The sequence below is a fragment of the Salinivibrio sp. IB872 genome, assembly GCF_001995345.1.
In the GTDB taxonomy this organism is placed as follows: domain Bacteria; phylum Pseudomonadota; class Gammaproteobacteria; order Enterobacterales; family Vibrionaceae; genus Salinivibrio; species Salinivibrio proteolyticus.
In genome coordinates this window covers 57,672-115,342 of sequence record NZ_MUFO01000003.1, presented here as the reverse complement: position 1 = coordinate 115,342, position 57,671 = coordinate 57,672, and the positions used below count along the sequence as shown (strand labels likewise).

The window sequence follows — 57,671 nt, the reverse complement described above, 5'->3', positions numbered from 1 at the left end:
GATCGTAGTTTTTATACACCCGGTGTCCAAAGCCCATCAAACGGAAAGGATCATCCTTGTCTTTTGCTCGGCCAATAAACTCAGGAATGTTATCGACATGACCGATTTCTTCTAGCATGCGCAAGCAGGCCTCATTGGCGCCACCGTGAGCTGGCCCCCAAAGTGACGCGATCCCTGCGGCAATACACGCGAATGGGTTAGCGCCTGAAGAGCCGGCTAGACGGACCGTCGAAGTGGACGCATTCTGCTCATGATCGGCATGCAGCGTAAAGATTTTGTCCATTGCACGCGCAACTACTGGGTTAACTTCATATTCTTCACAAGGCGTTGCAAACATCATGTGGAGGAAGTTCTCTGCGTAATCTAGGTCGTTGCGCGGATAGATGAATGGCTGGCCAATCGAGTACTTGTAACACATTGCCGCGAGTGTCGGCATTTTAGAGAGCAATCGGAAGGCGGTGATTTCGCGGTGCTGATCGTTATTGATATCCAGTGAGTCGTGGTAGAAAGCAGCCAGTGCACCGACGACACCGACCATGACGGCCATTGGGTGAGCGTCACGACGGAACCCGTGGAAGAAACTCGCGATTTGCTCATGTACCATGGTGTGGCGCACGATTAACGAGCGGAATTCTTCATATTGCTTTTTCGTAGGGACTTCACCGTAAAGAAGGATATAACAGACTTCTAAGTAATCAGCGTTATTGGCGAGTTGATCAATAGGGTAACCGCGATGCAGCAAAACGCCTGCAGCGCCATCAATGTAGGTGATTTGCGATTCACATGATGCCGTGGCGACAAAGCCCGGATCAAAGGTGAAATATCCATTTGCACCTAATGCACGTACGTCCAAGACCTCTGGCCCGACAGTGCCCCCCATGATCGGCAGTTCGATTGGTGCTTGCCCTTCAATATGTAGGGTAGCTTTCTTCTCTGCCATAACAATCTCCTTTGTTATTTTATAATCCCATCCAGGATACGGACCCGACCGTTTTACCGATCGGCCTAGGTGATGTCAATTTTTAACCTAACGATGTGTGCGCGAGTTAATAACTTATTTGCAATGCGGGTTAAATATCTGTTGTGAGATTCCTGTCAATTTTGAGCGTTTGTAATTGCTTGTTACGCCGCGTATACTTTTGCGAGGTCTCTGGGCATATCAGTATCCTAGAGCGTTTAGGGGCTCAAACACCTTTCTAAATTGACGTGATCCATTTGCTCAAAGTTGCAGTTAATAGCAATAAGGTACGCAAAGCACGTTACACAGATGTTGCAGGTCTTACGCTTTGAGTACTGAGGTTCAGAGAGTGTAAATAACTATAAATGCTCAATGGAGCTGAGTGGGCAATATCGTGAAAGAAAGAAAGTCAAGACCCGTAAACCTCGACATTAAGACCATTCGTTTCCCCATCACAGCGATTGCGTCTATCATGCATCGAGTAGCAGGTGTCATCACCTTCGTCTCGATCGCCATCCTATTGTGGCTGCTTAGCCTGTCTCTCTCTTCACCTAGCGGTTTTGAAACTGCGTCTGCCATCGTCGATAGCTTCTTCGTTAAGTTTGTCCTTTGGGGCATCCTCACGGCGCTTGCCTATCACATCGTAGGTGGTATCCGCCACCTCATGCAGGATATCGGTTATTTTGAAGAGTTGGAAACGGGTGCGAAAAGCGCTCAGGTGGCATTTGCATTGACCGGCGTGTTGTCTGTACTGGCGGGGATTTTGGTATGGTAACGAAAAACATTTCATCGGTGGGGCGTAATGGTGTACATGATTTTGTACTCATTCGGGCCACTGCGATTATCATCACACTTTACACACTTTATATGGTCGGATTTGCTGCATTTGGGCCGGACATTACGTACGCCTCATGGACAGCTTTTTTCGGCCAAACCAGCACTAAGGTGTTTACCATGCTGGCACTGGTGTCGATTCTCATTCACGGATGGATCGGTATGTGGCAAGTGTTAACTGACTACATCAAGCCTGCCTTGCTGCGTGGCCTCCTTCAATTGGGTGTGGTTGCCTTGCTGCTGATCTATGTGTTTGCCGGTTTCTTTGTACTGTGGGGTGTGTAAGTGAGTATTCCAGTTCGCGAATTTGACGCAATCGTTATTGGCGCAGGTGGTGCAGGTATGCGCGCCGCCCTGCAAATTTCTGAACAAGGCTTGTCTTGTGCGTTGTTATCAAAAGTCTTTCCGACTCGTTCTCACACTGTATCTGCGCAGGGTGGTATTACGGTAGCACTGGGTAACTCACACAAGGATAACTGGCAATGGCACATGTATGACACGGTGAAAGGGTCGGATTATATCGGAGACCAAAACGCCATCGAGTACATGTGTAAAACCGGCCCGCAATCGGTCATTGAACTCGAAAAAATGGGCCTACCGTTTTCGCGTTTTGAAAACGGCTCTATCTATCAGCGTCCGTTTGGTGGCCAATCGAAAGAGTTTGGCGGTGAACAGGCGGCACGTACAGCCGCAGCCGCAGACCGAACTGGTCATGCATTGCTTCACACGCTGTACCAGCAAAATATCAAAAATAAAACCACCATCTTCTCGGAATGGTATGCCCTCGACTTGGTGAAAAACCAAGACGGTGCGGTGGTTGGTGCCACCGCGATGTGCATGGAAACTGGTGAGATTTGCTACTTCAAATCTAAAGCGACCGTGCTTGCAACGGGCGGTGCAGGGCGTATTTATCAATCCACCACCAATGCGCACATCAACACGGGTGACGGTGTCGGTATGGCATTGCGAGCAGGCGTCCCGATGCAAGACATGGAAATGTGGCAGTTCCACCCAACAGGCATTGCTGGTGCCGGTGTCTTGGTGACCGAAGGGTGCCGTGGTGAAGGTGGCTATTTGCTTAATAAAGACGGCGAACGCTTTATGGAGCGTTACGCGCCGAACGCAAAAGACCTTGCTGGTCGTGATGTGGTTGCACGTTCAATGATGATCGAAATCCGAGAAGGTCGAGGTTGTGACGGCCCTTGGGGTCCACACATCAAGCTTAAGCTAGACCACTTGGGTAAAGATGTCCTTGAGTCACGCTTGCCAGGCATTTTGGATCTGTCTCGTACCTTTGCGCACGTGGATCCGGTCAAAGAGCCAATTCCGGTCATCCCAACCTGCCACTACATGATGGGCGGTATTCCAACGCAAGTGTCTGGTCAAGCGATCAAACAAGATCCAATGGGACACGACGTTGAAGTACAAGGCCTGTTTGCCTGTGGTGAGATCGCGAGTGTGTCTGTCCATGGCGCAAACCGTTTGGGCGGTAACTCATTGCTTGATCTGGTGGTCTTTGGCCGTGCAACGGGTCTACACCTTGGTGAAACCCTGGCCGCGCAAGTTGAAGCGCGTGATGCAAGCGAATCTGATATTGAAGCCTCTTTAGCGCGCTTGAACCGCTGGAACAGCACGCAAAAAGGCGAAGACCCTGTAGAAATCCGTAAAGATCTCCAAGCGTGTATGCAAGAAAACTTCTCGGTATTCCGTGAAGGTGAGGCGATGGAAAAAGGCCTCAAAGAACTGCAAGAAATCCGTGAACGTTTGAAAGTCGCACGATTGGACGATACGTCGACTGAGTTCAACACTCAGCGTATCGAGTGTTTGGAGCTGGAGAACCTGATGGAAACCGCTTATTCAACAGCGGTAGCGGCAAACTATCGTACCGAAAGCCGTGGTGCTCATGCACGCTTTGATTATCAAGAGCGTGATGATGAGAACTGGCTATGCCACTCCATCTACAATCCAGAAACGGAATCTATGTCGAAGCGCGACGTCAACATGGCGCCAGTGCATCGTGACGCTTTCCCACCGAAAGCGCGTACTTACTAAGGGGGTCGAAAACGATGAACGTTAAGTTTTCAGTCTATCGCTACAATCCAGATGTGGACGATGCGCCATATATGAAGGATTACACGCTCGACGTGCCTGAAGGGTCGGACATGATGCTATTGGACGCGCTCATTCAACTAAAAGAGCAAGATCCGACGTTAGCATTCCGTCGCTCATGTCGCGAAGGTGTGTGCGGTTCGGACGGCGTGAACATGAATGGTAAGAATGGATTGGCGTGTATCACGCCACTCTCATCACTGATGGACAAATCAGAAATTGTGATCCGTCCATTGCCAGGTTTGCCGGTTGTGCGTGACCTTATTATCGATATGAGTCAGTTCTATGAGAACTACGAGCGGGTTAAACCTTACTTAATCAACGATGACACACCGCCATCACGGGAGAATTTACAAGCCCCTGAAGACCGCGCGGAGTTGGACGGCTTGTATGAGTGCATCATGTGTGCGTGTTGCAGCACCTCTTGCCCTTCTTTCTGGTGGAACCCAGACAAATTTGTGGGGCCGGCAGGGCTGCTCGCTGCGTATCGTTGGTTAGCGGATAGCCGTGATACCGCGACCGAAGAGCGCTTATCTGATCTGGACGACGCTTTTAGTGTCTTCCGTTGCCACGGTATCATGAACTGTGTCAGTGTGTGTCCTAAGGGCTTGAACCCAACGAAAGCAATTGGACACATTAAGTCGATGCTGATTCAGCGTGGCGTTTAAAACGCTTTCGTACATTAACGTGAACTATAAAGCCCCGTCCACGGACGGGGCTAAATAACAGGTAACCCGGCTTAGAACCGGTGTTTGGATAAATAACTAGTGGTTAAGGGATAACAATGCAAAATGGCGTGATGAAGGCTTGGATGGAGTCTTCTCATTTGGCTGGCGCCAATGCAACTTACGTAGAAGACCTCTACGAACTGTACCTCAGTGACCCGGAGTTAGTTGATCAAGAATGGAGAGCGGTCTTTGACCAACTACCAGCGGTGAATGAAACCGCGGTAGAACAACCCCACTCTCGCGTTCGTGATTACTTTCGACGCTTAGCTACCGAGACAGCGCGTGCAAATGCCTCAGTCAATGACCCCGACGTAGACGCGAAACAAGTCAAAGTCCTTCAACTTATTAACGCATTTCGTTTCCGCGGCCATCAGCAGGCCAATCTTGACCCGCTGGGTTTATGGAAGCGTAATCAAGTACCCGATCTATCACCTGCTTTCCACTCGCTTAACGAGCAGGATTTCAACGAAAACTTCAATGTCGGCTCATTTGCAATTGGTAAAGACAATATGCAGCTGGGCGAGCTTTATGAAGCACTGCAGAAGACCTATTGTGGGTCTATCGGTGCTGAATATATGCATATTACTGACACGGAAGAGAAACGTTGGATCCAAAGCCGATTAGAGTCTGTGGTTGGGCAGCCGCAATTCAACGAACAAGAAAAGCTGACCTTCCTAGAAGAACTGACCGCGGCTGAAGGACTAGAGCGCTATTTGGGCGCGAAGTTCCCAGGCGCAAAGCGCTTCTCTCTCGAAGGGGGGGATGCACTGATCCCGATGCTTAAAGAGCTCATCCGCCACGCTGGTGGTAAAGGGGCTCGTGAAGTGGTGGTCGGTATGGCTCACCGCGGCCGCTTGAACGTGTTGGTGAATGTGCTGGGTAAAAAGCCGTCAGAACTGTTTGACGAGTTTGCGGGTAAACAGGACGAAACCTGGGGCACCGGTGATGTGAAATATCACCAAGGCTTCTCGTCTGATTTTGCCACGCCAGGCGGTGATGTGCATTTAGCGCTTGCCTTCAACCCATCTCACCTTGAGATCGTCAACCCTGTGGTTATGGGCTCAGTTAGAGCACGTCAAGATCGTCTTGAAGACGCCACCGGTTCGAGTGTCTTACCGATCACGATTCATGGTGATGCGGCGATTGCCGGCCAAGGGGTGGTGCAAGAGACCTTTAACATGTCTCAAGCGCGTGGTTTCCAAGTTGGTGGCACGGTACGTATCGTCATCAATAACCAGATCGGTTTTACCACCTCGAACCCAGCCGATTCTCGTTCTACGCAATACTGTACCGATATTGCCAAAATGGTGCAGGCGCCCATCTTCCACGTAAACGCGGATGATCCTGAAGCTGTTGCCTTTGTTTCTCGCTTAGCGCTTGATTTCCGTAACGAATTCCAGCGTGATGTGGTCATTGACTTGGTGTGTTATCGCCGTCACGGTCACAACGAAGCGGATGAGCCCAACGCGACTCAGCCTATGATGTACCAAAAGATCAAGAAGCATCCGACACCGCGCAAGCTGTATGCGGACGTTCTTGATCAGCAGGGTGTTGCGAATCTTGAGAAAGCGACCGAGCTTATCAACGAGTATCGCGATGCGCTTGACCGTGGTGAATGTGTGGTCAAAGAATGGCGCCCGATGGCGTTGCACTCGGTCGATTGGACCCCTTATCTTGGGCACGATTGGACCGTAGAGTGGGCGAATAAGTTTGATGCTAAGCGTCTGAAAGAGCTCGGCCATCGGATTTGCCAATTGCCAGAAAGTCACAAGCTTCATAGCCGTGTCGCCAAGCTTTATAACGATCGTAAAGCCATGGTGGAAGGTGAGAAAAAGCTAGATTGGGGTATGGCGGAAACCTTGGCGTATGCGACGCTGGTGGATGATGGTAAACGTATCCGTATTACCGGCCAAGACTCCGGGCGAGGAACCTTCTTCCACCGTCATGCGGTCTTGCACAATCAAACCGACGGCAGTACCTATTTGCCACTGGCGAATATTCACGACAAACAAGGGCCATTCCAAGTGTTTGACTCTGTGTTGTCTGAAGAGGCGGTTCTCGCGTTCGAATATGGCTACGCAACGGCAGAGCCTGGTGGTCTCACCGTTTGGGAAGCACAGTTCGGTGATTTTGCCAACGGTGCGCAAGTGGTGATTGATCAGTTCATCAGCTCTGGAGAACAAAAATGGCGCCGTATGTGCGGATTAACCATGCTGTTGCCTCACGGCTATGAAGGACAAGGCCCAGAGCACTCATCGGCGCGTCTTGAACGCTATCTACAGCTCTGTGCCGAACAAAACATGCAGGTGGTCGTGCCCTCAACGCCTGCACAGGTCTATCACATGCTGCGTCGCCAAGTGGTTCGTCCTATGCGTCGTCCGTTGATTGTGATGTCGCCTAAGTCGCTGTTGCGCCACCCGCTGTGTGTGTCGAGCCTTGAAGACTTATCTGATGGTGATTTCCTCCCCGCAATTGGCGAGATGGATGAGCTGGATGCGAACAAGGTTGAACGCGTCGTCATGTGCGCAGGTAAGGTGTATTACGACCTACTGGAAACGCGTCGCAAGTCGGAAATCGACAATGTGGCGATTATTCGTATTGAGCAGCTTTATCCGTTCCCATTGGATGCGGTGAAAGACGCTATCGCTCCTTACACCAATGCGAAAGACTTTGTGTGGTGCCAAGAAGAGCCTCAAAACCAAGGGGCTTGGTATAGCAGCCAGCACAATTTCCGTGCGGCGATTCCAGAAGATGCTACCTTAACCTACGCAGGACGAGAGGCATCAGCATCGCCAGCGGTAGGCTATATGTCCGTACACCAGAAACAACAAAAAGCGTTAGTCGAAGACGCTCTGACCCTCAAGTAAGAACTAGAACATTAAGGATAACTACGATATGACAATCGAAATTCTGGTTCCCGATTTACCCGAATCTGTGGCTGACGCAACGATTGCCACATGGCACAAACAGCCAGGTGACTCGGTAACCCGTGACGAAGTACTGGTTGATATTGAAACGGATAAAGTGGTACTGGAAGTGCCCGCGCCTGCTGATGGCGTGTTGGAGTCAATCATTGAAGATGAAGGGTCAACCGTGTTGGCGAAACAAGCCATCGCGAAGTTGAAAGAAGGCGCTGTGGCAGGAGAGCCGACCAAAGACGTGCCTGCTGAATCAGAAGCGTCACCGGATAAGCGCCATACAGCATCACTGGAAGAAGAATCTAATGATGCACTGAGCCCAGCCGTGCGTCGCTTACTGGCCGAGCATGATATCTCTCCAGATGCGGTGAAAGGCACAGGTGTGGGTGGGCGTATTACCCGAGAAGATGTTGATGCTTACCTGAAGAACAAGCCAAAAGGTGGCGAGCAAGACAAACCTGCACAAGACGTCCCTGCAGTGGCTGAGCGCGGTGAAAAACGTGTGCCAATGACACGTTTGCGTAAGCGTGTTGCTGAGCGCTTGTTAGAAGCGAAAAACAGTACCGCGATGTTGACCACGTTCAACGAAGTCAACATGAAGCCGATTATGGAACTGCGTAAGCAGTATCGTGATAGCTTCGAAAGACGCCATGATATTCGCCTCGGCTTCATGTCTTTCTATGTGAAGGCAGTGGTTGAAGCGCTCAAGCGTTACCCGGAAGTGAATGCGTCTATCGACGGTGATGACATCGTTTATCACAACTACTTCGATGTGAGCATGGCCGTATCAACACCACGCGGTTTGGTCACACCAGTGCTGCGTGATTGCGATAAGCTAGGCTTCGCAGATATCGAGAAAGGGATCCGTGATCTCGCGGTCAAAGGCCGAGACGGTAAGCTAACCGTTGATGAGCTAACTGGGGGTAACTTTACGATCACTAACGGTGGGGTATTTGGCTCGCTGATGTCGACGCCAATTATTAACCCACCTCAGGCAGCCATTCTTGGTATGCACAAAATTCAAGACCGCCCAATGGCGGTAGATGGCAAGGTAGAGATCCTACCAATGATGTACTTGGCGCTTTCCTACGATCACCGTCTGATTGACGGCCGTGAATCGGTTGGCTTCCTGGTTACCATCAAAGAGCTTCTTGAAGACCCAACACGTCTGCTATTGGACGTTTAACTGATTGGCCAGTACGTGATGTACTGGCTGTCAGCCGAGGGGACGGAGTCCCCTCATTTGGAAAGCACAAAGACACAATAATGGACATTAACACGGATAGAACATCATGAATCTGCACGAATATCAGTCAAAGCAGCTGTTCGCTGAATATGGTCTACCAGTTTCAGAGGGCTATGCTTGCGACACACCACAAGAAGCTGCTGAAGCAGCCGACAAAATTGGTGGCGACAAATGGGTCGTCAAATGTCAGGTCCACGCGGGCGGTCGCGGTAAAGCGGGCGGCGTAAAACTGGCTTCCTCTAAAGAACAAATTCGCGAGTTCGCACAACAATGGCTAGGTAAAAACCTCGTTACTTACCAAACAGATGCGAATGGCCAACCGGTTAGCAAAATTCTTGTTGAATCCTGCACTGATATCGCCAAAGAGCTATATCTCGGTGCGGTCGTTGACCGTGGCTCGCGTCGCGTGGTTTTCATGGCGTCAACAGAAGGCGGTGTGGAAATTGAGAAAGTGGCGGAAGAAACGCCTGAATTAATTCACAAAGCCTCGATTGATCCTTTAGTTGGTCCTCAGCCTTATCAAGGCCGTCAACTGGCATTTAAATTGGGTCTTGAAGGTGAGCAAATCAAGCAGTTCACCAAGATCTTTATGGGGATTGCACAGCTGTTTCTTGATAAAGACGTCGCATTGGTTGAAGTGAACCCATTAGTAATCACTGATCAGGGTGACCTGCACTGCTTGGATGCAAAACTGTCGATTGATAGCAATGCGGTCTATCGCCAGCCACAGGTTCGCGCGATGCACGATCCAAGCCAAGAAGACGCCCGTGAGGCTCATGCGGCGCAGTGGGAACTGAACTACGTTGCCCTCGATGGAAACATTGGCTGCATGGTCAATGGTGCAGGTCTTGCGATGGGCACCATGGATATTGTTAATCTGCACGGCGGTAGCCCTGCTAACTTCTTGGATGTCGGCGGTGGCGCGACGAAAGAGCGTGTGACTGAAGCATTCAAGATTATCCTGTCTGACAGCAATGTGAAGGCAGTATTGGTGAATATCTTCGGCGGCATCGTTCGCTGTGACTTGATTGCTGACGGCATCATTGGCGCAGTAGAAGAAGTGGGCGTAAAAGTGCCTGTTGTCGTTCGCCTAGAGGGCAATAATGCCGAAGTAGGTGCGAAGAAACTAGCCGATAGCGGCTTGAACATCATCGCGGCCACCTCACTCACAGAAGCCGCACAGAAAGTCGTTGCTGCAGCGGAGGGTAAATAACAATGTCAGTGCTGATTAATAAAGACACCAAAGTCATCTGTCAGGGCTTTACGGGTGGACAGGGTACCTTCCACTCTGAGCAGGCGATCGAATATGGTACGCAAATGGTTGGTGGGGTATCACCGGGTAAAGGGGGAACCACCCATCTCGGTTTGCCGGTGTTTAACACAGTGGCAGAAGCCGTGGAATCGACGGGTGCAACAGCGTCAGTGATCTACGTGCCAGCACCATTTTGTAAAGATGCGATCCTCGAAGCAGTTGATGCGGGTATCGAGCTGATTGTTTGTATCACCGAAGGGATCCCAACGCTGGATATGCTGGAAGTGAAAGTGAAGCTTGATGAAGCTGGCGTTCGCATGATTGGTCCAAACTGCCCGGGTGTTATCACTCCAGGTGAATGTAAGATTGGCATCATGCCAGGTCACATCCATAAACCGGGTAAAGTCGGTATCGTGTCACGCTCAGGTACCTTGACCTATGAAGCGGTGAAGCAGACTACGGATGAAGGCTTTGGCCAGTCAACCTGTGTCGGGATTGGCGGTGATCCTATTCCAGGTTCTAACTTTATCGACATTCTCGAAATGTTCGAAAAGGATCCAGCGACTGAAGCGATTGTAATGATTGGTGAAATCGGTGGTACGGCTGAAGAAGAAGCGGCGGCTTACATCAAAGAAAACGTCACCAAACCTGTTGTTTCTTATATTGCCGGAGTAACTGCTCCTCCGGGTAAACGCATGGGTCATGCGGGTGCGATCATCTCTGGTGGCAAAGGAACCGCCGATGACAAATTTGCAGCGCTTGAAGCTGCAGGCGTCACCACAGTAAAAAGCTTGGCAGAAATCGGTCAAGCACTGCGCGATAAAACCGGATGGTAAAAACGCAGTCGTAGCATGATTCAAAGCCGCTCACTGTGAGCGGCTTTTTTGTCTTGTTTTGTCTGAGCACAAGCTAACCGTATGGATGAGTCGCTAGCGGCTTCGAATCGGGATCAGCTGGCTCAGCATAAATACGCCTGCCGCCGCAACCACGACCGATGGACCAGCCGGCGTATCGTAAAACCAAGAGCCCGCCATACCGAGAAAAACAGCGCCCATGCCAATTAAACTCGCCAATGACGCCATTTGTTCGGGCGTAGCCGAGAGACGTCGTGCTGTTGCTGCGGGAATGATCAGCATTGACGTAATGATCAAGGCGCCGACAAATTTCATCGCCAGTGCAATCACAAGCCCGATAAGTAACATGAGCAGCAGCCGTAAGCGTTCCACATCAATGCCCTCAACTTGAGCCAGCTCTTCGCTGACGGTCATCGAGAGTAGAGGTTCCCAGTAATAAGCCAACACCGCAAATGTGAAGCAAGCACCAATCGCTAACCAGGTTAAATCGGTATAGGTTACGGCCAATAAGTCCCCAAACAGATACGCCATTAAATCCACGCGCACCGTATCAAGAAAACTGACTGCAACGAGCCCTAACGATAAAGCACTGTGCGCCAAAATACCGAGCAGAGTATCAGTGGCGACTAAGTGCTGGCGCTGTAAACCAACTAGCACAATAGCAAGTAACAGACAGGTTGCGATAAGCGCAAGATTAAGGTCAATTTGCAACAAAAAGCCGACGGCGAGCCCAAGCAACGACGCATGGGCGAGGGTGTCACCAAAATAGGCCATTCGACGCCATACCACAAAAGAGCCCAGTGGACCTGCAATGGCGGCAATCAGCACCCCTCCTAGAATAGGTGCCATTAAAAACTCAATCATGCTGGTGTTCCTGATGTTGGCAGCCATCAACGGGCTGTCCAGATAAATCGTGATCGTGATTGTGATGGTGGTGATACAAAGCAAGCTGTTCGCTGGTTTGGCGACCGAACATCGCGACATAAGAGGGATGTTGAGAAATCGCATCAGGCGCCCCTGAGCAACACACATGGTGCTGCAAACAGATCACCTCATCGGTTTTCGCCATCACTAAATGCAGGTCGTGTGAGACCATCAAAACGGCGCAGCTGAGTGTGTCGCGCAGCGTCGCGATAAGGCTATACATTTCAAGCTGGCCACTGACATCCACACCTTGCACGGGTTCGTCCAGTACCAAAAGATCGGGGGATTTAAGGATCGCACGGGCAAGCAACACCCGCTGGGTTTCTCCGCCGGACAAGGTATGCATGTTAGAAAATTGCAGTGCGGCCGCATTGACGGTGCTTAGCGCTTGCGTAATTTGCGCGTTGGTGTATCGCGTCCCTAAGCGGATAAATCGGTCTACCGTTAAGGGCAGTGTTTGGTTAAGCTGAAGCTTTTGTGGCACATAACCGATCTTTAATCCTTTTTTAAGCCTCACAGCGCCTTGGCTGGGTTTAACTAAGCCAATCAGTGTTTTTACAAGGGTGGATTTTCCCGCGCCATTAGGGCCAATCAATGTGGTGATATTGCCGCGTTTTAAGTCTAGCGACACATTATCCAGAACCTGGCGGCCGTTATAGGTCACCGTCACCGCATCGAGGGTGACTAGCGAGTCAGTCATAGTGAAAAAAGCATTGTGAATTGGAATTGTTATATTATAACATTTCGCATCGCTGATGAAACTGATTAATTGGGGTAAACCATGGGTGTGCGTGTTATTGGACTATTTTTTGCGCTGTTACTGGCCTTGCCAGCGCAGGCTGTCACTGTGATGACCACGATTAAGCCGGTGCAGCTGATTGCTAAAGGGTTAGTCGCAGACGACGATACGGTAGAGGTGTTACTCCCGCCCGGCGCATCACCACACGGTTATGCGCTAAAACCCTCTGATATTCGCAATTTGAAAGCGGCTGATTTGACAGTTTGGGTAGGACCGGAGCTTGAATTATTCTTGAGTAAACTTTTGCAAGAGCAGCCCAATGTATTAACCCTCACTCAAGTAGAGGGGATCCCGCTTCGTCATTATGACGGGGAAGCAGAAACCCATCATCATGGCCACGACCATGACCACCATGGTATCGACCCTCATATTTGGCTGGGCCCCGAGTCGGCACGTGTCGCAGCGCGGGCGATTACTCAAGCCTTGATAACAACTGCGCCCGAAAAGGCTGACCAATACCGCGCTAAATTAGCCATTTTTAACGCCCAGCTGGATGAGACAGTAACCGATATTCATGCGGCATTGGCGCAACGCCAGCAAAGTGGATATTTCGTATTTCATGATGCGTACGGTTACTTTGAACAAGCATTTGGTTTGAAGAAAACGGGCCACTTTACCGTCGATCCCAGCCAAAAACCGGGCGCAAAGACCCTAGTAACTATCCGGAGAGGATTGCTAAATCATGACGCGACCTGTATCTTCACCGAGCCGCAGTTTAATCCCTCACTGGTCGATGCTGTGACCCGAAACGATGACGTTACTGTGATTGCTTTGGATCCGTTGGCAACTGCTATTCGAGTTGCGCCTGATGGTTATCAGGTTTTTTTGAAAGATATGGGAAACCGCTTCGCACGTTGTTTAAAGCATGAAACTACTCACTAATTGGTTAGCCGCGACCGCTCGGCTACCTCGCCAGCACAAGCTGGCGCTCGCCTCATTATCGTTACTCGTTGCTGCCGCACTCATGTGGCAGCCACATCCTTTTACACATCACGATGAACGTCGCTCATTGCCGCTAATCGATGAGCAACAGGCATCGATGCCGCTAGAAAACAGTGAGCCGATTGAAGTTGGTTTAGACGCTGATGATCCAGCACTGACAGTGCCTGAAGATGCTCTCGAGCAAGATATCACTTCAGAAGCGGCCCGCATTCACACCCACACGGTTGCCTCTGGTGATACCTTGGGCGCGATTTTTTCACAGTACGGCCTACCGCTCCGTCAGATGTACCAGATCCTCGATGTGAATCAGAAGGCAGGCGATCTTCGGCTTGGACAAAAAATTGATTGGCAAATTGATGATGAGGGACAGCTTTCGTCACTCACTGTCTATCAATCGATTAAATATCGGGATCAGTATGTCTTCGGTGCGGATGGGGTGAGCTATGAGCAACTTGAAACGACCGGAGTCTACGAGCAAGTCACTCTGTCGGGCCGCGTCACAAGTAGTTTTTACCAGCAAGCGCGACAAGCAGGGTTGACGCCTAACCAAATTCAGAACTTGGTCTCAGCCCTACAATGGCGCTTTGACTTTGGTGCTGAGTCTCATCGTGGGGATCGCTTTTCAGTATTGGTCAACAAAGAGTTTATCGATAATAAAGCGGTATCGTCTGGCGAAGTGATGGCGATGCTTTATCAAGCGGGCGATCGAGATATCTTTGTCTACCGTCACACCGATGGTCGCTTCTATGATGAGCAGGGCCATAGTTTGGATCGTGCTTTACGTCGTTTCCCAACCGCCAAGCGTTACCGTATCAGCTCGTCATTTGACCCACACCGTAAGCATCCGATCACCGGACGTATTTCACCGCATAACGGTACCGATTTTGCCACCCCGGTGGGGACGCCCGTCTTGGCAGCAGGTGATGGTGTGGTGGTTAAAGCGCGTAAGCATCCATTAGCAGGCAACTATGTCGTGATCAAACATGGTCGCGAATACTCGACCCGCTATTTGCACCTTCACCGTATTTTAGTGAAGCCGGGTGATCACGTCTCTATGGGGCAAAAAATCGCATTGAGTGGTAACACTGGACGCTCGACCGGCCCTCATTTGCATTTTGAGCTGATTAAATATGGCCATCCAGTGAATGCCATGAAGGTGCCTTTACCTGAAGCGCATCCGGTGCCGCGTAGCGAGCAAGACGACTTCAAGCGTCAAGCAAGACGCGCTCATCAGCAGCTGTCTCAAGTTCTTAACAGCTAATAAATCTCAAGAATGTGAGGCCTAGCTCACATTGAGGGTCGCAGGGTTCCATTTTGTATGGTTACACAGGATGATACCCGTCTTAATTTTGCGACCCTTATTCCTCTCTTAGTTGCATGAAACGCCTATTGCTCTGCCTGATTTGGGTAATTAGCACCTTTTTCTGTCTGCCTTTGCAGGCACATCATGGGTTGGAAACCTCGTTCCAAGCCTATCCGGGCTTGCAGGCGGTCGCGAACGTGCGTGACATCGCCTACCAGCCGGGCGGTGGCGTCTGGTTGCTTAATCATCAAGGAGAGGTCGTTTTTTTTGACGGCCACCAAACCCATCCACTCAGTGATGTACTCAGTCTGCCCGAAGAAAAAGTAACGGCGATTGCCTTTGCGCATGATGCCCTTTGGATGGCAGGGCAGAACTTTATTTATCGCTACCAATCGGGACAGCATATTGTCACACGTTATCGCCTGCCACAGACCGTGTTGGCTCGCCAATCGGATGCACAGTCACGACTTGCAAATATAAACGGTGAACTTTGGCATATTAGTGACGGTCAACTCAGCCGCTATGTGGTGGAAGATAACAGCTTTTCAATTTGGCGCGCAGGACAATGGCGAGCAGAGCTGACTTGGATGACGAACGAGCATCGCTTGATTGCCATCGGCCAAGCGCTCTACCAAGTTAGTGAGCAAGGCATTCACCAGATACGCCGCTTCAACTCTCCGATAACTGCGATCACAGGGCAAGACTCGCGGGCTTGGGTGAGCACCCACAATGCGGTGTACTTACTTGCTCTCGATGAAGACTCAGTGACGGGGCAGCATATACTGACGCAGCAGGGTGGGTTTCATTATCTTGCCTCAGGGGCGGGAGGCGTTTGGGCTGCTAATGAGCAAGGGCTTTTTCTCCTGTCACTCGATGGGAGTGCATCACCGGTATGGACGCCGGGTCATAGTGCAATAGATGGCACACGGGTGACCTTTTTACGCGCCGATGCCGAAGGGGGAATTTGGTTTTCCACCGACCAGTCATTACGTTATCGCGCAGCCGGACAGCGCTGGATTGCGCATCAGCATGGTCCCTTTCCACAAGCGATCACCCAAGGCTTTTCAAAGGCCAGTGACCCTTGGCTGCTAAGAGGTCGTCATTGGCGTGATTTGAGTGGTCGTTGGTTGGCGCGTATGTCAGATCAAAACGGCGATAAGATCAAGAGTGCTGCACGACAAGCGACACAGTTGTGGTGGTCGACAGAAAATGGTGTGGCTGGCTTAGATACCCGAACAGGGGCACGTTTAATACTCCCAGAACCTGTCGCCAACTTCGCTGCTGAGCACTTGTATACCGATGCGGCAGGGACGCTTTGGTTGGCAAAAGGACCTCAGCTAATCCGCTATTGGCCGTCTTCAGAAACGGTTGTGGACTACGGTACCGGATGGCAAGTGGACGAGGGCGACGTTGAAGGGTTTTATGATGATGGCCGCGGTAGCGTTTGGATCCGTCAGCAGCAAGGTTTGACACGTTATCGAGATGGGCAGTTTCAAGCGATTCGGTTACCTGTCTCTCTCTTGCCGTTGTCTGATTTGTATACCGATGAACGGGGCCGCCTTTGGCTCGCCAGTGCGCAAGGCATTTATCAGTATGACCATACCACACCGGATACGGTGTCGGCGGCCTATCTGTCGTTAAACAATGAGCAGTTTCATTGTATTACCGGTAATAAAGACGGTGTTTGGGCGTACAGCAATCAAGCTATCGTCCATATTGCACCAAGAGGTGTTGTGCGCACATTCAGACTACCTACGCCAATGGGACAGGTGGTGTGTCGCGTATCCAATCCGCATCAGTTGACCATTTTTTCCGGCGCTGAGCGTTTTGTGATTAATACCGATCAACTTGCGTTCTCACTACGAAAACCGCCGAAGGTTGTGATTGGCGCTGTGTGGCAACAGGACAGACGTTGGCGTATTGCACCGCGCCAGCAAACGGCAATGACATTGCTAGAAAACAATCCGACTCAGCTTGAATGGGGAAGTTGGCCACCTGAGCGGCAGGTCAGTCGTGTCCACTATCAGCTGATCGCGAAGCGCCATCCAGGAAACCCAATGGCTGGGCAGCTTGCCGCATGGCAACAAACCAGTAGCGATACCATTACGCTGGCGAATATGGCAGGGGGAGAGTATCAGCTGCGCATTGCCATTCCTCGCGATGGTGCGTCGCACACGGTGTTGAATCTTGATATTTCTCTCCCCATGTTGCCACACATGATGAGTGGGGCCATCCTTGCTGTCTTTGTGAGTATTGTGTTGTTAGCGGTTGGATTAGCGTTTAAACAGCGCTATCAGGCCCGACAACAAAGCAAGCGTCTTCAACAACATCGCACAACACAGCCAATATTTGATCCCATCGCGGCTCAACCTGGCGCTGTTGTCGTCGAGATGAGTGGGCATCACGCTAAACGCCGCGCTCAGTGTCAACAGCTGCGTTCCGCATGGATATCGCGTTTTATGCAAGCGGTGGAAAACGGCTTTACCAATCCTGACTTTTCTACCCATGAGCTGGCCACCGCGTTAGCGATGTCGGAGCGGAACTTACAACGCAAATGTCGCCAGTATTTTCATATCACGGTCACCAGCTATATCACCCAAAAGCGATTGACCTATGCGAGCGGGTTGTTAAAACAAGGGATGAGTATTACTGAGACCGCCGAAGCGTGCGGATATCGTGACCCGGCGTATTTCAGTCAGCGATTTAAAGGATACTTTGGTGTGAGCCCCTCACAGTATCGTGATCGCATCCTCCCTCAAGCACTCACTAGCCCAACCGATTAAATCTGCTACGCCAACAAGGTATATACATGCCTGTGCCTATCTGGCAGTGACCTGTATTGGAATTTATACCTAAGGGAAAAAGGAACGTGGTATGACCGGGGAGACCATACCACGGGTGTCAACGACACCTTCGCTTGCTGCCGGGGGCGGAGCGGACACTCCACCCGGTTGAAAAGGTTATGAAAGAGTCACCAATGTAGCCTGTGTGGATCAGGAAGGGTTAGGAGAATTCCGCCATCTTTCGTTAAAAGTGCAATGCTTTTTAAATAACTGAAATTCATGGTTTTTATCGCTATGTTTTTCTATTTTGACGAAAATAACGAAGCGTTTTATGCCGGATTGACATGCAATCCATCTGGCATCAGCGTGGTTCGTAGGGTTTGAATCAAGGCAGTTTGTTTATTGTCAGCGCGAGGGCCCACATTAAGATGTCCCCAGATAGGGTTCGGCCACACACTATCGGTTTGGTAGCGTGCGACATGATGGACATGAAGTTGTGGAACGAGGTTGCCGATCGCCGCGATGTTGAGCTTATCGGGGTGGAAACCGTGTTCCAAACATTGCGAGACGGCAGCAGACTCTCGCCATAGCTGTTGCTGATCCTCATCACTGAGGTGATGCACTTCGTGGATATCGTTTTTACGTGGGATCAGGATTAGCCAAGGGCCAAAATCTGCATGGGCAAGACGTAATTGGCATAAATCAAAGTCGCCCACGTAGGCACTATCTGCGGCGAGGCGATCATGAAGAGAAAAAGGCATGGTGGCTCCTTAATGAAATGTATTGCTCTAGCTTACATCACAACTTACTGATGGGTCACAAAGTACCGATGAGATTGTTTGATTTGAACCGGGGACAATCAAAACCAAGTACGCTTGAATAGAGAAGAGTATTGAATGGCTTGATCGTGATAACGATTAAGGCTGCGGGTAGGAGGCAAGATGCACTATCAAGAAGTCCTTTCGTTTTGGTTTGGTCAAAGCGCTGAGCAAGCGCCAGCGCCAGAGTGCAATGCGTTGTGGTTTGGTGGCAATCCAGAAACCGATGAACAGATTCGAGCAATATTTCAAACATGGGTTAGCGCAGCGGGAGCGGGAGAATTAAATGCGTGGGCGCAGACCCCACAAGGCCGCCTTGCATTGATTATCTTGCTGGACCAATTCCCACGCAATTTATACCGAGGGTTAGCGGCGGCGTATCGTTATGATGCATTAGCATTAGCCATTTGTAAGGCGGGGTTAGCGAAAGGGGATGATCAGGCACTGACGCCTTTACAGCGTGTTTTCTTTTACATGCCGCTCGAGCACGCAGAGGGTGAAGACGATCAGCAAGAGGCTCTTTTTCGCTTTAATCAACTTCGACAAGCGGTTGAACCAGAGAATCAAGCTTGGTTTGAACAATGCTACGATTACGCGCGTCAGCATTATGACATTATCGAGGCCTTTGGCCGTTTTCCACATCGCAATGCCGTCATGGGACGCTTATCCACCCCAGAGGAGCGGCTTTGGCTAAGCGAAACCGAACAGCGTTTCGGGCAAGGCTAACCATTAAAAAGCCCACCGGTTAAGGTGGGCTTTCATATCAGCTATCGGTTGAACAAGGTTGGGTTACATGCGCTCAAGGGTATTGATACCCAGTAGCGCAAGACCTTGTTTGATCGTTTTTGCTGTCAGTGCCGCCATACGCAGGCGACTTTGACGGGTTTGACCTTCAGCCAATAGAATTGGGCACGCTTCATAGAAGCTAGAGAAAAGTCCCGCCAAATCGAACAAGTAGCTACACATCAGGTGTGGTTGGCCTTCGCGAGCAACAGACTTAACCGCTTCTTCGAATTGCAATAGCTTGGCAACCAATGCTTTTTCTTTCTCATGCTCAATGACCATTTCACCCTCTAGTGCATCACGGTCAACGCCTGATTTTGCAAACACAGAAGCAACACGGGTGTAGGCGTACTGCATATAAGGCGCTGTATTGCCCTCAAATGCCAGCATATGATCCCAGTCGAAGATGTAGTCCGTGGTGCGGTGCTTAGACAGGTCCGCATATTTCACCGCCGCCATTGCTACGGTGGTGGCGATTTCACGCTGCTCAGCTTCATCCATGTCTGGATTTTTCTTGGCGATCAGTGCCTTGGCGCGGGTTTCAGCTTCGTCGAGTAAGTCAGCAAGACGAACGGTGCCACCTGCACGCGTTTTAAATGGCTTGCCATCTTTGCCAAGCATCATACCAAACGCATGGTGCTCGAGGCTGACAGAATCAGGCACGTAACCGGCTTTACGCACAATGGTCCACGCTTGCATCAGGTGTTGATGTTGGCGTGAGTCAATAAAATATAAGACGCGATCGGCATTGAAATGTTCATAGCGGTATTTGGCACAGGCAATGTCGGTGGTGGTGTATAAAAAGCCACCATCACGTTTTTGAATGATCACACCCATAGGCTCGCCGTCTTTGTTCTTGTATTCATCCAAGAACACGACTTGGGCGCCGTCATCTTCAACAGCGATGCCTTTCGCTTTTAAGTCTTCGACAATGCCTGGCAGCATATCGTTGTAAAGACTTTCACCCATGACATCTTTGTCAGTCAATGACACATTGAGACGGTCGTAGTTACGTTGGTTTTGTTCCAACGTCACTTTCACTAATTTTTCCCATTTTTCTTTGCAGTATGCATCACCACGCTGAAGACGCACTACATACTGGCGCGCTGTGGCAGCAAATTCTTCGTCTTCGTCGTAACGACGCTTGGACTCACGATAGAAGTTTTCGATATCGCCCAGTTCCATCGAGATGTCATCACCGCGAGATTCATGCAGTTCCAAGTTGGCAATCAACATACCAAACTGCGTGCCCCAGTCGCCGAGATGGTTGGCGCGGGTGACCTTATGGCCTAGAAATTCCAAGGTGCGAACAACGGCATCACCAATGATGGTTGAACGCAAGTGGCCCACGTGCATTTCTTTGGCAACGTTTGGTGCAGAGTAATCGACCACAATGTTTTGGGTCGCTTCAGTGGCGACACCTAACCGGGTATCCGCGAGCGCTTGGTCAGCTTGCGTCGCTAGCCATTGGTCGTTTAAGAAAATGTTGATAAAACCAGGGCCAGCGATTTCGGTTTTACTGACCATATCGCCAAGGTCGAGGGCATCCAGTACTTTTTGTGCGAACTCGCGAGGGTTACACCCTAATTTTTTTGCTGCGCCCATCACGCCGTTGGCCTGATAATCACCAAATTGAGGTTTAGCAGACTGACGTACCGCCGCCGGTGTGCCTTCAGGCGCACCCGCCGCAACCATGGCGGCAGAAACTTTCTCGTTAAGAAGACTTTGAATATTCACTTGCTTACCTTTACTACTAACCGGGCCGATTGTTAACTGCCCGTTGTGTGGGCTTCCAGCTTACAGATACAAGAATCCGCCAACACTGCACTGAGCCTTGGGCGTACAAGCACAGTGTTGGCGGGATGCTGTATTGTTGCGAACCGTGGCGTCAACTGACGCGGGTAAACCCTAATGATACCCATAAACTAGCAGGGGTTGGCAATAGTTATTCACCGTCAACACTGATATCTTTACGCGCTGAAATGAAACGGGCGACGTTTAACCTTAAAGAGGTCACCATGCATGATGCCACGAACCTAACTACCCTGATGCGAGATAAAGCAGCTTTTGCAGATAAAATCAATCAGTTGCTTGATTTGCTTGCGATCGATTGCGCGGAGCTGACACTGGATCATGTCGCGATACGCACCCACGAGATCGCGGTAACCGAATCTTTGGCTACTGAGCTCGCGTCGCAAGGTAAGTTATGCTCTGAGGCGATCGTCAATGGTCGGCCAATCCACATTTATGCACTGGAGCGGGCATTAACCATTGGTCAATGGCAAACGCATTGGGTTGAGCTTCCGTTTCCTAACCACAAACGGTATCCGCGGCAAAGCTGGGAGCATGTTGAGTTTGTGCTGCCCTGTGCCACCGCTGACATGGCAGGACTAAAGCAAGCATTGAAGCGCGCGTTTCCAGGCATATTTGCGCGCGCAGAACAGCAACATACCATCACGGTGAAGTGCAGCGAACCTTGTGTGAAAGGCGAGCGGTTACCTAATCCGACCATCGCTTTTAAGTATCAAGATGTTTGCGTGAAGTTTCACCCTTTTCCGCTGGCTGAGATTATTGCAAGCGAAGCCAGTGACTAAGCACTGGCTTCATGGGGCTGGCGGGAGTGCGATATGTGATTATAGGATCACGGTTTTATTGCCGTGAACAAATACCTTGTCATCCACCACTCGGGCAATCGCTTGGCTTAGCACGCTTTTTTCCACATCACGTCCGGCTTTGGCCATATCTTGCGCATTAAAACTGTGGTCAACATGAATCACGTTTTGACCAATAATGGGGCCTTCATCCAAGTCGTTGGTAACAAAGTGGGCGGTCGCACCAATGATTTTGACACCACGCTCAAAGGCTTGATGATAGGGGCGTGCGCCAATAAATGCGGGCAAGAAGCTATGGTGAATATTAATGATTCTGTGTGGGTATTGCGCGACAAAGTCGGGTGTGAGCACGCGCATGTATTTAGCCAGTATGATGTAGTCGGGCTGGTACGGCTGGATTGCCTTTAACATTGCCTGCTCGTGTGCCTCACGCGATAAATCTTGATGGCAAATATGGTGGAACGGAATATCGAAGCGCTCAGTCAGCGTCTGTAGCTTGTCATAGTTTCCCACCACGGCAGCAATCTCGATATCCAAAGAGCCATCGTAGGCTTTCATTAAAATGTCGCCCAAACAGTGCGACTCTTTGGTCACCATGATCACAACGCGCTTTCGTCGTGAGCTGATAAGCTGACGGTGACTTCCAGCAGGAAGCGCTTGGTCGAGATCTAACAACAGCGTGTGGTCATTAAAAATCCCTTCCAATTCGGTGCGCATGTAAAATCGACCCGTGGCATTGTCGACATATTCGCGATTATGGACGATGTTGAGTTGGTGCTTATAACAAATATTGGTGATCTTGGCGATCAGGCCTTGGGCATCGGGACAATCCGTGAGTAATGTTTTTCGTTCCATGTTGATGTTATGTTGCTTAATAGTCCTTCGGTTTTACCCTGTCTACACCCCAAGGTCAAAGTGAATTTACCCTGATCGCCGAACATCCGAGGGGAAGTGGTTTCATCCTCTTGGGGGCTTTGGCATAATGCCCGCTTTCCCCTGTGTATTTATCCAATGATCCGAAAGGTTTTCTCTGATGCCGGTGCGCTGGCAAAAGCAATTGATGGCTTTGTGCCTCGACAGCCGCAAACCGATATGGCGATGGCGGTCGATGCCGCGATCCGCGAGCAAGGACAGTTGGTGGTCGAGGCCGGGACAGGAACAGGGAAAACGTATGCCTATCTTGCCCCTGTATTGTTGAGTGGTAAAAAAGCCATCATCAGCACGGGCTCAAAGAACCTGCAAGAGCAGCTTTATCATCGCGATTTACCCTTGATGAAATCGGCGTTGGGGTTCACTGGTACCACGGCGCTGTTGAAAGGGCGAGTGAACTACCTTTGTCCAGAGCGCTTGAGTCGTCAAATCAGTGAGTGTCATCGCCCAGATAGTGATCCGAGCCAATTAAGCCAACTGGTCAAAATCCGCGAATGGTCTTCGTATACAGAGTCGGGGGATTTGAGTGAGTGTGACGCGTTGGCGGAAGACAGTCCGCTCATTCCCGTGATCACGTCGACCAACGACAATTGCCTTGGTAAAGACTGTCCAAGCTATGAAGACTGCTATGTCGTCAAGGCGCGCCGTCGCGCGATGGAGGCGGATGTAGTGGTCGTGAACCACCATTTGTTCTTGGCTGATGTGGCGATCAAAGAAACTGGGTTTGGGGAATTGATCCCAGATGCGGATATCATGGTGTTCGATGAAGCGCATCAATTACCAGATATTGCCAGCCAATATTTCGGTCAGTCGCTGTCTAGTCGCCAGTTACAAGACGCCGCGAAAGACATCCACATTGCTTATCGTACGGAATTGCGTGATACCCGACAGTTGGAAAAAGTCGCCGATCGTTTATCGCAAGCGGCGATGGATATGCGCTTAGTGATGGGAGAGCCCGGCTTTCGTGGCAATTGGCGAGAGCTTCAAGCCTCACCGGCTGTCGAGAAAGAATTAGTACGCTTAACCGATGCACTGGAGTTGGCCCATGACGTGGTCAAACTGTCACTGGGTCGCAGCCAACTATTGGATGCGGCGTTTGATCGCATCACCTTGTTTAAGGCACGTTTATCGCGACTGCGTGATACGTCGATCACAGGCTATTCGTACTGGTATGAGTGTACGCGCCATCACTTCAGCCTCAATATTACGCCGCTCTCGGTGGCCGATCGTTTCCGCGAACAAATGGATGAACAAGGTGGGGCATGGATTTTTACCTCGGCGACACTCGCCGTGGAAGGTGATTTTAGCCACTTTAGTCATCGACTTGGCATTTCAGCACAACGGCAGATGACGTTAGAAAGCCCCTTTGACTACCCCTCACAAGCGCGACTGTGTGTGCCACGCCATGTGCCTGAAACCAATAGCTATCGGCGAGCCGATAAGCTGGCAACCTTGTTAGGGCCTGTGATTGAGCGTAATCAAGGGCGCTGTTTCTTTTTGTGTACGTCGCATCAAATGGTGCGAGACTTAACAGCATTGTTTCGCGACCAACTCGCGATTCCCGTGTTGATGCAAGGCGAAATGCCGAAACAGCGCCTGTTGACAGAATACTTATCACTGGGGAATGCGTTGCTGGTGGCAACCGGCGCGTTTTGGGAAGGGATCGATGTGCGTGGACAGGCACTCAGTTGCGTGATCATTGACAAACTGCCGTTTGCGTCGCCCGATGACCCCTTGCTCAAAGCGCGTATTGAAGATTGTAAGTTGCAAGGCGGTGACCCTTTCTCGCAAGTGCAGATACCAGAAGCGGTGATCACGCTCAAGCAAGGGGTAGGGCGTTTGATTCGCGATAAGCGTGACCAAGGCGCGTTGATCATTTGTGATAACCGCTTAGTGACGCGCCCTTATGGCGCCACCTTTTTACGCAGCTTACCGCCCATACCGCGTACGCGCGATCTAAATAATATTGACGACTTTTTATCAGCCATAAATGCTGACCATACCGATGCAGAGATGCCTGCATTGCAATCACCGATTGAGGGTTAAATGACGCTAAAAATGCTTGCCGTGGATACGGCCACGGAAAACTGCTCTGTTGCGCTGTGTATCGGCGATCAGATGATGGTGCGCAGTGACATTGCGCCGCGTGAACACACCAATAAAATCTTACCCATGGTCGATGAGGTACTCGCGGAGGCGGGCGTATCACTCACGCAACTCGATGCACTCGCCTTCGGCCGGGGTCCAGGGAGTTTTACTGGTGTGCGAATTGGCATTGGGATTGCACAAGGTTTAGCGTTTGGTGCTGATTTACCCGTGCTGGGCGTATCGACGCTCGCGGCGATGGCCGAGCAAGCGCACCGTACTCATGGCGCAACGCAAGTACTCACGGCGATTGATGCGCGAATGGGAGAGCTATACTTTGCCCAGTATCAACGTCAAGAAAATGGCGATTGGCATGCGTTGGCTGATGAAGCGGTTGTGGCGCCTGACGCATTGTGCCTTGAATCGACCGACGGTACGTGGGCACTGGCAGGAACCGGTTGGCCTGCCTATCCTGAATTAGCGAAAGGGTTGGATCTGACCACCACAGAATCGGGCGTGTTGTATCCACAAGCACAAGACATGCTGGCTATTGCCAAATACGCCTACCAGCGTGGTGAGGCTGTCGCCGCTGAGCTCGCGACGCCCACCTACTTGCGTGACAAGGTCACGTGGAAGAAGCTCCCCGGACGCGAGTAAGAGTCTGTTTGGGTCGGTTTGCCTCGCATAGGAAGCAAGTATGGTATCGATTAACGGAATTCCTTCTTCACCGCCTAACCGGCCGAATCAAACGCGGCGCCCTTCATCCTCGGAGAAAGCGTCGCGTAAACAAACCCCGCAAACGAGCCAAGTTGCCAAAGCAGTGCGGCAAAAGGTGCAATATGTCTCTGTCTCAGAGGCAGAGCAAGCTAAACAACATATTCAGTATGATTTACCTGATGGCCGCGGTCGTCAGGCAATGTCATCTTACTTAGCGGTGCTTAACCATGCGCGGCGAGAGGAACTGCTTAACCTCGTCGGGGTCGATATCTATGTATGACGTCGAGAGAGGAGTACGTGTGATGAAGCTAATATCAACCGGATTGCTGATGATCGGGGCGCTACTGTTAACCGGTTGCAGCACCTTGCCTGACAGTTTAAAAGGTCGTATGGATCAGCCGGTAACCGAGTACCCGGTCGTAGCCAATATGACCGTAGCCAATCAGGGTGAAGAAGTGCGCATGGGCGGCATGATCGCCAGTGTTGAAAACCGCGAAGCGGACTCGGTAGTCGAAATCGTCGCGTTGCCCACCTCCAGTGCGGGGCGCCCCGATATTGGTGCGTCGTCACTGGGTCGATTTAAAGCGGTTTTTAGCGGTTTTGTCGATCCTGCAGACTATGCGAAAGGGCGTCCTATTACGGTGCTGGGTGAATTTGTTGAACAGCAAATGGGTAAAGTCGGGGATTATGAGTATGCCTACCCTGTATTGTCAGTCAAAGGGCACCAGCTGTGGAATATTGAGCAAAAGGTTATCGATGACGATCGCCCTTATTGTTATGGGCTATATTGCTCGCGCGTTCGGGTAGGCGTCGGGACTGGGCGAGTACAAAGCGTGATCACTTTACCCTAACCAATGATGCATTCTCCACTGTCGGCGCAACTTGATGAGGCACTTCAGGCAAATCCAGCGATGATCGGCCTGTCGAGCGGATTGGAACCACTCACGCTCTCACTGGCCTCAACGCGTGTCGCGGGAGCTGCCCGTCCGGCGGCAAGCGGTGCGCCTACTTTGGTTATGCTTCACGGCTGGCAAGATAACCTAGCCAGTTTTCATGCTCTGGTGCCTTATTTACCCAGCGAGTGGGGATTATTATTGTTTGATTGGCCCGGACACGGTCTGTCAGAACATAAACCGGGCGACTACTACTACCCCTTCTACGACTACTTGGATGATTTACACCAAGTGCTCTATCAACAGCACTTCTCCGGCCCACTGATCTTGGTTGGCCACTCACTCGGTGGGCTGGTGGCGAGTTGCTATGCCGCTGCTTTTCCAGACCGCATTGCTGCACTGGTAATGATAGAAGCGCTCGGCCCGATGGCTGAACCTGCTCAACAGATAACCAACAGATTGGCGAAAAGTCTTGATCAACGCTTAAAGCAGCGTCAAAAGCGCCAACGCTACTTTGATTCTGCATTTCAGGCGCTACAATTACGCGCGTCCATCAATAAAGTGGCGGCTGAACCGCTTTTGCCATTAGTCGCTCGCGGATTGATGGAGACTCCTCAAGGTATCACTTGGCGACACGATCCTCATTTGCGCGGGGATGCGCTTTACCGGATGTCGCCCGCGCATTGTGAATCGATTATCCGGGCAATTCACTGTCCTGCTCTCGCCATTCGAGGAACGGATGGCTATCCTGCATTGCGTTCGCAGGATGCTCAGCAACGGATGCATGGGTTTCGCCAATTACAGGTGGTGGACCTGCCAGGTACGCATCACTGTCACCTTCAACAACCGCAACAGGCTGCATCGTGGGTAACAGATTTTGTGACCAAAATTCAAACGCGCACTTAAAATGCTCGTGTAAAAATAATGTTAACGCTATGGTGGACGGGTTAAACACCTGTTTGAATAGAATCTCGCGTCGATCGAAGCGGGCAGTATAGCCTGCAAGCTAAAACATAGGAGAAAGCCAGTGGAAAAGGTTTGGCTTAATCGTTACCCGTCGGATGTGCCGGCGGAAATAGATCCAGATGCCCATCGCTCTTTGATTGAGATGTTTGAACACTCAGTGCAAAAGTTCGCTGACCAAACAGCCTTTATTAACATGGGCCAGGTCATGACCTTCCGTAAGCTCGAAGAGCGTAGCCGCGCATTTGCGGCGTACCTGCAAAACGAGCTGAAATTACAAAAAGGCGATCGTGTGGCGATCATGATGCCGAATTTGCTGCAGTATCCGATTGCGTTGTTCGGTATTTTGCGAGCAGGCTGTGTGGCGGTTAACGTCAACCCTTTATATACGCCGCGAGAGTTGGAGCATCAGTTGACTGACTCAGGTGCGAAAGCGATTGTGATTGTCAGCAATTTTGCTCACACCTTGGAAAAGGTGGTGGAGAATACACCCGTTAAGCACGTGATCCTTACGAGTTTAGGGGACCAGCTCCCTCGTGCGAAAGGCACGTTAGTGAACTTTGTGGTCAAGTACGTCAAGAAAATGGTACCGAAATACCATTTGCCGGACGCAACGTCGATGCGTAATGCGCTCCGCCGTGGCCGCCGTATGCAGTATGTAAAACCTTTCTTAAAAGGTGATGATGTCGCTTTCCTCCAGTACACGGGTGGTACCACTGGATTGGCGAAAGGCGCTATCTTGACGCACCGCAACATGTTGGCCAACGTCTACCAAGCGAAAGGCACCTATCAACCGGTACTAAACGTGGGCGAAGAGTTGGTAGTGACCGCGCTACCGCTTTATCACGTGTTTGCGCTAACCGTAAACTGCCTGCTGTTTATTGAAATGGGTGGACAGAACCTGTTGATCACCAACCCGCGTGATATTCCGGGCTTTATCAAAGAGCTACAAAAATATCCATTTACGGCGATTACAGGGGTGAATACCCTCTTTAACGCTTTGCTACACAACGAAGATTTTCATGAGTTAGATTTCTCCAACTTACGCCTTACCGTTGGTGGCGGCATGGCGGTACAACGTGCTGTCGCAGAAAGCTGGAAAAAACTGACCGGTAAGCACCTCCTAGAAGGCTATGGCTTAACCGAGTGCTCACCGCTTGTGGCGGCGTATCCTTATGATTTACGTGATTACAACGGGTCGATCGGTTTGCCCGTCCCATCTACGGAAGTCCGTATTGTGGATGAAAATCGTGAAGATGTTGCCGATAACCAACCGGGCGAATTGTTGGTGCGTGGCCCACAAGTGATGAAAGGTTACTGGAACCGACCAGAGGCGACGCGTGAGAGTATTGATGAAGACGGTTGGTTGGCAACCGGTGATGTGGTGCAGTTTGATGACGATGGCTTCTTACACATCGTCGATCGTAAAAAAGACATGATCCTTGTATCAGGCTTTAACGTCTATCCCAATGAAGTGGAAGATGTGGTCGCCCTGCATGATAAGGTATTGGAAGTGGCCGCGATTGGTCAGCCAGACGAAAACTCAGGCGAAGTCGTTAAGATTTGTGTGGTGAAAAAGGATCCGTCGCTGACCCGTGATGATCTGATAGCGCACTGCCGTAAGCACCTGACCGGTTATAAAGTGCCTCGCGTGGTTGAATTCCGCGATGAGCTACCGAAAACCAATGTAGGTAAAATCTTGCGCCGAGAGTTACGCGATGAAGCCCCTAAGGCGCCGCAAAAAGCTTCTGCTTGATGCGTGCTGCCCGCGAAAAGGGTAAACTGGAGCGTAACGAATCACGAAATGCCGGCATTGCCGGCATTTTCTTTATAGGCTAACTTGTGAATTATCAACTAATCACATCACATCAACAACTTGTCGACGTATGCGCAAACATGCGCCAGAAACCTGCTGTGATGGTCGATACCGAATTTGTGCGTACCCGTACGTTTTACGCGCAACTTGGGTTGGTGCAATTGTATGATGGTGAGCAACTTGTACTCATCGATCCGATTGAAATCGACGATCTTTCCCCATTGTGGGCATTGCTGGCTGACACCAATGTCACCAAAGTATTGCATGCCAGTAGTGAAGACTTGGATGTGTTCCAACACTATGCTGGTACCTTACCCACCCCTATGGTTGATACCCAGCTGATGGCTGCTTTTTTAGGGCACGGTGTATCAGAAGGATTTGCGAGTTTGGTGAATACTTATGTGGGAGTGGCGCTTGATAAAGGCGAATCACGCACTGATTGGTGCGCGCGCCCACTAACCGATAAGCAAAAGCATTATGCGGCGGCGGATGTGTATTATTTGATGCCTCTGTACCAAGCGCTTGAGAAAGCCTTGGCAAAAACACAGTGGCAAGCGGCGTTGCAAGAAGAATGTACCCGCTTATGTGACAAAAAGCGCCAACCCAAAGAGGATTCGCTGGCATATCTTGATATTAAATACGCGTGGCAGCTGCAGCCGAATCAATTGGCGGTACTCCAATCGCTTGCAAAGTGGCGCGCGAAAGAGGCACGACGTCGCGATATCGCGCTTAATTTTATTGTGAAAGAGCTTCACCTTTGGAAAATGGCGCGATTTGGAATTCGTAGCGTTGAGCAAATGCAAGCGCATGATTTTGATAAATTTGAGATTCGCTATCATGCCCAAACTTTGATCACGCTGGCGAAGCAAGCTGAGAAGCTTCCTAAAGCGAAGTGGCCACAACCCATCACGCGTTTAGTCGATGAGCCGGGTTACAAAGCCGTGATTAAGACGCTCAAAGAAAGCGTTCAACAGTGTGCGGATGAGCTGGGTTTTGTACCGGAGTTTATTGGCTCAAAGAAGCAATTGAATCAGTTGATCAGTTGGGTATGGCGAGAGCATAAAGCGGAGGATAAACGCCCAGATCTCGCACAAGGGTGGCGGTATACTCTGATTGGCAAGCGCCTGATAGCGATGATTCCCAGTGCGCCAGTGACGCATTAAAAAAGCGGTGCTCAGCACCGCTTTTCTACAATCAGCGAACGAGGCTCACGCTTTAGCTCTCTTTCCCTTCTTCCGGCAAAGTCACATTTAACTCTAAGACGGAAAGATCGTCGTCCCCTTGCTCGAGGCTCACGGAGACTTGCTCGGGACCGATATCCACATATTTACGGATCACATCTAAGATATCCTGCTTGAGCTGTGGCAAATAGGTTGGGGCAGGGCTATCTGCACTGCGTCGCTCCGCAACAATGATTTGCAGGCGCTCTTTTGCAATGTTGGCGGATTTTTTCTTGGCTGGCCGAAAGAACTCTAGCAATGCCACATTAGCCTCCAAATAAGCGTTTTAGAAAACCTTTGCGCTCTTCCTCAATAAAGCGGAATGGGCGCTCTTCGCCAAGCAATCTTGCAATGGCATCTTCATACGCTTGTCCCGCATCCGATTCTTGATCGAGAACCACGGGCTCGCCTTTGTTTGAGGCATGCAGTACTGACTGGCTTTCTGGGATGACCCCTAACAGTGGAATACGTAAGATTTCCTCAACATCCGACACACTGAGCATCTCGCCGTTGGTCACGCGGCTTGGGTTATAACGGGTTAAGAGCAAGTGGTGCTTAACCGGTTCCTCACCGTTTTCGGCGCGGCGAGATTTTGAATCGAGAATGCCCAGAATGCGATCAGAGTCGCGCACCGAAGAGACTTCAGGGTTGGTCGTAACGATGGCTTCGTCGGCAAAATAAAGGGCCATGAGGGCGCCAGCTTCGATACCCGCAGGCGAATCGCAGATGATGTATTCAAACCCAAGCTCATCCATCTCTTTTAACACCCGTTCGACGCCCTCTTTGGTGAGTGCATCTTTATCACGAGTTTGTGAGGCTGGAAGAATAAATAGATTTTCAACCCGTTTGTCTTTGATCAGCGCTTGATTAAGGTTGGCTTCGCCGTTGATCACGTTGACAAAGTCATACACCACGCGGCGCTCACATCCCATAATTAAATCGAGATTACGAAGACCAATATCAAAATCAATCACTGCGGTTTTTTTGCCAGCCATGGCGAGTCCCGTCGCGAGTGCTGCACTCGACGTGGTTTTACCAACACCGCCTTTACCGGAGGTAATTACAATAATTCGTGCCATTCCTCGTCCTTATTCTGTTATAGCGTGAGGGGGTCTATTTGTAAGCTTTCTTGATTGAGCGAGACCATGACGGGGCGCTCAATAAACTCAGATGGAATTTTGTCGCTTAGCCAGTAGCTACCGGCTACTGACAATAATTCTGATTGTAAATTCTGGCAATAAATACGCGCTTGCTGCTGGCCGCTGGCGCCGGCAATGGCTCTGCCGCGCAGCACGCCGTAAATATGAATACTGCCATCAGCAATGACTTCCGCCCCGGCACTGACATGATTCAATACCACCAAGTCAGCATTTTTGGCATAGATTTGCTGTCCCGAGCGCACGGGATTCGTGACCACTTTAGTGGGGGTTTGAATCGGATCGGCAACACGAGATTGCTTGCTCGATTTGAGTACCGCAAGCCCCACCGATTTGGCTTGCTGGCGGGTATCGTTATGCGTGACGCCAGTAAGGCCGACTAAAATCATCCCAGTTTCACTTAAACAGTGCTTTAAAGCGGTGAGATCTGGGCATAGCTTTAAACGGCTGACATCCGCTACCACAGGCGCGCCTTCAAAAAATGCGGGGGCTTGGGAAACCTTATCAGCCAAAATGGCGGCCGCTTCAGTAAAATTGTCATCCACAAGATGAAGAACAGACAAAGTAAAAGTTGAGCCTTTCAACTCCGGGTGTTTGTGCATGTTGTTTGATTCCGGTTATATCGTTGAAACGCGAGTCAGACGCGCATTATCAGACGTTGGATAGCATGGTATATTCACAGCATCGATGCGGCAAGCAGGGTTTGATATTCGGCGGACATTGCCCCCTAATTTTGGCGATTTCTTGTCATGGTGCGCGATGTGAGCCGCGTTTAGTGAGCATTGTGTGACACATTTTGCGGCAAAGCCTAACAAACCTTAACTCGTCGATGACACTATTTCGCCATCGTTATGGCATGCTGATGAGGACATTGAGATGTATTGCGCAATTTATCGTAGCAAAAAGAAAGAAGGCACCTATCTTTATGTACCGGGGAGAGATAAATTCGATGATGTGCCAGAAGCATTAATGAACAGTTTTGGACAACCAGAGTTTGCCATGATGATTGATCTCGGTAAGCGAGAAAAACTTGCGGTTGTTGATGTTGAGAAAGTGAAACAAAGTCTGCAAAACGAAGGGTTCTTTCTACAATTACCACCGCCACCGGATGCGGCGTTGCAGGCTATCCGAAACAAGAATGAAAAATTGTAATTAGGGAAGCGTATGCGCAAAGGTTTGATTTCAGCATTGGTTGCAGCCTCAGTTTTTACCTCGGGGCCGCTATTTGCAAAAGAAGGGTTTGATCAGTACGTCGAATCATTGAAAGAGGAAGCGCGTCAAGCAGGGATTGATGACGATATACTGGCACGCGCGTTTGCTGGCATTGAGTATCATGAACGGGCGGTCAGTGCCGATCGAAATCAACCTGAGCGGCGTTTAACCTTGGATGAATACATTCCCCGCGCCGTACCGGATTGGAAAGTCGATCAGGCGAAAGCGCTGTATAAAAAACATTATGCGGCGCTAAAAAAAGTCGGTGAGGAATATCAGGTTCAGCCTCGTTTCATTGTCGCCTTGTGGGGCGTGGAAAGTAATTTTGGCAAACTGCAAGGCAACTACAATGTTATCGAAGCACTGGCCACATTGGCTTATGATGGGCGTCGAGAAGCCTTTTTCCGCCAACAAACAATGGCAGCACTGACCATATTGCAAGAAGGGCATATTGCGCCTGAAAACATGAAAGGTTCATGGGCCGGTGCAATGGGGCAAAGCCAGTTTATGCCGACGTCTTTCCTTCATTATGCGGTTGATGGGAACCAAGATGGTAAAAAAGATATTTGGCAAACGGAAGCTGATGTCTTTGCTTCTGCGGCGAACTATCTAAAACAAGCTGGCTGGGACGATACGTACACATGGGGACGCCAAGTTAAATTACCAAAGCATATAGATAGGAATAAACTTGGTGTCGAAAGTAATAAGGCGCTGTCATTAAATCAATGGCAAACACTGGGTGTAACGCGTCTTAATGGCCAAGCGTTGCCGAATGTCGATATTCAAGCTTGGTTGATTCAGCCTGATGATGAACTTGGACGAGCTTATTTGGTTTATAACAACTATCAAAGCTTGTTGAAATGGAACCGTTCGCACTACTTTGCGTTAGCAGTCAGTCATTTGGCAGACCGGATAAAGTTTGGTTAATGGGTGATGATAGAGATTCTACGAATCAGATAAAAAAAGAGGCCGTCCGGCCTCTTTTTTTTATCTTCATGTGCAACACTTAGGCTTGTTGGCCAGGGATCAAGAAGTCTTCTAATTTCGCGCTACCATTTTCGGTTGCTTCACGGATCACTTTCGGCATACGACCTTGACCGGTCCATGTTTTTACCGAGCCGTCGCTATCAGTGTATTGATATTTAGCAGGGCGTGCCGCGCGCTTGCCTGTTGATTTAGACTTGCTTGCACCACCTAATAATTTCATGAGTTCATCAGGTTCAATACCATCGGCGATTAACATCTCACGGTATTTTTCTAGTTTCGCTAGGCGTGCTTTTTCTTCTTCTTGCGCTTGACGCTCAATCTCTTCACGTTCTTCAACGACGGTTTGTAGCTTTTCTAACGCTTCTTTAAGTTGCTCGGCGGTCATTTCTTTCGCGACAGCACGTAAGCTGCGTAGGTTAAGTAACGCTTTCATTGCATCAGACATTATTGGGTTCCTATTTGATTTATATGTTAATTGAACGGATGGTAACAGTATAAGTGAAATATGCAATATTACATAAAATAATTAGAGCCTATTTTTCATTATTTATTTTCTGTTCGCAATATTTGTTACCCATGTTTAAGGGTGTTTTTTAAAATATGCCTAAAATTTGGGTGGTTGCGACTGATTTCATCGACACTTGATAGTGTGACGTTTTAAGTGGTGGCTTTTTGTGCGTGAACAGTTGCGATAGTGAACATCTTGTGTAGAATGCTCCACTCTTAACGTAGAGGTGCGTTGTTTATAAGTAATGTGCACGAGGGTGATGCCAGTGACCGCACATGAAAGGATCCAACGCCGAAGCCAGTAAGGCCATCATGCCGACTGTGCTGGGGCTGTTACCGAATAGGGGCAGCACTGCCATAGTAATTAGGACACACTATGGAGCGCTACTGTAGGAGGCAAGTTGTTTGCTGTGTGTTACCACGCCTTACCAGTCTTCGTTTCTGCAGTAGATCTCCAACCAATTGGTTGATATTGAGATCATGAACTTAACAGACTTTTCTTCATCCGCTTTATCGTTACTTCCACCCTTGCTGGCTTTGGGCCTTGCCATTGCAACACGTCGCGTGCTGTTGTCGCTAGGCATGGGGATTGTACTCGGTACCTTACTACTCGCTGACTTTTCCCTAGGAACATCGGCGCAATACCTTTTTGATGTGGTTGCCGGCCTATTTGTGGCTGAAGGCAGCATTAATAGCTGGAATATGAGTATTCTTGCTTTCCTCGTACTACTCGGGATGATCACCGCTTTATTGTCCCTCTCTGGAGGAACACGAGCGTTTGCAAATTGGGCACAGAGCCGAATTAAAAGCAAACGAGGAGCAAAATTACTGGCGGCTTTCTTGGGCGTATTTATTTTCGTAGATGACTATTTTAATAGCTTGGCAGTGGGGGCTGTTTCGCGCCCTGTGACCGATCGCTTCCATGTGTCTCGAGCCAAGCTGGCGTATATTCTCGATTCGACTGCCGCACCTATGTGTGTTATCACTCCCGCTTCGAGCTGGGGCGCTTATATCATTACTGTCATAGGCTCGATTTTAGTCGCACATGGGGTGACTGATTACACGCCGCTCGGCGCCTTTGTCACCATGATCCCGATGAACTTCTATGCAATCTTTGCGCTTCTGCTGGTTTTTGCAGTGATTTGGTTTCAGCTTGATATTGGCCCCATGCGTCAATTTGAATACCAAGCAAAAAAAGGCAGTCGCTTAGGGGATGAAAGCGACAATTGTGCCGATCTTTGTGACGATCTTGGGATTGAAGAAAGCGAGCACGGCACGGTTTCTGATCTGGTGTTACCGATTGTGGTCCTCGTTGTGGCGACCATCAGTGCGATGCTCTACACCGGCGCACAAGCGTTAGCGGGTGACGATGTATCCTTCTCAGTACTCGGCGCGTTTGAGAATACTGATGTAGGCATGTCCCTTCTGATGGGAGGCGCAGCTGGACTTATCGTTGCCTTAGCCATGACAATCAAACAAGGGATTGGAGCGCCTGCGATCAGCAAAACCTTATGGGTTGGGGCGAAATCCATGTTTGGGGCCATTCTTATTCTGCTGTTTGCATGGTCTATTGGCCATATCATCGGCGATTTGCAAACGGGTAAATATCTGTCTTCATTGGTGCAGGGCAATATGCCATCTGAGCTACTCCCTGTTGTGCTCTTTTCACTCGCGGCAGTGATGGCATTTGCGACCGGCACCTCATGGGGAACCTTTGGTATCATGCTACCGATCGCGGGCGATCTGGCTGCGGCGACGGAAATTTCCTTGATGTTACCTATGCTGTCGGCGGTATTAGCCGGTGCGGTGTTTGGTGACCATTGCTCACCGATCTCAGATACCACCATCTTGTCATCTACAGGGGCACGCTGTGGGCATATTGATCATGTCTCGACACAGTTACCTTATGCGATTGGTGGCGCTCTGGTGTCCGCGGTTGGCTTTTTGGTCCTTGGCTTTACCGCATCACTATGGTTGGCATTTGCCGCCACGACACTGGCCTTTGTCGCGCTTTGTTTTGCGCTACTGTGGCTGAAAAAGCGCCCGTGCAAAGCCATGGCCTAATCTCGCTCGTAACTACCTCATAATAGGATTGAGCGCAAAGCCCCGCTGGTCGGGGCTTTCCTTTTTGATGAGATCCGGTAGCATGCTGGATTGATTTTAAGCCTGATGACCGAATAACCCGAGATAACAATGGCGCAGCTTTATTTTTATTACTCCGCAATGAATGCCGGTAAGTCGACAACACTTTTGCAATCAGCCTTTAATTATCAAGAGCGAGGCATGCAGCCCCTGTTATATACAGCGGCAATCGATGACCGATATGGTCAGGGAAAAATTAGCTCACGAATTGGTTTAGAGACAGAGGCGCACCTGTACCACAATGAAACCAATTTATTCGAACATGTTTCAGCCATTCAAGAACACGAAAAAGTAGACTGCTTGTTACTGGATGAGAGCCAGTTTCTCACCAAGCAGCAAGTGCTTGAGTTAACTGATGTGGTCGATAAATTGCGTATTCCTGTGTTGTGTTATGGATTACGCACAGACTTTCGAGGAGAGCTATTTGAAGGCTCTCAATACTTACTCGCTTGGGCGGATAAGTTAGTAGAACTAAAAACGGTTTGTCATTGTGGTCGTAAAGCCAATCGAGTGATTCGCCAAGATGCGAATGGCAATGCGATCGCTGATGGCGATCAAGTTGTGATCGGTGGTAACGAGCGTTATGTATCGGTTTGCCGGTTGCACTATAAGGAAGCTCTTGGCTTACTATGAGCATGGCCTGCGATGGGCGAGTGTCTCTATAAGGTAGAGCGCGCCGAGTACGAAAAAAAGCGAACGCAATGCGCTCGCTTTTTCCTTTGTAACCGTCGCGAATAACGCGTTGTTATTTCGCTGCTTCTTGTTCAACGGGGACGATTTGGCTCGCATGGTAGCCTTTCGGTCCTTCTTGAACCTCGTAGCTGACGGTTTGACCCGCTTTCAACGTCCTGTATCCGTCCATTTGGATTGTTGAGTAATGCGCAAAAACGTCGCCTTCTCCTTCTTCAGGACAAATAAAGCCGAATCCCTTGGCATTGTTAAACCATTTTACTGTACCAGTTTCCATGCGAAACATCCCTCTTGCATCAAACTTTTGCATACCTTGCAATAAACTAAGTGCCCACTCATGACCTCTGCGCTAGCACGCATCAGACAGCATTTGCTCAAGATGGTGAGCGTGCGATCAAAAAGTGGTTAGTTTATCTACCACAATTCCCACTGTAGTAGATACTTTTAGGCAGTCAAGTATCGATAATAACTTATAACAACATTTTCATAGTAATCCGGAAAAGTGTGAGAGCCTGACAATAAATGCATAAAAAACAATAATGTCATTTTCATGAATCTATCGACTCACCTCTCACTGTGGATGCTCGGTACGTGACTATCTGTTATAGGTGAAATGTCGCTTAATTGTTATAAATTCAGCTATTTATGTGTTGTATCTAGAGTTATTTATCTCACTATACAAGATGGGATAACCTAGTGGCGTGAATGAAATCGCAATCATCGGGTGTAATAAATTTTATTGGTTTATGAATAATTTCTTACGTCTAAATACTGAGATAGATTTAGCGAAAATCCCTTTTTCAATCCCATCAACACAGTTATTTCCACTTTATAGCTGTGGAATGTCTTTATTTTTGTACACTTTTTATGGTGGGGGCTGAGATGTTTTTGTTGAACAGTGAACGTTTTAGCACTTTTACCCCTAGATATTTAGTAAGTGACTAACAATTGTACAGACACACTTTGTTCGCATTGAAAGGGTTGCTGGAATACAATCTGTGGCTTAACTTTAAAGATAGGTGGACGGGATCAGTGGATGGCAGCAACGCCCCGCCACAACGACAGCCTAGACACCCAAACAATGCATTGTAAGTGGTTATGAGTAATTGGAACGAGTGGGCGCTCCCTGATGCTGACATCGCAGCGTCAGAGAAGACGAAGCTACAACCGCCATCTATGTACAAGGTGGTGCTGAACAACGATGACTACACGCCGATGGAGTTTGTCATTGAAGTGCTCCAGACGTTTTTTGCCATGGACGTGGACAAAGCGACGCAAGTCATGCTGACGGTGCACTACGAAGGAAAAGCCGTTTGCGGTGTATTCACCGCAGAGGTAGCGGAAACAAAAGTGGCACAAGTGATGATGTACGCCAAAGAGCATGGTCATCCATTGCTGTGCACCATGGAGAAAGCATGATTTCTCCGGCACGCTTTAGCGCGGTTATTGAGGGAGGTGCCTTATGCTGAACAAAGAACTTGAAGCGAGTCTCAACGGAGCCTTTGCACGTGCGCGTGAAAAGCGCCACGAATTCATGACGGTGGAGCACCTGCTTCTCGCGTTAATTGACAACGCCGCCGCTCAAGAAGCCTTGACAGCTTGCCGCGCAGACCTAGATGGCTTGCGTAAAGAGCTCGATGCGTTTATTGAGCAAACGACCCCTCTTATCCCTGTTGATGATGAATCACGCGAAACGCAACCGACATTGAGTTTCCAGCGCGTACTGCAACGCGCGGTGTTCCATGTGCAATCGTCAGGGCGCAGCGAAGTGAGTGGTGCGAACGTATTGGTCGCGATATTTAGCGAGCAAGAGTCTCACGCGGCTTACCTTTTGAAAAAGAACGACGTGAGTCGCTTGGATGTGGTGAATTTTATCTCTCACGGCACCACGAAAGATGACAACGACGATTTGCCGAGTAGCGACATGGGCGCTGAAGAGGCGAGTGGCGAGCCCGGTGAAGATAAACTGGAAAACTTTGCCACCAACCTGAATCAGCTCGCGCGGGTCGGGGGCATTGATCCGTTGATTGGTCGTGACAAGGAACTGGAACGCACCATTCAGGTGCTATGCCGCCGTCGTAAGAACAATCCGCTGTTAGTCGGCGAAGCCGGCGTGGGTAAAACCGCTATCGCTGAAGGCCTCGCATGGAGAATCGTAGAAGGGCAAGTCCCTGATGTCATCAAAGATTGCGTGATTTACTCGCTGGATATTGGCTCGCTTCTTGCGGGTACCAAATATCGTGGCGATTTTGAGAAGCGCTTTAAGTCCATCTTGAAGCAGCTTGAGAAAGAAGATCATGCCGTACTCTTTATCGACGAAATCCACACCATTATCGGTGCGGGGGCGGCGAGTGGTGGACAAGTTGATGCCGCAAACTTGATTAAGCCATTGCTAAGCAGCGGGAAGTTACGTTGTATTGGCTCAACAACCTATCAAGAATATGGCTCCATCTTTGAGAAGGAGCGTGCCTTGGCACGTCGCTTCCAGAAAATCGATGTCATTGAACCGTCTATCGATGACACCACGAAGATTTTGATGGGATTGAAGCCGAAATATGAAGCGCACCATGAGGTTCGCTATACCAACAAGGCGATCCGTGCGGCGGTTGAACTGTCAGCTAAATACATCAATGAGCGTCATTTGCCAGATAAAGCGATTGATGTGATTGATGAGGCTGGGGCGCGTTGTCGGATGGCGCCAGCGAGCAAGCGTAAGAAAACCGTGAATGTTGCGGACGTCGAGTCGATGATTGCCAAGATGGCGCGTATCCCAGAAAAATCAGTGTCGTCGTCGGACAAAGATGTGCTTCAGTCGTTGGAAGATAAGCTGAAGATGCTGGTGTTCGGTCAAGACAAGGCGATTACGGCGCTGTCGGAAGCGATTAAGCTGAGCCGAGCCGGACTAGGCGAGGAGAACAAGCCTGTGGGTTCGTTCTTATTCGCTGGGCCAACTGGTGTGGGTAAAACCGAAGTCACGGTGCAACTGGCACGTGCCATGGGAATCGAGTTACAGCGCTTTGATATGTCCGAATATATGGAGCGCCACACTGTGAGTCGACTGATTGGTGCGCCTCCAGGTTACGTGGGTTACGACCAAGGTGGGTTGTTAACTGATGCAGTGATCAAGCATCCACACTCGGTGGTGTTACTGGACGAAATCGAAAAAGCGCATCCGGACGTGTTCAACTTGTTGCTACAGGTGATGGATAACGGGACGTTGACCGATAACAACGGCCGTAAAGCGGATTTCCGTAACGTTATTTTGGTCATGACAACCAACGCCGGTGTGGCAGAGACGGTCCGTAAGTCTATTGGCTTGATTCAACAAGATCACAGTCACGATGCGATGTCGGAAATCAAAAAGGTGTTCTCACCGGAATTCCGTAACCGTTTAGATAACATCATTTGGTTTAATCACCTTGATGAAACGGTCATTCTGCAAGTGGTTGATAAGTTTATTGTTGAGTTACAAGCTCAGCTGGATGCGAAAGGGGTCTCTTTGGAAGTGACCTCCGAAGCGAAGCGCTGGCTTGCCGAAGAGGGCTATGACAAAGCTATGGGCGCGCGTCCAATGGGCCGGGTGATTCAAGACAACCTGAAAAAGCCGTTGGCAAACGAGCTGTTGTTTGGCTGCCTAGTGAACGGTGGGACAGTGCGTGTTGTGCTTAAAAACAACCGCTTGGATTTCCAATTCAGCGACCAGATGGAACCTGCATAGAGCGTAGGATAAGTCTGATAAGCAAAACCCGGCGCATGCGCCGGGTTTTTTGATCGCGTTATGAGGATTAACGCGAACGGAAAACGATGCGACCTTTCGACAAATCGTAAGGGGTCATTTCAACAGTGACTTTGTCGCCGGTCAGGATGCGGATATAGTTTTTGCGCATCTTGCCTGAAATGTGGGCAGTCACCACGTGACCGTTCTCTAGCTCAACGCGGAACATAGTGTTAGGTAGCGTGTCTAGCACGGTACCTTGCATTTCAATTACGTCTTCTTTTGCCATTGAATCCTCTTAGGCTTACTGTTTTAGCCAATTTTTTGACCGACAGATAATGCCTCTATTCTGAAAGTCTGTAAAGTTCGGGTGCGAATTTTACCCTGTTGACGCCAAGCTTGCTAGAAAAAATAGCCACTAAGCGGTGGATATGGGCAAGCTAAAGGGTCGCCATTGGTGATTTATAAAGCGTTGGTGCGGGAAGTAATCCGCTTTGTAACGCATGGCTGGACAATCATCAATTTGATAGCCCAGATAAAGCCACGATTTTTTCTCGGCGCTGGCATATTCAAGTTGAGCTTGAATGCAGACGCGTCCTAATGAAAAACGATGGAACGGGTCAAAAAAGCTGTATAAGGCGCTTAAACCGTCACTCAGCACATCAGTAACGGCAATCGCAACCAAGGTATCTTCACCGTTATTAGGCTCATACAAATGAATAAAGCAGGGGTGAAGCCAGTCGCTATGGGTGAAGGCAATAAAGTCCTCCGCTTTAGCTGGGTACATATTGCCATCAGCATGGCGCGCGGTGATGTATTGATCGTAAAGTGAAAACCAGTTTGGGTCGAGCTGGTCGCTAACCTTTACCCGCAGTCGTTTTAGTTGGCTGCGATGGCGCTTTTGGCTTTTACTTGGTTGATACGCGCCAACATCAATGCGCAAGGATTGGCACGCATTACAGTGAGGACAATGCGGGCGATACATCATGTTACCACTGCGGCGAAAACCGGCGTTGATCAGTTGCTGGTAACCCGCAGGGTGGTGCATGTCGGGGGATAACACGACCGCGAGCTGTTCGTTCTCTGTCGATATATATTGGCAGCGAGAAGCTGGAGTAAGGCCGACTTTTAGCGCGACGCTCATGACTGCCTCTCACGAAAGTCCGCGATAACGTGCGGCATATATGCGGTTTTTAAGCGCGTGTCTCGCGCCGCGTATAGGGCGTGAATAAACTCATCCCGAGGCCATGCCTTGGCGCCGAGAGAGGCAAGGTGGGGCGTCATCATTTGGCAATCGATGTAGTGCCCACCTTGAGCTTGAAAGTGACGACAAAACTGCCAAAGCGCGAATTTTGAGCCATTATCGATAAGCGAAAACATGGATTCACCGCAGAAAAACTGTCCTACGGCGACACCATACAATCCCCCTACGAGTTGATCCTCTTGCCACACTTCGACACTGTGCGCATCGTGCTGCTGGTGAAGGGCGAGGTAGGCCTCACGCATCTGGTCGGTGATCCAAGTTTGCTCAGGGCCCCTGATGGCGGCACATTGATGAATCACTGCCTCGAAGGCGTGATTGATGGTCACGGTCACTTGGCTTTTGCGCGCCGCTTTGCGCAAGCTGCGGCTGACGTGAAAGTCAGAGGGACGAATGATGGCCCGTTCACTTGGCGACCACCACAGCAACGGGTCTTCTTCACCAAACCAAGGGAAAATACCGCTACGATAGGCAGACATGAGCCGTGCAGCCGAGAGATCGCCACCAATAGCTAACAGGCCATCTGGATGAGCGAGTGCATCGCTCACCGGAGGAAAGCGAAAATCATCTGCCGCTAATGGCGGCAAAAAGAGGGTCATACCCGCAGTCTCTCCATGTGTTACAAGCGTTGTCGCAGTTGTGCATAGCGTCCGTTTGCCGTCATGAGTGCAGCATGATCGCCTTGTTCGACAATCTCACCGGCATCCATGAGACAAATGGTGTCCATTTGCTCAAGCCCGACCAAGCGGTGAGTGATAAACACCACGGTTTTGTTTGCACAATGTTGCTGTAGTAAGGATAGGATCTGCGCCTCCGTTTGCACATCTAACCCTTCGGTTGGCTCATCTAATAAAACGATAGGCGCGTCATGCAGAAGGGCACGCGCAATACCAATCCGTCGTCGCTCGCCACCAGAAAGCTGTCGGCCTCCATCTCCCATCCATGCATTGAGTCCTGGCTCGGCTAGCAAGGTTTGCAAGCCTACTTGGGTTAACACTTGCGTCAGCGCCTCGTCGCTGGCCTGCGGGCATGCCAAGATCAGGTTATCGCGCAAGGTGCCGTTAAACATGTCTACCCGTTGTGTGACGACAGAAATCGCTTGGCGTAACGCCGGCTCTGACCATTGACGTAAAGGCTTGCCATCAAGATGGATCTCGCCGTTGCTTGGATCCCATGCGCGCGTTAACAAGCTAAGCAGGGTTGATTTTCCACATCCGGTCCGACCGAGTAGCGCCACTTTTTGCCCCGCATGTACGTGCAAAGAAATGTGGTTTAATGCAGGGTTTGCAGTTTCTGGGTATTGATAACTGACGTTATCCAGCTTGAGCTCACCTTGCACCGCATCGGCATGTCCTTGCGGCGGAAAATAGACACTGGGTGTACGCTCTGTAATCCGGTTGAGCCGCTTAGCCGCGGTCAGGGTTTTCCCCAAATATTGGAAAGCCGCGGTGATGGGCATCATCAACTCAAAGCTTGCCATAGTGGTAAACGCGACCATTGCAATAAGCGGATCGGGCAAGCGACCACCCACACCATCGGCAGCTAACCAAATCATCAAAACTAAGGTTAAACCGGTTGCCGCCATCAGCACCGCATTCGCCCAGCCGGTGACGTTTGCCATGTTCGCTTGCGCGGCTAGCATGGCTTTTTCACTGTCATCAACCCGTGCACGATAACGGGATTCTGCGCCAAAAAGGGCGAGCTCGGCATGGCCTTGCAGCCAATCGAGTAGGGCGATTCGGGTAGCGGCATTTTGTTCTAATTGCTGGCGTCCATGTTGCTTACCAAGATGGTAAAAAATAACGGGTAACCCCAGCAGTAACGCCAATAAACAGCCGCCCAACGCTAGCCCTAAGGTTGGGTCGAACCAACCCAAAAACAGACTCACAGCAAGGACGCCGAGGGCGCCAACAACCATGGGGCTAACCAAGCGCAGATAGACGTGATCCATCGCATCAACATCGGCCACCATGCGATTGAGCAGGTCGCCATCACGCACATTCAGGGTTTGATCCGGCACCAAAGGCGCAAGCTTACGGAAAAACGCTACCCGCAGGTCGGCAAGCAATTTAAACGTGGCATTGTGGCTGACGACGCGCTCTGCCCAGCGCCCAAAGGTACGGCCGATAGAAAAACCACGCACGCCAGCAGCGGGCAACATGTAATTGAAGGTGGCCATGCCAGTGAGTCCAGCCACGGCCGCCGCAGCGATAAACCAGCCCGATAAGGTCAATAGGCCAATCGCGGCAAACAAGGTGGCAAACGCCAACACCATGCCCAAGCTAAGACCAAACCAGTGACGCTTATACAGGCGTAAGTAGGGGAGTAGTTCACGCATCGAGATTTCTCCTGTCTGCTGAGGCCAGCATGTCAGCAAGCTGCCCTTGAGCGGCGATATCTTTGAATTTGCCTTGCTGAGTGATGGCGCCATCAGCCATGACCCAAACCTGATCGCAGTTGTCGAGCGCATCGAGGCGGTGTGACACCTGAATACAGGTTTTTCCTTGGGTCGCTGTGTGTAAGCTCAAATTGACCAGTTGTTCGCTGTGGGCATCGAGGCTTGCCGTCGGCTCATCCAATACCCATAGTGCACCGTCTTGCAATAAAGCACGTGCAACCGCGATACGCTGTGCTTGGCCGACTGACAGTCCGCCGTTGCGGTCGCCAACGGGATGAGCCAGTCCGTCGGTCAGGCGCATGACAAACTCATCGACATAGGCTTGTGTCATTACATGATTAATTGACTCTGGCGTGGCATCAGGGTTGGCGAGCGCAATGTTGTCACGAATAGAGCCATGGAATAGCTGTGGATTTTGGCCTACCCAACTGATCGCTTGGCGCCAATGGGTGAGTGAGAGCGCTCGGCGCTCACAACCGTTAATGACCAGACTGCCGCGATAGGGTAAAAAGCCGAGCAGTGCATTCAATAGGCTCGACTTGCCTGCGCCACTGACGCCGACAAGTGCAATATGCTCACCGGCTTTGACGTCAAAGTTGAGCGGCCCAGCCAAGACATGGCCATCAGGGCTGAGCACTTCGAGATCGCGCGCGGTGATGGTCACAGCCTCGAGATCGGGTGTCTCTTGGCCTTGTGTGCCGGTATCGGGTTGCGCATCGAGAAACTCGACGATGGATTCGGCAGCCCCAATCGCTTGGGCTTTGGCGTGATAAAACGTGCCAAGATCACGTAATGGCTGGTAAAACTCAGGCGCGAGCACCAGCACAAATAGGCCGGTAAATAGCGATATCGGGGCACCATAGTGGCCAAAGTTAAGTTCACCAATGAAACTGAAACCGAAATAGACGGCCACGACTGCAATGGAAATGGCCGTAAAAAACTCGAGTACGGCGGACGACAAGAAAGCCAGTCGTAGCACTTCCATGGTTCGTTTGCGGAAGGTGTGTGACGCTAGATGCAGTTGTTCGGCTTCTGCATCAGTGCGATTGAACAGTCGCAGTGTCGGTAAGCCACGCAAACGGTCATAAAAATAGCCTGACAGTCGTTGCAGTGCTTTGAAATTCTTGCGATTTGCGTCGGCGGCTTTGATCCCCACCAAGGCCATAAAAAAGGGCACCAGCGGCGCGGTAATCAAGAATATCAAGCCGGAGGCCCAATTGATGGGGAACACGGTGACGAGAATCACCACGGGGATCAATACGGCAATCGCCATTTGCGGTAAATAGCGGGCAAAGAAGTCCTGTAATTCTTCGACTTGCTCGAGGAGCAAGCTAGCCCAACTGCCCGCCGGACGACCTTGAATACTCACGGGGCCGAGTTCATGAAGACGATTCAAGATCAACTGGCGAATATGGTGGCGAATGGTTTGGCCACAGCGATAGCCCGTTCGCTCTTTGGCCCAACTACAGGCCGCACGCAGTAATACTACGGCCCCCAGACCAATGAAACTGGGCAGCAAACTGTATTTATCGGCTTGTTCGATAATGAGCTGATAAAGCAAATGGGCGAGGAGCGCTGCTTGAGCAATGAGTAGCAGTCCAGATGTAAAGGCTATGCCAATCGTCGCAACTAACCAGGGTTTGGCTAACACGCTCTGCGACTTGAGCCATTTCGTTAGCGCCCGCTGTTTAGATTTATCCATATCGTCTTATTATTTTATGAAAGGCCTGCGAGTGAGGCAGAGCAGGCTGCTCAGGGGCAGCCTGCGTGGGATCGCGCGAGGGTTACTTCTCAGCTAACCCGTCAAGGTAGCGCTCAGCATCGAGCGCTGCCATACAGCCGGTGCCGGCTGACGTGATCGCTTGGCGGTAGACATGATCCATCACATCGCCAGCGGCAAAAACGCCTTCAATGCTGGTTTGTGTGGCGTTACCGTTCAGGCCGGAAGCCACTTTGATGTATCCGTTTTCCATCTCCAATTGACCGGCAAAAATGTCAGTGTTTGGCTTATGGCCGATAGCGACGAAGACGCCCATTACATCCAGCGTTTCTGTCGCATCACTTTGGGTGTCTTTTAAGCGCACAGCAGTGACGCCCATTTCATCGCCGAGTACCTCGTCCAGCACACGGTCAGTGTGTAAAACGATGTTACCGTTCTCAACTTTGTCCATCATGCGATCCACAAGGATTTTTTCCGCACGGAAGCTATCACGGCGGTGTACAACATGGACTTCAGAGGCGATGTTAGACAAATACAAGGCTTCTTCGACCGCGGTATTACCCCCGCCAATCACAGCCACTTTTTGGTTGCGATAGAAAAAGCCATCGCAGGTTGCACAGGCGGAGACCCCACGGCCTTTAAAGGCTTCTTCTGATGGCAAACCAAGATATTGTGCGGATGCACCTGTCGAAATAATTAAGGCATCGCAGGTGTATTCACCACTGTCGCCTTTTAAACGAAATGGGCGCTGAGACAGATCAACGTCGTTGACGTGATCAAAAATAATCTCGGTGTCGAATTTCTCCGCATGGTCTTTCATGCGGTCCATCAAGGCTGGACCCGTGAGGCCTTCTGGATCGCCAGGCCAGTTCTCTACATCTGTGGTGGTGGTTAGCTGGCCACCTTGTTGCATACCCGTGATCATAACTGGATTCAGGTTGGCACGCGCCGCATAAACAGCGGCGGTATAGCCAGCCGGGCCTGAACCAAGGATCAATAGGTTAGCATGCTTAATGTTACTCATTCACGTCTCCGGGCAGGATAGAGGTTCGTTTTGAATGGCCTGATTGTAGGTAAATTGGACGGGTAAAGAAAGGGCACCGTGACGGTGCCCTTTGATTGTAGGGTACAAAGCGGGCATTAATGTGCTGCTTTTAATGCGTCCATGGCATCCACATAAGGAAGTTCAAAGCCTTCAGCCACTTCTTTGATGGTGACTTGACCATGAATAACGTTCAAACCATTGCGCAGGTGTTGATCTTCTACCAAGGCATCGCGATAGCCTTTGTTGGCCAACTTCACGATATAAGGCAGGGTCGCGTTGTTGAGAGCAACGGTAGAGGTGCGAGCAACCGCGCCTGGCATGTTAGCGACACAGTAGTGAACCACATCATCAACAATGTAGGTTGGATCCGCATGGGTGGTCGCGTGTGACGTCGCGAAACAGCCACCTTGGTCAATGGCAACATCGACGACCGCCGCACCTGGTTTCATGTGCTTGATGTGGTCTTCGTTAACCAGTTTTGGCGCGGCTGCACCTGGGATCAGTACCGCACCGATAACCAGATCAGCATTGAGAACGTGTTGCTCCAGTGTTTCTTCTGTGGAGTAGACCACTTTTGCGCGACCTTGGAATTCTTCATCCAAACGACGCAGTGTGTCGACATTTTTGTCTAAAATAGTCACATCAGCACGTAGGCCAACGGCCATGCGCGCTGCGTTTGAACCGACAACACCACCGCCGAGTACCACAATTTTGGCCGGTTCAACGCCTGGAACACCACTTAGTAGCATGCCTGAGCCGCCGTGTGATTTCTCCAGTGCTTGTGCACCTGCTTGAATAGACATACGGCCCGCTACCTCAGACATAGGCGCAAGGAGTGGCAATCGACCTTTAGAATCTGTTACGGTTTCATAGGCGATACAGACGGCTTTACTCTTAATTAAGTCTTCTGTTTGTGGAAAATCTGGTGCAAGATGCAGATAGGTGAATAAAATCTGTCCTTCACGGAGCATGGCACGCTCAACCGCTTGCGGCTCTTTGACTTTAACAATCATCTCGGCCTTGGCGAACACGTCAGCCGCGGTAGGAAGGATAGATGCGCCGGCGGCTTTGTAGTCGTCGTCAGAGAAGCCAATACCGTTACCAGCGTTGGTCTCTACGTAAACGGAGTGGCCGTGAGAAATAAGTTCGCGGACACTTGCTGGAACCATACCAACGCGGTATTCATGGTTTTTGATCTCTTTTGGAACGCCAATGATCATGCTGTCACCTCTTGTTTATTCAGTGTTATCGGCTGGCTAGTTGTTGATATTGTCAATTTTCAGGCTAGTATAAAGGGAAAAAATCAGCATTTGATGCTAAAATTTATAAAGATGTTATTTAATTCGGTATATCTTTTTGCAAGGAAGTAACAAGGTGGAATAAAAAATGGTAGATACCAAAAAAAAGCCCTCCAAGGAATTGGACCGCATTGACCGCAACATCCTGAATGAGCTCCAAAAGGATGGGCGTGTTTCAAACGTTGAGTTATCTAAACGAGTCGGTCTTTCTCCTACCCCCTGTCTCGAACGTGTCCGTCGCTTGGAGCGCCAAGGCTATATCACTGGTTATACGGCGCTGCTCAATCCCCAGTTTCTCGACGCATCATTGCTGGTGTTTGTCGAAATCACCTTGAACCGTGGCGCACCAGATGTGTTTGAGCAATTCAATAAAGCGGTTCAAACACTAGAAGACATCCAAGAATGTCATCTTGTCTCCGGTGATTTTGACTACCTACTTAAAACACGAGTAGCTGATATGTCGGCATATCGCAAGTTATTGGGTGAAACCTTGCTGCGTTTGCCCGGTGTGAATGACACACGCACTTACGTGGTAATGGAAGAGGTGAAGCAGAGCAATCATTTGGTGATTCGCACCCGCTAAACCTGTTTGCCAATCGCCACATTGGTGTCGATCCCCCAAACGATGAAACCGAGCCACCGTGCTCGGTTTCTTTTTTGTCTTAATCAGCAACAATTATGTGATATCTCGGTAAAGATTCATCGCTGACGCGCATCATGCCTGCCGTTCAGGCACGAATGTGGTAAAGTCAGTGCAGTGGCGAATGCAAACCTCAAACCATGGTGGGGAATGCGAATAACGAAAAGTATTAAACAGGTGATGATGGAGTTTTCTTTGCGTCGTGAGCCCAAATCGGCTCAGCCCAAGGTGCGATTGGATGGCGCTCAGCGTTTGAAAGAGTGTGGCTTTATCTTGGTGCTGGCAGCGGCCGTCTTTGTGATGGTTGCGCTACTGTCTTTTAATCCGGCTGATCCCTCTTGGTCACAAACTGCTTGGCACGGTGATGTGCACAACGCGGCAGGTTCATTAGGGGCTTGGGTCGCCGACAGCCTCTTTTTCTCATTCGGTATTTTGGCCTACCCATTACCGCCAGCTGCCATGCTGGGGGGGTGGGTTTTCTTGCGCCGCCGTGGCGACGACGAGCCACTCAACTACACGATTTTAGCCGCGAGGATCTTAGGGCTTTTCGTTCTATTCCTAACCAGTTGTTCGCTAGCCGATCTCAATTTTGATGATTTTTGGCATTTCTCCTCTGGGGGAGTGATGGGCGATGTCACCAACAGTTTGGCATTGCCACTGCTTAACGTACTAGGCACCACATTGGTAATGCTGTTTTGTTGGGCAGCAGGGTTTACATTGTTTACTGGGATCTCTTGGCTAAGCATTGTGGATAACCTAGGGTCGGTGACCTTAAGGGCCACTACTTGGTTGGTTAACCGCCTCCGTGGCGATAAGGTGACTGAGCTTGGCAAGCCTGCTGTACAAACCGTCACTGAGTCAGACAAGGTGACTGACGCGGCAGAGCCGATGGAATTAAGTGATTTGCGCCGCTTCACCCCGTCTCCGAGTGTGCAAGAAGTCCCAGAAGATAGGGTATCAGCCGCACCAAGCACGCCGATTATCTTTGGGGGACAAGCCTTACCCGCCGATGACGATGGCAAAACACTGGATGACCCTGAGCCTAACTTGGGACAGTGGCAAGGGGTTGTCGAGCCAGAAGACGAACCAACCCAACCGAACGTACCGCTGTCGGATGACGCGCCGGAGGATGAAACATTACCGCCGTGGCAAGAGACCGATGCATCCAGCGATGGAAGTGTTGGAAGTGAAGGAAGTGACGAAAGTGAAGAGGTGGCGAGTGAGCCGGTATCTCATGAAACCACCTATGGCAATCAAGACGGTTTGTCTGAGTTAGAGCGTGCCGAGCAAGCCGCTGGGGCGGCTGAGGACGATGAGGATCCGTTCCAAGAAACGATTCGTAAAGCGCAGCAAGCCCAGCAACAGGCTGCTGGGCTTGATCATCCTTTCTTAGTCAAAGATGAGCCAAACTTGCCAAAACCTGCGGAGCCTTTCCCGACCTTAGATTTGCTCGATCCTGCGCGAAAAACCGCGTCACAGGCGACACGGGAAGAGCTTGAACAAATCGCGCGGTTAGTCGAAGCACGACTTGAGGATTATAAAATCCAAGCGCGTGTTGTGGGGGTTTATCCCGGACCCGTAATTACGCGTTTTGAGCTGGACTTAGCGCCGGGTGTCAAAGTGTCGCGCATTTCTGGATTGTCGAAAGACTTAGCGCGTTCTTTGTCGACCACTGCGGTGCGGGTAGTGGAAGTGATCCCAGGTAAACCTTATATCGGACTCGAGCTACCCAATGAAAACCGCGAGACCGTCTTTATGTCGGAAGTGGTTGGCAGCGAGCGCTTTAAGAACAGCAAGTCGCCGATTTCTGTGGTGTTAGGAAAAGACATTGCTGGTGAAGCGATTGTAACCGATTTAGGCAAAGCCCCTCACTTACTGGTCGCCGGTACGACTGGCTCGGGTAAGTCGGTGGGTGTGAACGTTATGATCGTCAGTATGCTCTATAAAGCGGCGCCGGAAGATGTCCGCTTTATCATGATCGACCCGAAAATGCTGGAGCTTTCCGTGTATGAGGGGATCCCACATTTGCTCACCGAAGTGGTCACCGACATGAAGGATGCGGGCAATGCATTGCGCTGGTGTGTTGGCGAGATGGAGCGACGCTACAAGCTAATGTCGGCGTTAGGTGTTCGTAACCTCAAAGGCTTTAACGAGAAAGTCAAAGCCGCTGAGGCGGCGAATAACCCGATTCCAGACCCACTCTGGAAACCGAGTGACAGCATGGATGAAACGGCCCCTACGCTAGAAAAGCTGCCTTATATCGTCGTGGTCGTTGATGAGTTCTCTGACCTGATGATGGTGGTGGGCAAAAAAGTGGAAGAGCTGATCGCCCGTTTGGCGCAAAAGGCCCGAGCAGCGGGTATTCACCTAGTGCTTGCCACCCAGCGCCCATCCGTTGATGTGATCACCGGCCTTATCAAAGCGAACATTCCGACCCGGATGGCTTTTACCGTTTCCACGAAAACTGACTCGCGCACCATCTTGGACCAAGGGGGAGCAGAGTCGCTGCTAGGCATGGGGGATATGCTGTTTATGCCCAACGGCTCTAACCATCCTATCCGAGTGCACGGCGCGTTTGTCAGTGACGAAGAAGTGCACCGTGTGGTGAACAACTGGAAAGCGCGTGGTAAGCCGCAGTATCTCGAAGAGATCACTCATGGCGATCAAGGTTCCGATAGCTTATTGCCGGGAGAAACCCCGACAGGCGCGGATGGCGAAGAGCTGGATCAGCTGTTTGACCAAGTGGTTGAATTTGTCACCGAAAGCCGCCGCGGCTCTGTATCAGGGGTGCAACGCCGCTTTAAAATTGGTTATAACCGTGCGGCTCGAATTGTGGAACAACTCGAAGCACACGGTGTCGTAAGTTCTCCGGGCCATAACGGTAACCGAGAAGTGTTGGCGCCACCGCCACCGAAAGCGTAATCAGATGGACGTTGTATGAAAATGAAAGCTTTTTATCGCCACCTAATCGCGATGCTGACGCTGATGTTTGCGGTTGCTGTTCAAGCGCAATCCACTGCCCAGCAGCAGCTGATGGACCGATTGAGTAAAGTGGATGCCTTTAGCGCCAATTTTGAACAGGCTGTGATCAGCCCGGAAGGGGAGCAGATCCACGCTGCAAAAGGACGACTATCCATTGAACGTCCCAACTTGTTCAATTGGACCACGACCACACCCGATGAAAATATCATGATCTCTGATGGGGAAACATTGTGGTACTACAGCCCGTTTGTCGAGCAAGTCACTGCCATGTGGTTAGACGATGCGACCGCACAAACCCCGTTTGTGTTGTTAACCCGCAATCAGCCAGACGATTGGCAGATGTACACTATTACCCAGCAAGGTGACACCTTTACCCTGACCCCCAAAACGGTAGGGAGCATTGGCACGTTTGCCGTGACGGTAAAACCGGATGGCACCTTGACCCATTTTCGGGTGACCGAGCAAGATGGGCAGCAAAGCCAGTTCACGCTCAGCCAGTTTAGCCGTCAGGCACCGGATGCGTCCTTGTTTGAATTTACGCCACCGGACTCGGTGCTGGTGGATGATCAACGTCAGCCGCGTTAATCACGGGAGAGAAGATTGTCGACACTACCGCTAGATTTTGCTGACGACTTTCGGCCGCTTGCTGCTCGCATGCGGCCGCTTTCGTTAAGTCAGTACATTGGCCAGCAGCATTTACTGGCCGAGGGCAAGCCTCTTCGCCGCGCCATCGAATCTGGCAGCCTGCATTCAATGATTTTTTGGGGCCCACCGGGCACCGGCAAAACCACCTTGGCAGATATCGCGGCTCGTCAAGCCAATGCGGAAATCGAACGATTGTCTGCGGTGACCTCGGGCGTGAAAGAAATTCGCGATGCAATTGTGCGTGCAGAGCAGAATAAACAAGCCGGAGTACGTACTGTCCTGTTTGTTGATGAGGTTCACCGTTTCAACAAAAGCCAACAAGACGCGTTTTTACCGCATGTTGAAGCGGGGACAGTCACCTTTATTGGTGCCACGACTGAAAACCCCTCTTTTGAGCTAAACAACGCTTTGCTATCTCGTGCGCGGGTGTACCGGCTGAGTGCGCTTGAGCGTGATGATTTGATTGCGGTGATTGACCAAGCATTGGCGGATAAAAACCGTGGACTCGGTGAGCGAGAGCTACGTTTTGATACGGGGGTGAAAGACGCTCTGGCGGACACCTGTAGTGGCGATGCGCGCATGGCTTTGAACCTGCTGGAAATGTTGGCTGATATGGCTGATGGTGCGGTGACTATGGCGATGCTGAAAGACGTCGCTGGGGAGAAGGTGGCACAGTTCGATAAGCAAGGCGACGCATGGTATGACCTCATTTCAGCATTTCATAAGTCCGTGCGCGGCTCTAACCCAGATGCAGCCTTGTATTGGTATGCCCGCATCGTGTCCGCGGGAGGGGATCCCTTGTACGTGGCGCGTCGATTGTTAGCGATTGCCTCTGAAGACGTGGGTAACGCCGATCCGCGTGCCATGCAGGTTGCATTGAACGCATGGGATTGCTTTACCCGCGTCGGGCCAGCGGAAGGTGAACGCGCGATCGCACAAGCAGCGGTGTATCTTGCCTGTGCCCCTAAAAGCAATGCAGTCTACACCGCGTGGAAACAAGCGCTGCGCGATGCAAAAGCCACGGCGAATGCACCTGTCCCTATGCACCTTCGTAATGCACCGACGGCCCTAATGGAAAGCTTGGGACATGGCGATGGGTATCGTTATGCCCATGATGAACCGAATGCCTACGCCGCCGGTGAGCGTTATTTGCCCGATGAAGTCAGTGATGTGCGTTATTACCAGCCCGCTAATCGCGGGCTAGAAATTAAAATCGCTGAAAAGCTCGCCTTTCTGGACGAGCTTGACGCAAAAAGCCCGCAAAAGCGCTAGGCAACTTCACCCTTTTTGGGTAAGGTTTAAAGTGCGGCTGCACCATCAAGGCGCAGTCGCCTAGTAGTGGTGACATCCACGGTCACCCTCGGCCAATCGCGTTATACAATACGCACGATCGCAGCTTGTCTTCAAATCGTGATGACAAGTGATAATCAACTAATCAACCCGAAAAGCACAGGATTAGCATGCTGGATTCCAAATTACTTCGAACTGAGCTGGAAGAAACGGCTCAAAAACTCGCTCGTCGTGGCTTTACGCTCGATGTTGACGCTATACGTGAACTCGAGGAACAACGTAAATCCCTGCAGATTCGCACCGAACAATTGCAAGCAGAGCGTAACTCCCGATCGAAGTCCATTGGCCAGGCTAAAGCGAAGGGTGAGGACATTGCGCCACTACTAGCAGAAGTCGCGAACTTGGGTGACGAGCTGGACGCTGCAAAAGCCGAGCTGGCTGAACTGCAACAGAAAGTGAACGACGTGGTAATGGCGGTGCCAAACTTGCCAGCCGATGAAGTCCCAACGGGTAAAGACGAGTCTGAAAACCTCGAGGTGTCTCGTTGGGGTGAGCCGCGTCAGTTTGATTTTGAAATCAAAGATCACGTTGATTTGGGCGAGCTTTCTGGCGGGCTTGATTTCGCCAGTGCTGTGAAACTGTCGGGCTCACGCTTTATCGTGATGAAAGGACAGATGGCGCGTATGCATCGTGCCTTGACCCAGTTTATGCTCGACTTACATACCAACGAGCACGGTTATACTGAGATGTACGTGCCTTATTTGGTGAATGCAGACAGTCTTTATGGCACAGGTCAGTTACCAAAATTTGGTGAAGATTTGTTTAACACCAAACCGGCCACCGAAGAAGGGGTAGGGATGTCCTTGATCCCAACCGCGGAAGTACCGCTGACCAACATGGTGCGTGATGAAATTGTCGATGAGGCCGATTTGCCGCTGTGCATGACGGCACATACACCGTGTTTCCGTTCAGAAGCTGGCTCCTATGGTCGCGATACCCGTGGCCTGATTCGTATGCACCAGTTTGACAAAGTTGAACTGGTCAAAGTCGTTAAGCCAGAAGATTCTATGCAAGCACTTGAATCACTCACTGCGGATGCAGAGAAGGTGTTGCAACTGCTTAACCTGCCATATCGTAAAGTGTTACTGTGTACGGGCGATATGGGCTTTGGCGCAGCGAAAACCTATGATCTTGAAGTCTGGTTACCTGCACAAAACACCTACCGTGAGATTTCTTCGTGCTCAAACATGCAAGACTTCCAAGCACGCCGAATGCAGGCGCGTTTCCGTCGCAAAGGTGAGAAAAAACCTGAGTTACTGCATACCTTGAACGGTTCTGGCTTGGCCGTTGGTCGTACTCTGGTAGCTATTTTAGAAAACTACCAACAAGCAGATGGCCGCATTGAAATCCCTGAGGTATTGCGTCCATATATGGGCGGTCAAACGCACATTGGCTAATGAAGTGAGTCAGGGTTAAAGAACAAAGGGTCGGCATGATTGCCGGCCCTTTTTTATTGGGGTGACGACACGCTGTTGAGGCAGGTCATTGCCCCGAACCTGACTGAGGAAACGGCGCGATGGGGCTAAGTGCATCATCGTGTTGGCAGGGATAGCGTGTCAGCACACGTGCGATAAAGCTGTCGAGCACGTGAAGCATAATTCGGTTTACGCGCTGCGATAGCGCAACTTTATGCTCAAAGGGCAGTTGTTCTGACTGCGCGAGCTGGTTTAACACCTCGGTAATTTCTTTTTGGATGTCGTCGGCCAATGACAAGGCGTGTAGTTGACGTAAGCGCTTCGCGAGTATTTGCTGGTGCAAGGTGAGAGATTGCTGGGCGTTGCGCGCGGATTGTTGCTCTTGGTATGCCGCATGGCTGTAACGCTGCCTTGCTTGTAATAGTTCTAAAATCGTATACCAGATTTGCTGATAGCTCTCCAAACGGGTGTCGTCGCGTTGCGCAATCAATGCTGGCGGGACTGCTTCATCCACCAAGTAGACGATATGTTGCAGAGCCCGATTTTTCATACGGGTTTGGGTGTCGTTGTCGTAAGACGGTAAGGCATGAAGGTGGTGAAAAAAGAGTCGATACATCGGCTTTTGCGCTTGAGGAGCCAGTTGGTGAAGGTGACGCGTTTGGCTTAACAGCACTTGGTAGTCGTCTGAGCTAATACTGGGTTGGGTGGCTAAGTGCTGAGCATGCTGTAACAGCACACGTAGTTCATGCAGTTGGTGTAAGTGCAAATCTGGGCGCTGACGGAAAAGCTGTACCGCTACCACCACCGCGATGCTCAATGCTAATGTTCCTACCATTAATAGCCATTCCATAGTCGCTCCCTGCGTTTCAGTCGCTGATATGACCTACCCAGCAGGAATCGTGCCTAAAATGAGAGATTTATCACGCCCTGTGCAAGGGGCTAGGCAGCCGACAATGAAAGAAAACTGCGCCGTTTTCGCACTGTGCTGGTGAAGTGATGCACTGTTTTGACGCATTGGCGAATGTTTCACTAAAAGCGCGCATAAAAAAGAGAGCCATCAAGGCTCTCTTTTACGCTCATCTCAGCACCGCAAGATGACGCGGTGCCAGTGAGTCTTGGCTTACATCACACGCATGCCGGCTTGGGCGCCTTCGTGTGGTTCAAGGATCCACAACTCTTTGCCACCCGGTCCCGCAGCGAGGATCATGCCTTCTGACATGCCAAATTTCATTTTACGTGGCTTCAAGTTTGCGACCATCACCGTGTGTTTACCGACTAAATCCTCAGGCTTGTAAGCCGATTTAATCCCAGAGAACACTTGGCGAGTTTCACCACCAATATCGAGCTTAAACTTGAGCAGCTTGTCCGCTTTAGGCACGGATTCACATTCCAAAATTTTAGCCACACGCAGATCGACTTTTGCAAAATCGCCAAACTCAATTTCCTCAGCGATAGGATCATCCGCTAAAGGACCTTGCGCTTTCGCTTTTTCTGCCTCTTCCACCGCGACATCTTCTTTGCTGTCGGCAATCATGGCATCCACCGCTTTCGGATCGATACGGCTAAACAGCGCTTTGAACTTGCTAATGGCGTGGCCTGTCAGTGGCTGAGCAATGCTTTCCCAAGTCAGGGTGTCATTCAAGAATCCTTCGGCACGCTCTGCAAGCTGAGGCATCACAGGTTTCAGATATGTCATGAGCACGCGGAATAGGTTAATGCCGACAGAACAAATAGCTTGAAGCTCGGCGTCTTTGCCTTCTTCTTTAGCAACCACCCAAGGGGCTTTCTCATCGACATACTGGTTTGCTTTGTCTGCCAAGGCGATGATCTCGCGAATAGCGCGATTGTATTCGCGTGCTTCGTAAAGCTCACCAATGTGCTCGGCTTTGTCGACAAATGACTGATAAAGCTCAGGCTCAGCACAGGTATCGGCTAATTGGCCATCGAAACGCTTGCTAATAAAACCAGCGTTGCGCGAAGCAAGGTTGACCACTTTATTGACGATGTCTGAGTTTACGCG

51 protein-coding genes and 1 riboswitch (2 of these 52 cut by a window edge) are annotated in these 57,671 nt (G+C 50.4%); of the genes, 31 read left to right on the top strand and 20 right to left on the bottom strand.

Translation table 11 applies throughout. The annotated features are described in order from the left end of the window. Positions 1 to 940: the 5' portion of a citrate synthase gene (locus BZJ18_RS02550; RefSeq protein WP_069588389.1), read on the bottom strand. Its footprint begins 350 nt before the window's first position; only the first 940 of its 1,290 coding nucleotides appear in the window; the start codon lies at positions 938 to 940; its stop codon lies beyond the left edge, outside the window. 400 nt (positions 941 to 1,340) lie between these two features. Here BZJ18_RS02550 and sdhC point away from each other — a divergent pair, with 400 nt between their 5' ends. The 8 genes from sdhC to sucD all read left to right on the top strand — a co-directional run bounded on the left by sdhC (position 1,341) and on the right by sucD (position 10,881). Beyond that, a complete protein-coding gene (sdhC, locus tag BZJ18_RS02545; protein ID WP_077455215.1) occupies positions 1,341 to 1,733 on the top strand; it encodes a succinate dehydrogenase cytochrome b556 subunit in 393 nt (130 codons plus the stop codon). Further along, positions 1,727 to 2,077 (top strand): succinate dehydrogenase, hydrophobic membrane anchor protein, encoded by a 351-nt coding sequence (gene sdhD / locus BZJ18_RS02540; RefSeq protein ID WP_077455214.1) that lies wholly within the window; start codon positions 1,727 to 1,729, stop codon positions 2,075 to 2,077. Before sdhC ends, sdhD begins: the two co-directional genes overlap by 7 nt. After that, positions 2,078 to 3,844 carry a succinate dehydrogenase flavoprotein subunit gene (gene sdhA, locus BZJ18_RS02535; RefSeq protein WP_069588384.1) on the top strand — a complete coding sequence of 589 codons (1,767 nt, stop codon included), beginning with the start codon at positions 2,078 to 2,080 and terminating at the stop codon, positions 3,842 to 3,844. It begins immediately after the preceding gene. 14 nt (positions 3,845 to 3,858) lie between these two features. Beyond that, positions 3,859 to 4,569 (top strand): succinate dehydrogenase iron-sulfur subunit, encoded by a 711-nt coding sequence (locus tag BZJ18_RS02530; protein ID WP_069588383.1) that lies wholly within the window; start codon positions 3,859 to 3,861, stop codon positions 4,567 to 4,569. 116 nt (positions 4,570 to 4,685) lie between these two features. After that, complete coding sequence (sucA, locus tag BZJ18_RS02525) at positions 4,686 to 7,496, top strand: 2-oxoglutarate dehydrogenase E1 component (RefSeq protein ID WP_077455213.1); 2,811 nt, start codon at positions 4,686 to 4,688, stop codon at positions 7,494 to 7,496. A gap of 28 nt (positions 7,497 to 7,524) precedes the next feature. Beyond that, entirely contained in the window at positions 7,525 to 8,733 is a 1,209-nt protein-coding gene (gene odhB / locus BZJ18_RS02520; protein ID WP_077455212.1) for a 2-oxoglutarate dehydrogenase complex dihydrolipoyllysine-residue succinyltransferase, read from the top strand. A gap of 106 nt (positions 8,734 to 8,839) precedes the next feature. After that, entirely contained in the window at positions 8,840 to 10,006 is a 1,167-nt protein-coding gene (sucC, locus tag BZJ18_RS02515; RefSeq protein ID WP_077455211.1) for an ADP-forming succinate--CoA ligase subunit beta, read from the top strand. A 2-nt stretch (positions 10,007 to 10,008) separates the two neighbouring features. After that, positions 10,009 to 10,881, top strand: coding sequence for a succinate--CoA ligase subunit alpha (gene sucD / locus BZJ18_RS02510; protein WP_077455210.1), 873 nt, complete (start codon positions 10,009 to 10,011; stop codon positions 10,879 to 10,881). A gap of 93 nt (positions 10,882 to 10,974) precedes the next feature. On the opposite strand, the gene znuB is transcribed toward sucD, so the two are convergent. Together znuB and znuC are read right to left on the bottom strand one after the other, a co-directional pair. After that, positions 10,975 to 11,763 carry a zinc ABC transporter permease subunit ZnuB gene (gene znuB, locus BZJ18_RS02505; RefSeq protein WP_077455209.1) on the bottom strand — a complete coding sequence of 263 codons (789 nt, stop codon included), beginning with the start codon at positions 11,761 to 11,763 and terminating at the stop codon, positions 10,975 to 10,977. After that, complete coding sequence (gene znuC, locus BZJ18_RS02500; protein ID WP_077455208.1) at positions 11,756 to 12,523, bottom strand: zinc ABC transporter ATP-binding protein ZnuC; 768 nt, start codon at positions 12,521 to 12,523, stop codon at positions 11,756 to 11,758. The genes znuB and znuC overlap by 8 nt, the downstream gene beginning before the upstream one ends. An 81-nt stretch (positions 12,524 to 12,604) precedes the next feature. Between znuC and znuA the strand changes: the two genes are divergently transcribed. The 3 genes from znuA (at position 12,605) to BZJ18_RS02485 (ending at position 17,650) form a co-directional block, all read left to right on the top strand. After that, positions 12,605 to 13,504, top strand: coding sequence for a zinc ABC transporter substrate-binding protein ZnuA (gene znuA / locus BZJ18_RS02495; RefSeq protein ID WP_077455207.1), 900 nt, complete (start codon positions 12,605 to 12,607; stop codon positions 13,502 to 13,504). Further along, positions 13,488 to 14,825, top strand: a complete 1,338-nt coding sequence (mepM, locus tag BZJ18_RS02490; RefSeq protein WP_077455206.1) for a murein DD-endopeptidase MepM — start codon at positions 13,488 to 13,490, stop codon at positions 14,823 to 14,825. The genes znuA and mepM overlap by 17 nt, the downstream gene beginning before the upstream one ends. Positions 14,826 to 14,941: 116 nt before the next feature. Beyond that, a complete protein-coding gene (locus tag BZJ18_RS02485; RefSeq protein WP_077455205.1) occupies positions 14,942 to 17,650 on the top strand; it encodes a helix-turn-helix domain-containing protein in 2,709 nt (902 codons plus the stop codon). Positions 17,651 to 17,979: 329 nt separating this feature from the next. Here the strand turns inward: BZJ18_RS02485 and BZJ18_RS02480 are convergent, their stop codons facing one another. Next, positions 17,980 to 18,411, bottom strand: a complete 432-nt coding sequence (locus BZJ18_RS02480; protein WP_077455204.1) for an HIT domain-containing protein — start codon at positions 18,409 to 18,411, stop codon at positions 17,980 to 17,982. A 180-nt stretch (positions 18,412 to 18,591) separates the two neighbouring features. Here BZJ18_RS02480 and BZJ18_RS02475 point away from each other — a divergent pair, with 180 nt between their 5' ends. Next, positions 18,592 to 19,194 (top strand): DUF924 family protein, encoded by a 603-nt coding sequence (locus BZJ18_RS02475; RefSeq protein WP_077455203.1) that lies wholly within the window; start codon positions 18,592 to 18,594, stop codon positions 19,192 to 19,194. Between the two features lie 63 nt (positions 19,195 to 19,257). Here the strand turns inward: BZJ18_RS02475 and argS are convergent, their stop codons facing one another. Next, complete coding sequence (gene argS, locus BZJ18_RS02470) at positions 19,258 to 20,988, bottom strand: arginine--tRNA ligase (protein WP_069588765.1); 1,731 nt, start codon at positions 20,986 to 20,988, stop codon at positions 19,258 to 19,260. A gap of 245 nt (positions 20,989 to 21,233) precedes the next feature. Here argS and BZJ18_RS02465 point away from each other — a divergent pair, with 245 nt between their 5' ends. Next, positions 21,234 to 21,845, top strand: coding sequence for a VOC family protein (locus BZJ18_RS02465; protein WP_158011244.1), 612 nt, complete (start codon positions 21,234 to 21,236; stop codon positions 21,843 to 21,845). A 39-nt stretch (positions 21,846 to 21,884) separates the two neighbouring features. Here BZJ18_RS02465 and purU read toward each other — a convergent pair whose 3' ends face one another. After that, the gene (purU, locus tag BZJ18_RS02460; protein ID WP_077455201.1) at positions 21,885 to 22,718 is read right to left on the bottom strand and encodes a formyltetrahydrofolate deformylase; all 834 of its coding nucleotides are present in this window, start codon (positions 22,716 to 22,718) and stop codon (positions 21,885 to 21,887) included. Positions 22,719 to 22,874: 156 nt separating this feature from the next. On the opposite strand from purU, the gene BZJ18_RS02455 reads away from it, so the two are divergent. From BZJ18_RS02455 to rnd, 7 genes are all read left to right on the top strand, one after another. After that, positions 22,875 to 24,839, top strand: a complete 1,965-nt coding sequence (locus BZJ18_RS02455) for an ATP-dependent DNA helicase (RefSeq protein WP_077455200.1) — start codon at positions 22,875 to 22,877, stop codon at positions 24,837 to 24,839. Next, the gene (tsaB, locus tag BZJ18_RS02450; RefSeq protein ID WP_077455199.1) at positions 24,840 to 25,535 is read left to right on the top strand and encodes a tRNA (adenosine(37)-N6)-threonylcarbamoyltransferase complex dimerization subunit type 1 TsaB; all 696 of its coding nucleotides are present in this window, start codon (positions 24,840 to 24,842) and stop codon (positions 25,533 to 25,535) included. 40 nt (positions 25,536 to 25,575) lie between these two features. Then, positions 25,576 to 25,875, top strand: coding sequence for a hypothetical protein (locus tag BZJ18_RS17190; RefSeq protein WP_131825256.1), 300 nt, complete (start codon positions 25,576 to 25,578; stop codon positions 25,873 to 25,875). Positions 25,876 to 25,897: 22 nt separating this feature from the next. Further along, the gene (locus BZJ18_RS02445) at positions 25,898 to 26,446 is read left to right on the top strand and encodes a Slp family lipoprotein (RefSeq protein WP_241824903.1); all 549 of its coding nucleotides are present in this window, start codon (positions 25,898 to 25,900) and stop codon (positions 26,444 to 26,446) included. Positions 26,447 to 26,449: 3 nt separating this feature from the next. Further along, positions 26,450 to 27,394 (top strand): alpha/beta fold hydrolase, encoded by a 945-nt coding sequence (locus tag BZJ18_RS02440; RefSeq protein ID WP_241824900.1) that lies wholly within the window; start codon positions 26,450 to 26,452, stop codon positions 27,392 to 27,394. Between the two features lie 121 nt (positions 27,395 to 27,515). After that, positions 27,516 to 29,207: a long-chain-fatty-acid--CoA ligase FadD gene (gene fadD / locus BZJ18_RS02435; protein ID WP_077455197.1), complete on the top strand. Its 1,692-nt coding sequence runs from the start codon at positions 27,516 to 27,518 to the stop codon at positions 29,205 to 29,207. 86 nt (positions 29,208 to 29,293) lie between these two features. Next, positions 29,294 to 30,430, top strand: a complete 1,137-nt coding sequence (gene rnd, locus BZJ18_RS02430) for a ribonuclease D (protein ID WP_077455196.1) — start codon at positions 29,294 to 29,296, stop codon at positions 30,428 to 30,430. Positions 30,431 to 30,482: 52 nt separating this feature from the next. Here rnd and minE read toward each other — a convergent pair whose 3' ends face one another. Genes minE through minC form a run of 3 tightly spaced genes read right to left on the bottom strand, consistent with a single transcriptional unit; the run spans position 30,483 to position 32,246 of the window. Then, complete coding sequence (gene minE / locus BZJ18_RS02425) at positions 30,483 to 30,752, bottom strand: cell division topological specificity factor MinE (protein WP_069588784.1); 270 nt, start codon at positions 30,750 to 30,752, stop codon at positions 30,483 to 30,485. Between the two features lies 1 nt (position 30,753). Then, positions 30,754 to 31,566: a septum site-determining protein MinD gene (gene minD / locus BZJ18_RS02420; RefSeq protein WP_077455195.1), complete on the bottom strand. Its 813-nt coding sequence runs from the start codon at positions 31,564 to 31,566 to the stop codon at positions 30,754 to 30,756. Between the two features lie 17 nt (positions 31,567 to 31,583). Beyond that, positions 31,584 to 32,246: a septum site-determining protein MinC gene (gene minC / locus BZJ18_RS02415; protein ID WP_069588789.1), complete on the bottom strand. Its 663-nt coding sequence runs from the start codon at positions 32,244 to 32,246 to the stop codon at positions 31,584 to 31,586. A 274-nt stretch (positions 32,247 to 32,520) separates the two neighbouring features. Here minC and BZJ18_RS02410 point away from each other — a divergent pair, with 274 nt between their 5' ends. Further along, a complete protein-coding gene (locus BZJ18_RS02410) occupies positions 32,521 to 32,796 on the top strand; it encodes a YcgL domain-containing protein (RefSeq protein WP_077455194.1) in 276 nt (91 codons plus the stop codon). Positions 32,797 to 32,808: 12 nt separating this feature from the next. Continuing rightward, positions 32,809 to 33,783: a lytic murein transglycosylase gene (locus tag BZJ18_RS02405; RefSeq protein WP_077455193.1), complete on the top strand. Its 975-nt coding sequence runs from the start codon at positions 32,809 to 32,811 to the stop codon at positions 33,781 to 33,783. 79 nt (positions 33,784 to 33,862) lie between these two features. Here the strand turns inward: BZJ18_RS02405 and BZJ18_RS02400 are convergent, their stop codons facing one another. Beyond that, entirely contained in the window at positions 33,863 to 34,288 is a 426-nt protein-coding gene (locus BZJ18_RS02400; protein ID WP_069588796.1) for an H-NS family histone-like protein, read from the bottom strand. A gap of 276 nt (positions 34,289 to 34,564) precedes the next feature. Continuing rightward, positions 34,565 to 34,745, top strand: a riboswitch (Lysine riboswitch). Positions 34,746 to 34,830: 85 nt separating this feature from the next. Here BZJ18_RS02400 and BZJ18_RS02395 point away from each other — a divergent pair. Together BZJ18_RS02395 and BZJ18_RS02390 are read left to right on the top strand one after the other, a co-directional pair. Further along, positions 34,831 to 36,414, top strand: coding sequence for a Na+/H+ antiporter NhaC family protein (locus BZJ18_RS02395; protein ID WP_077455192.1), 1,584 nt, complete (start codon positions 34,831 to 34,833; stop codon positions 36,412 to 36,414). Positions 36,415 to 36,543: 129 nt separating this feature from the next. Beyond that, on the top strand, positions 36,544 to 37,125 hold the full coding sequence (locus BZJ18_RS02390; protein WP_069588799.1) for a thymidine kinase: 582 nt from the start codon (positions 36,544 to 36,546) through the stop codon (positions 37,123 to 37,125). Between the two features lie 112 nt (positions 37,126 to 37,237). Here BZJ18_RS02390 and cspD read toward each other — a convergent pair whose 3' ends face one another. Then, positions 37,238 to 37,459, bottom strand: coding sequence for a cold shock domain-containing protein CspD (gene cspD, locus BZJ18_RS02385; RefSeq protein WP_069588926.1), 222 nt, complete (start codon positions 37,457 to 37,459; stop codon positions 37,238 to 37,240). Between the two features lie 821 nt (positions 37,460 to 38,280). Here cspD and clpS point away from each other — a divergent pair. Then, positions 38,281 to 38,601, top strand: coding sequence for an ATP-dependent Clp protease adapter ClpS (clpS, locus tag BZJ18_RS02380; RefSeq protein WP_069588801.1), 321 nt, complete (start codon positions 38,281 to 38,283; stop codon positions 38,599 to 38,601). Positions 38,602 to 38,644: 43 nt separating this feature from the next. After that, positions 38,645 to 40,900 (top strand): ATP-dependent Clp protease ATP-binding subunit ClpA, encoded by a 2,256-nt coding sequence (clpA, locus tag BZJ18_RS02375; protein ID WP_077455191.1) that lies wholly within the window; start codon positions 38,645 to 38,647, stop codon positions 40,898 to 40,900. A gap of 67 nt (positions 40,901 to 40,967) precedes the next feature. On the opposite strand, the gene infA is transcribed toward clpA, so the two are convergent. The 7 genes from infA to ald all read right to left on the bottom strand — a co-directional run bounded on the left by infA (position 40,968) and on the right by ald (position 48,541). After that, complete coding sequence (infA, locus tag BZJ18_RS02370; RefSeq protein ID WP_069588804.1) at positions 40,968 to 41,186, bottom strand: translation initiation factor IF-1; 219 nt, start codon at positions 41,184 to 41,186, stop codon at positions 40,968 to 40,970. A 129-nt stretch (positions 41,187 to 41,315) separates the two neighbouring features. After that, on the bottom strand, positions 41,316 to 42,041 hold the full coding sequence (locus BZJ18_RS02365) for an arginyltransferase (RefSeq protein WP_077455190.1): 726 nt from the start codon (positions 42,039 to 42,041) through the stop codon (positions 41,316 to 41,318). After that, the gene (gene aat / locus BZJ18_RS02360) at positions 42,038 to 42,757 is read right to left on the bottom strand and encodes a leucyl/phenylalanyl-tRNA--protein transferase (protein ID WP_077455189.1); all 720 of its coding nucleotides are present in this window, start codon (positions 42,755 to 42,757) and stop codon (positions 42,038 to 42,040) included. The genes BZJ18_RS02365 and aat overlap by 4 nt, the downstream gene beginning before the upstream one ends. A gap of 20 nt (positions 42,758 to 42,777) precedes the next feature. Next, positions 42,778 to 44,496, bottom strand: a complete 1,719-nt coding sequence (gene cydC, locus BZJ18_RS02355) for a heme ABC transporter ATP-binding protein/permease CydC (protein WP_077455188.1) — start codon at positions 44,494 to 44,496, stop codon at positions 42,778 to 42,780. Beyond that, entirely contained in the window at positions 44,489 to 46,258 is a 1,770-nt protein-coding gene (gene cydD / locus BZJ18_RS02350; RefSeq protein ID WP_077455187.1) for a heme ABC transporter permease/ATP-binding protein CydD, read from the bottom strand. Before cydD ends, cydC begins: the two co-directional genes overlap by 8 nt. An 82-nt stretch (positions 46,259 to 46,340) precedes the next feature. Further along, positions 46,341 to 47,300: a thioredoxin-disulfide reductase gene (gene trxB / locus BZJ18_RS02345; protein WP_069588816.1), complete on the bottom strand. Its 960-nt coding sequence runs from the start codon at positions 47,298 to 47,300 to the stop codon at positions 46,341 to 46,343. 116 nt (positions 47,301 to 47,416) lie between these two features. After that, on the bottom strand, positions 47,417 to 48,541 hold the full coding sequence (ald, locus tag BZJ18_RS02340; protein ID WP_077455186.1) for an alanine dehydrogenase: 1,125 nt from the start codon (positions 48,539 to 48,541) through the stop codon (positions 47,417 to 47,419). Between the two features lie 166 nt (positions 48,542 to 48,707). On the opposite strand from ald, the gene lrp reads away from it, so the two are divergent. The 5 genes from lrp (at position 48,708) to serS (ending at position 55,633) form a co-directional block, all read left to right on the top strand. Beyond that, complete coding sequence (gene lrp, locus BZJ18_RS02335) at positions 48,708 to 49,202, top strand: leucine-responsive transcriptional regulator Lrp (RefSeq protein ID WP_069588819.1); 495 nt, start codon at positions 48,708 to 48,710, stop codon at positions 49,200 to 49,202. A gap of 240 nt (positions 49,203 to 49,442) precedes the next feature. Beyond that, the gene (locus tag BZJ18_RS02330) at positions 49,443 to 52,181 is read left to right on the top strand and encodes a DNA translocase FtsK (RefSeq protein WP_077455244.1); all 2,739 of its coding nucleotides are present in this window, start codon (positions 49,443 to 49,445) and stop codon (positions 52,179 to 52,181) included. A gap of 15 nt (positions 52,182 to 52,196) precedes the next feature. Beyond that, a complete protein-coding gene (gene lolA / locus BZJ18_RS02325) occupies positions 52,197 to 52,826 on the top strand; it encodes an outer membrane lipoprotein chaperone LolA (RefSeq protein WP_096627795.1) in 630 nt (209 codons plus the stop codon). A 69-nt stretch (positions 52,827 to 52,895) separates the two neighbouring features. Continuing rightward, positions 52,896 to 54,158 (top strand): replication-associated recombination protein A, encoded by a 1,263-nt coding sequence (locus tag BZJ18_RS02320; RefSeq protein ID WP_077455243.1) that lies wholly within the window; start codon positions 52,896 to 52,898, stop codon positions 54,156 to 54,158. Between the two features lie 188 nt (positions 54,159 to 54,346). Continuing rightward, on the top strand, positions 54,347 to 55,633 hold the full coding sequence (gene serS, locus BZJ18_RS02315) for a serine--tRNA ligase (RefSeq protein WP_069588821.1): 1,287 nt from the start codon (positions 54,347 to 54,349) through the stop codon (positions 55,631 to 55,633). Positions 55,634 to 55,718: 85 nt separating this feature from the next. Here the strand turns inward: serS and BZJ18_RS02310 are convergent, their stop codons facing one another. Continuing rightward, positions 55,719 to 56,501 carry a hypothetical protein gene (locus BZJ18_RS02310; protein WP_077455185.1) on the bottom strand — a complete coding sequence of 261 codons (783 nt, stop codon included), beginning with the start codon at positions 56,499 to 56,501 and terminating at the stop codon, positions 55,719 to 55,721. Between the two features lie 270 nt (positions 56,502 to 56,771). Then, a protein-coding gene (metG, locus tag BZJ18_RS02305) for a methionine--tRNA ligase (protein ID WP_077455184.1) crosses the window boundary here: on the bottom strand, positions 56,772 to 57,671 show its end. 1,137 nt of this gene lie beyond the right edge of the window; 900 of the gene's 2,037 nt are visible here — the last part of the coding sequence; the start codon falls outside the window, past its right edge — the gene reads right to left on this strand; the stop codon is at positions 56,772 to 56,774.

Bases quoted from the DNA above. Each gene is read 5' to 3' on its own strand.
- BZJ18_RS02455 (WP_077455200.1), top strand. From the start codon at position 22,875: ATGATCCGAAAGGTTTTCTCTGATGCCGGTGCGCTGGCAAAAGCAATT.
- BZJ18_RS17190 (WP_131825256.1), top strand. From the start codon at position 25,576: ATGGTATCGATTAACGGAATTCCTTCTTCACCGCCTAACCGGCCGAAT.
- minD (WP_077455195.1), bottom strand. From the start codon at position 31,566: ATGGCACGAATTATTGTAATTACCTCCGGTAAAGGCGGTGTTGGTAAA.
- sucD (WP_077455210.1), top strand. From the start codon at position 10,009: ATGTCAGTGCTGATTAATAAAGACACCAAAGTCATCTGTCAGGGCTTT.
- minC (WP_069588789.1), bottom strand. From the start codon at position 32,246: ATGCACAAACACCCGGAGTTGAAAGGCTCAACTTTTACTTTGTCTGTT.
- BZJ18_RS02465 (WP_158011244.1), top strand. From the start codon at position 21,234: ATGAAACGGGCGACGTTTAACCTTAAAGAGGTCACCATGCATGATGCC.
- BZJ18_RS02330 (WP_077455244.1), top strand. From the start codon at position 49,443: ATGGAGTTTTCTTTGCGTCGTGAGCCCAAATCGGCTCAGCCCAAGGTG.
- BZJ18_RS02485 (WP_077455205.1), top strand. From the start codon at position 14,942: ATGAAACGCCTATTGCTCTGCCTGATTTGGGTAATTAGCACCTTTTTC.
- znuC (WP_077455208.1), bottom strand. From the start codon at position 12,523: ATGACTGACTCGCTAGTCACCCTCGATGCGGTGACGGTGACCTATAAC.
- BZJ18_RS02405 (WP_077455193.1), top strand. From the start codon at position 32,809: ATGCGCAAAGGTTTGATTTCAGCATTGGTTGCAGCCTCAGTTTTTACC.
- sucC (WP_077455211.1), top strand. From the start codon at position 8,840: ATGAATCTGCACGAATATCAGTCAAAGCAGCTGTTCGCTGAATATGGT.
- BZJ18_RS02400 (WP_069588796.1), bottom strand. From the start codon at position 34,288: ATGTCTGATGCAATGAAAGCGTTACTTAACCTACGCAGCTTACGTGCT.
- BZJ18_RS02365 (WP_077455190.1), bottom strand. From the start codon at position 42,041: ATGAGCGTCGCGCTAAAAGTCGGCCTTACTCCAGCTTCTCGCTGCCAA.
- purU (WP_077455201.1), bottom strand. From the start codon at position 22,718: ATGGAACGAAAAACATTACTCACGGATTGTCCCGATGCCCAAGGCCTG.
- clpS (WP_069588801.1), top strand. From the start codon at position 38,281: ATGAGTAATTGGAACGAGTGGGCGCTCCCTGATGCTGACATCGCAGCG.
- trxB (WP_069588816.1), bottom strand. From the start codon at position 47,300: ATGAGTAACATTAAGCATGCTAACCTATTGATCCTTGGTTCAGGCCCG.
- BZJ18_RS02475 (WP_077455203.1), top strand. From the start codon at position 18,592: ATGCACTATCAAGAAGTCCTTTCGTTTTGGTTTGGTCAAAGCGCTGAG.
- lrp (WP_069588819.1), top strand. From the start codon at position 48,708: ATGGTAGATACCAAAAAAAAGCCCTCCAAGGAATTGGACCGCATTGAC.
- clpA (WP_077455191.1), top strand. From the start codon at position 38,645: ATGCTGAACAAAGAACTTGAAGCGAGTCTCAACGGAGCCTTTGCACGT.
- BZJ18_RS02480 (WP_077455204.1), bottom strand. From the start codon at position 18,411: ATGCCTTTTTCTCTTCATGATCGCCTCGCCGCAGATAGTGCCTACGTG.
- tsaB (WP_077455199.1), top strand. From the start codon at position 24,840: ATGACGCTAAAAATGCTTGCCGTGGATACGGCCACGGAAAACTGCTCT.
- sdhD (WP_077455214.1), top strand. From the start codon at position 1,727: ATGGTAACGAAAAACATTTCATCGGTGGGGCGTAATGGTGTACATGAT.
- cspD (WP_069588926.1), bottom strand. From the start codon at position 37,459: ATGGAAACTGGTACAGTAAAATGGTTTAACAATGCCAAGGGATTCGGC.
- mepM (WP_077455206.1), top strand. From the start codon at position 13,488: ATGAAACTACTCACTAATTGGTTAGCCGCGACCGCTCGGCTACCTCGC.
- BZJ18_RS02390 (WP_069588799.1), top strand. From the start codon at position 36,544: ATGGCGCAGCTTTATTTTTATTACTCCGCAATGAATGCCGGTAAGTCG.
- BZJ18_RS02530 (WP_069588383.1), top strand. From the start codon at position 3,859: ATGAACGTTAAGTTTTCAGTCTATCGCTACAATCCAGATGTGGACGAT.
- serS (WP_069588821.1), top strand. From the start codon at position 54,347: ATGCTGGATTCCAAATTACTTCGAACTGAGCTGGAAGAAACGGCTCAA.
- BZJ18_RS02395 (WP_077455192.1), top strand. From the start codon at position 34,831: ATGAACTTAACAGACTTTTCTTCATCCGCTTTATCGTTACTTCCACCC.
- znuB (WP_077455209.1), bottom strand. From the start codon at position 11,763: ATGATTGAGTTTTTAATGGCACCTATTCTAGGAGGGGTGCTGATTGCC.
- BZJ18_RS02445 (WP_241824903.1), top strand. From the start codon at position 25,898: ATGAAGCTAATATCAACCGGATTGCTGATGATCGGGGCGCTACTGTTA.
- infA (WP_069588804.1), bottom strand. From the start codon at position 41,186: ATGGCAAAAGAAGACGTAATTGAAATGCAAGGTACCGTGCTAGACACG.
- BZJ18_RS02310 (WP_077455185.1), bottom strand. From the start codon at position 56,501: ATGGAATGGCTATTAATGGTAGGAACATTAGCATTGAGCATCGCGGTG.
- BZJ18_RS02320 (WP_077455243.1), top strand. From the start codon at position 52,896: ATGCGGCCGCTTTCGTTAAGTCAGTACATTGGCCAGCAGCATTTACTG.
- cydC (WP_077455188.1), bottom strand. From the start codon at position 44,496: ATGCGTGAACTACTCCCCTACTTACGCCTGTATAAGCGTCACTGGTTT.
- lolA (WP_096627795.1), top strand. From the start codon at position 52,197: ATGAAAATGAAAGCTTTTTATCGCCACCTAATCGCGATGCTGACGCTG.
- znuA (WP_077455207.1), top strand. From the start codon at position 12,605: ATGGGTGTGCGTGTTATTGGACTATTTTTTGCGCTGTTACTGGCCTTG.
- odhB (WP_077455212.1), top strand. From the start codon at position 7,525: ATGACAATCGAAATTCTGGTTCCCGATTTACCCGAATCTGTGGCTGAC.
- cydD (WP_077455187.1), bottom strand. From the start codon at position 46,258: ATGGATAAATCTAAACAGCGGGCGCTAACGAAATGGCTCAAGTCGCAG.
- sucA (WP_077455213.1), top strand. From the start codon at position 4,686: ATGCAAAATGGCGTGATGAAGGCTTGGATGGAGTCTTCTCATTTGGCT.
- aat (WP_077455189.1), bottom strand. From the start codon at position 42,757: ATGACCCTCTTTTTGCCGCCATTAGCGGCAGATGATTTTCGCTTTCCT.
- BZJ18_RS02410 (WP_077455194.1), top strand. From the start codon at position 32,521: ATGTATTGCGCAATTTATCGTAGCAAAAAGAAAGAAGGCACCTATCTT.
- ald (WP_077455186.1), bottom strand. From the start codon at position 48,541: ATGATCATTGGCGTTCCAAAAGAGATCAAAAACCATGAATACCGCGTT.
- BZJ18_RS02440 (WP_241824900.1), top strand. From the start codon at position 26,450: ATGATGCATTCTCCACTGTCGGCGCAACTTGATGAGGCACTTCAGGCA.